This window comes from Nonomuraea zeae, assembly GCF_005889725.1.
Taxonomy (GTDB): Bacteria; Actinomycetota; Actinomycetes; order Streptosporangiales; family Streptosporangiaceae; genus Nonomuraea; species Nonomuraea zeae.
In genome coordinates this window covers 1-49906 of the sequence record NZ_VCKX01000060.1, presented here as the reverse complement: position 1 = coordinate 49906, position 49906 = coordinate 1, and the positions used below count along the sequence as shown (strand labels likewise).

Below are 49906 nucleotides of genomic sequence, written 5' to 3'. Positions count from 1 at the left end.
GAGGTCGGGCGGGTCAGGCGGGTCGGGCAGGTCGGGCAGGTCGGGCAGGTCGGACCGGCCGTGCGGTCAGACGGGGATGACGCGGGCGTCGCCGGCCCGGACGGTGACCGCCTCACCGGCGGGCGTCTTCACCACGGCGTCCTCCTCCGTGTGGTTGATCGCGAACAGGTAGGAGCGGCCGCCCGGGTGCGAGCGCCGTACCACCTCCACGCCCGGCCCTGCCTCGGCGGCCGGCTCGACGCCCGCCTCGGCGCAGACCGTGGCGACGACCTCGGCGAAGGACTCGTCGTCGAACCGGGTGGTGAGATAGTGCGCGGCCCCCTCGCCCCATTCGTTGCGGGTCCAGGCGGGCTCGCCAGTGGCGTACGCGTCCAGGACCTTCGCCCCCGCGACGTGCGCCACCTCGCTCCAGACGCTCCCCGTCGCGCCGGAGCTGAGCCGGATGGGCCGCTCCAGCGGGAAGAACTCCTCGACGCTCACCCCGAGCAGGTCGCGCCACGCGCCGGGGTAGCCGCCCAGGCGCACCCGGTCGTGCTCGTCCACGATCCCGCTGTACGGCCCCACCAGCGCGACCCCGCCCCGGCGGACGAAGTCGGCCAGGTTGGCCGCCCCCGAGTCGCTCACCAGGTAGAGCGCGGGCACCAGGACCAGGCGGTAGCCGGTCAGGTCGCCCTCGGGGTGCGCGAGGTCGCTGGTGACGCCGGCCCGCCAGAGCGCGGCGTGCCATCGCTTGGCCTCCTCCACCGGGTCCAGGCCGGCGACCGGCTGGGCGGGGTGGTCCTGGGCCCACACGCTGGCGTGGTCGATCAGGATCGCGACGTCGGCGGTGACCGTGCTGCCCGCCACGTGCCCGAGCTCGCCCAGCTCCGCGCCGAGCGCGCGCACCTCGCGCCAGATCTTGGTGCCGGTGCCCGCGTGCGGCAGCATCGCCGAGTGCCACTTCTCGGCCCCGGCCCGCGAGGCCCGCCACTGGAAGAACATGATGCCGTCCGCTCCCCTGGCCAGGTGGGTCAGCGCGTTGCGGCGCAGCTCGCCGGGGGTCTTGGCGAGGTTGCGCGGCTGCCAGTTGACGGCGCTGGTCGAGTGCTCCATCAGCAGCCAGGGGCGGCCGCCGTTCAGCGAGCGCGCGTAGTCGGCGGCGAAGGCCAGGTCGATGTGCGGCTCGGGGCGGGCGCCGATCAGGTAGTGGTCGGTGGAGACCACGTCCAGCTCGGCGGCGAAGGCCCAGCAGTCCATGTCCCAGTGCGCGCCCGCCATGAGGTTGGTGGTGGCGGGCACGCCGGGGGCGAGCCGCTTGAGCAGGTCGCGTTCGGCGATGTAGAGCTCAACTAGCGCGTCGGAGCTGAACCTGCGGAAGTCGAGCTGCTGGCCCGGGTTGGTGAAGCTGGGGGTGGCGCGCGGCGGCAGGATCTGCGACCAGTCGCTGTAGCGCTGGGACCAGAACGCGGTGCCCCACGCCTCGTTGAGCGCGTCGAGCGAGGAGTGGTGCGTGCGCAGCCAGGCGCGGAAGGCCGCCGCCGAGGTGTCGCAGTAGCAGCGGGCGTTGTGGCAGCCGTACTCGTTGTGCACGTGCCACATGACCAGCGCCGGGTGGTCCCGGTAGCGGGTGGCCACCTGCTCGGCGATACGCAGCGCCTTCTCGCGGTAGATCGGCGAGCTGGGGCAGAAGCCCTGCCTGCTGCCGTGGTACAGCCGACGCCCGTCGGCGTCGACCGGCAGCGCCTCGGGGTAGGCCTCGCCGAACCAGGGCGGCGGGGAGGCCGTCGGCGTGGCCAGGTTGGCGCCGATCCCGTTCGCGGCCAGCAGGTCCATCACGCGGTCGAACCAGTCGAAGTCGAACACGCCCTCCACCGGCTCCAGCAGCGACCAGGAGAAGATGCCGACGCTGACCCTGTTGACGCCGGCCTCGCGCATCAGCGCGACGTCCTGCTCCCACGTCTCCTCGGGCCACTGCTCGGGATTCCAGTCCCCGCCGTAGGCGATGACATCCGGCATGAAGCCTGCCTTTCGAATATCTGTTAGCGCTCACAGCTTGGTACGCCAGCTTTACCGGGGATTAAAACGTTCCCTTACCGGGCCGCACAAGTCCCGGGCCCTCCCGGTGCGGAGGCCCGCCCTGGTCAGCCGGGCCGAAATCGCCGCCGCCCCGGGAGGTTCGCAGGGCGGCCCCGGTGACCGGAGCGCGCCGCGCGTCAGGAAGTGGCGGTGCCGCCGAAGAACGTTTCAATGCCTCCGTCGAGCCGGTGGTAGAACGGGCTGTCCGGGGTGATCTCCTCCCGGCGTACCGGACGGCCGGTGAAGGCCGAGGCGTACAGGCCGGTGACGAACTCCATCGCCCGCCGGCCGTCCGCCCCGCTCGCGGGCGGGCGCGCGCCGCGCTCGTAGGCGTCGAGCAGCAGGCCGAGCTGGGTGTCGTGGCTGCTGGGGACGTCGCGCGGCGGGTTCCACAGCGGCGAGGTGGAGCTCCAGTCGGCGTTGCGGTAGCCGTACAGGTGGCGCAGTTCGACCGTGGCCTCGGCGAAGTCGAAGCGCAGGTAGCTCTCCTGGCGCGGCGAGAGCACGCTGGTCACCACGGAGGCCATCGCGCCGTTGGCGAACCTGACCATGGCCATGGAGACGTCCTCGGTCTCGATCGGCCGCTCCAGCGTGCCGGCCATGGCGCGGATCTCGGCCCAGTCGCCGAACACCGAGAGCATGAGGTCCATCTGGTGCACGCCGTGCAGCACGGTGGTGCCGCCGCCCTCGGTGGCCCATTTGCCGCGGTAGGGGACGGCGTAGTAGTCGTCGCCGCGATGCCAGGTCGTCTGGCAGAGCGCCACCAGCGGCCGGCCGAGCGCGCCGCCCAGCTCGCGCAGGTGCTCGGCGCCGGAGCCGAAGCGCTGCTGGTAGACCACCGTCATGTAGGGCCCGCCGCGCCCCTCGGCCGCCTCGATCCGGTCGTACTCGGCCAGCGACAGCGTGGCGGGCTTCTCGCACCACACCCACGCCCCGGCGCCCAGCGCCGCGATCACCTGCTCGACGTGCAGATGCGGCGGCGTGCACACCATGACCAGGTCGGGCCGCTCGGCGGCGAGCAGGTCCCCCAGGTCCGGGTACGCCGAGCGCACCCCGTGCTCGGCGGCGAACGACGTCGCCCTGGCTTCGTCCACGTCCGCCACGGCGACGAGCTCCACCCGGTCGCGGTGGGCCCTGACGGCGGGCACGTGACTGTGCGCGGCGATGGCGCCGGCGCCTACGATGGCAGCCCGGATCACGAGCGCGCTCCCTAATAGAACGTTTTACTTCCGGCGCGCGACGTTAGGGTCCTCCATCGAGTCCTGTCAACGCGGATCCGCATCCCCACCGGTGCCGCGACTGGCGCACCGTGGGTTAGTACGTTTTAATTGAGCCCCATGGCCATGGTCAGCATCAAGGACGTCGCCGCCCACGCAGGCGTCTCCCCAGGCACGGTCTCCAACGTACTGAACCGGCCCGGCAAAGTCGCCCCCTCCACACGGGAGCGCGTGGAGGCGGCCATCAACGAGCTGGGGTTCGTCCGCCACGGCTCCGCCTCGACGCTGCGCGCCGGGCACAGCAGGACGATCGGCCTGAGCGTGATCGACATCGGCAACCCCTTCTTCACGGAGGTCGCGGCCGGGGTCGAGGACGTGGCCAGCGAGCTGGGCTACGCGGTCATCCTGGGCAACTCGGCCGGCTCGCTGGACAAGGAGGAGCGCAACCTGCGGGTGCTGGCCGAGCACCGGGTGCGCGGCGTGCTGATCACCCCGTCAGGGGAGGACCCGAGCCGGCTGGAGCGGCTGCGCGACCGCGACATCAGCGTGGTGCTCGTCGACCATCCCGCGCACCGGCCCGACCAGTGCGCGGTCGCCGTGGACGACGTCGCGGGCGGCCGGGCCGCCGTGGCGCACCTGCTGGCCAGAGGCGCGCGCAGCGTCGCCTACGTCACGGGCCCGCTGTCGATCAGGCAGTGCTCGGAGCGCCGCGAGGGGGCCAAGGCCGCGATGCGCTCGGCCGGGCTCGACCCCGGTGACCTGCACGTCGCGGAGGCGGCCACGATGACCGCCCGCGGGGGCGAGAAGGCGGCCGCCGACCTGATCGCCCACGGCCTGCCGGAGGCCGTATTCTGCGCCAACGACCTGCTCGCGCTCGGCGTGCTGCGCGCGCTGCTGCGGTCGGGGGTACGGGTGCCGGAGGACGTGGCGCTCATGGGCTACGACGACATCGACTTCGCCGCCGCCTCGACCGTGTCGCTCAGCTCCATGCGCCAGCCGACCTACCAGCTCGGCCGCATCGCCACCGAGCTGCTGCTCGACGAGTGCGACAACCCCGAGACGCACGCGCATCAGCACATCATGTTCCAGCCGGAGCTAGTGGCCAGGGAGTCCACCCAATGAGCAGCCGTTTCGCCGCCGTCGACCTGGGCGCGTCCAGCGGCCGGGTGATGCTGGCCGACCTCTCCGACGGGCTGCGGCTCACCGAGGCCCACCGCTTCCCCAACGGCCCGGTACGCGTCGCGGGCCGCCTCCACTGGGACATCCTGGGCCTCTACCGCGAGATCCTGACCGGCCTGCGCGCCGCGGGGCCCGTCTCCTCCATCGGCGTGGACTCGTGGGCGGTCGACTACGGGCTGCTGGACGAGTCGGGCGCGCTGCTGGGCAACCCGGTGCACTACCGCGACGACCGCACGCGCGGCGTGGCCGAGCGGGTGGCCGAGTCGGCCGGCGCCGCCGCGCTGTACGAGACGTCCGGGCTGCAGGTGCTGCCGTTCAACACGGTCTACCAGCTGCTGGCCGACCGGCTCGACGGGGCCGCGACGATGCTGCTGATCCCCGACCTGATCGGCTACTGGCTGACCGGCGAGATCGGCGCGGAGGTGACCAACGCCTCGACGACGGGCCTGCTCGACGTACGCACGAGGTCGTGGGCGTCGCCCCTGATCGAGCGGCTCGGCCTGCCGGCCGGGCTCTTCCCGCCGCTGCGCCCGCCCGGCGAGGCGGTCGGCGGCCTGCGGAGCGACGTGGCCGCGGAGATCGGCTGGTCGGCGCCCGTCATGACGGTGGCCTCGCACGACACCGCCTCGGCCGTGGCCGCGGTGCCCGCCGACGGGCCCGCCTTCGCCTACATCTCCTGCGGCACCTGGTCGCTGGCCGGGGTGGAGCTGCCCGAGCCGGTGCTCACGCCGGAGAGCCGGGCGGCGAACTTCACCAACGAGGCGGGCATCGACGGCACCGTCCGCTACCTGCGCAACGTCATGGGCCTGTGGCTGCTGCAGGAGTGCCTGCGCGCGTGGCCCGGCTCCGACCTGGGCGAGCTGCTGGCCGCCGCGGCCGGCGAGCCGGCCTTCGCCGCCGTGGTGAACCCGGACGAGCCCGCCTTCCTGCCGCCGGGCGACATGCCGGCCAGGATCGCCGCCGAGTGCGTGCGCACCGGGCAGAAGCCGCCGGCCACGCCCGCGGCCTTCGTGCGATGCGTGCTGGAGAGCCTGGCGCTCGGGCACCGGCTGGCGGTGCGGCAGGCCATGGAGCTGTCGGGGCGCGAGGTCGAGGTCGTCCATCTGGTGGGCGGCGGGTCGCGCAACGAGCTGCTGTGCCGGCTCACCGCGGACGCCTGCGGGCTGCCGGTGGTGGCGGGCCCGGCGGAGGCGACCACGTTCGGCAACGTGCTGGTGCAGGCGCGCGCGGCGGGGCTGGTCGCCGATCTGGCGGAGATGCGCTCGCTGGTCGCCGCGTCCCAGCCGCTGCGCCGCTACGAGCCGTCGGGCGACGCCCGCGCGTGGGCCGAGGCCGCCGCGCGGATCTCCTGAAACCCGCCCTCTGACCTGCTCCTTCCGGTTTTCGCCCGCTCTGACCAGGGCAGGATCGGTCCGGGGGCATCGGGGGGCTTCATGGATTTCGCGTGGCCGCTGCTGCGGCAGCTGACCGGCAAGGACCGTCTGGGGCGGGGGCAGGCGGTGAAGTCCGCCAGAACCGCGGCGCTGCGCGCCCGTACCTCCGACGCCGACCGTGTCGTCAAGTCGGTGTGCCCGTACTGCGCGGTGGGCTGCGCCCAGAACGTGTACGTCCGCGACGAGAAGGTCGTCCAGGTCGAGGGCGACCCCGACTCCCCCGTCAGCAGGGGGCGGCTGTGCCCGAAGGGCTCGGCCACCCTCCAGCTCACCACAGGTCCGGGCCGCCGGTACAAGACGCTCTACCGCCCGCCGGGCGCGGCGGACTGGCAGGAGATCGACCTGGACACCGCCATGGACATGGTGGCCGACCGGATCATCGCCACCAGGCGCGCGACCTGGGAGTGGGAGCACGACGGCAGGCGCACCGCGCGGACCATGGGCCTGGCCAGCCTGGGCGGCGCCACGCTGGACAACGAGGAGAACTACCTCATCAAGAAGCTGCTGACGGCGCTCGGCGTGGTCCAGATCGAGAACCAGGCCCGGGTGTGCCACAGCTCGACCGTGGTGGGGCTCGGCACCTCGTTCGGCAGGGGCGGCGCGACCACGTTCCTTCAGGACCTGCAGCACTCCGACTGCGTGGTCATCCAGGGCTCGAACTTCGCCGAGGCGCACCCGGTGGGCTTCCAGTGGGTGATGGAGGCCAAGGCGCGCGGCGCTGTGATCATCCACATCGACCCGCGGTTCACCCGCACCAGCGCGCTGGCCGACCTGCACGTGCCCATCCGCGCGGGCTCCGACGTGGCCTTCCTCGGCGCGATCATCAACCACGTGCTGGAGAACGACCTGTACTTCCACGAGTACGTGGTCGACTACACCAACGCGGCCGCCATCCTGAGCGAGGACTACCGCGACGCCGAGGACCTGGACGGCGTGTTCTCCGGCTTCGACGCCGAGCGGCACGTCTACTCCGACGACTCCTGGCAGTACGAGGGGACCAGGATCGCCCCCGCCTCGGGCGCCCGCGACGAGGACTACGGCCACGAGCACCCGCCCGGCCGCGGCGAGGTCTCCGGCGCCACCGGCCTGCCGCTGGACGGCACCGCGCGCCGGGACGAGACGCTGCGGCATCCGCGCTGCGTCATGCAGGTGCTGCGCCGCCACTTCGCCCGCTACACGCCGGAGATGGTCGAGCGGGTGTGCGGGGTGCCGCGGGCGCTGTTCGCGCAGGTGTGCCGGCATCTGACGGAGAACTCGGGTCCCGACAGGACCGCCGAGTTCGTGTACGCGGTGGGCTGGACGCAGCACAGTGACGGCGCGCAGTTCATCCGGGCGGCGAGCATCCTGCAGCTGCTGCTGGGCAACATGGGCCGGCCGGGCGGCGGCATCCAGGCGCTGCGCGGGCACGCCGGCATCCAGGGCTCCAGCGACATCCCGACGCTGTTCAACCTGCTGCCCGGCTACATCCCGATGCCGCACGCGCACGAGCACGAGAGGATGCGCGACTTCCTGCACGCCGACGCGCCGACCAAGGGCTTCTGGGCGAACATGCCCGCCTACCTGGTGAGCCTGCTCAAGGCGTGGTGGGGGGAGGCCGCGCAGCCGGACAACGACTTCCACTTCGACTACCTGCCCAGGCTGACGGGCTCGCACAGCACGTACGACACCGTGCTGGCGCAGCTCGACGGCACCTGCAAGGGCTACCTGCTGATGGGCGAGAACCCCGCGGTCGGCTCGGCCAACGCCAGGATGCAGCGCCTCGGCATGGCGAAGCTCGACTGGCTGGTGGTGCGCGACCTCAACCTGATCGAGAGCGCCACCTGGTGGCAGGACGGCCCGGAGATCGAGAGCGGCGAGCTGAAGACCGCCGAGATCGGCACGGAGGTGTTCTTCTTCCCCGCGGCCACCCACACCGAGAAGAACGGCAGCTTCACCAACACCAACCGCTGGCTCCAGTGGCACCACCAGGCCGTCGAGCCGGCCGGCGACGCCCGCAGCGACCTGTGGTTCATGTACCACCTGGGCCGGATCATCAAGGAGAAGCTGGCCGGCTCCACGGACCCGATGGACGCGCCGCTGCTCGACCTGACCTGGGACTACCCCGTGACGGGCGGCACGGCCGAGCCCGACGCGCAGGCCGTGCTCGCCGAGATCAACGGCTCGGACGCCGCGGGCCGGCCGCTGAGCGGCTACGCGGAGCTCAGGGCCGACGGCTCCACCGCCTGCGGCTGCTGGATCTACTGCGGCGTGTACGCCGACGGCGTCAACCAGGCCGCGCGCCGCAAACCGGCCGCCGAGCAGGACTGGGTCGCCGCCGAATGGGCGTGGGCCTGGCCGGCCAACCGGCGGGTGCTCTACAACCGGGCCTCGGCCAGGCCGGACGGCAGCCCGTGGAGCGAGCGCAAGAAGCTGGTCTGGTGGGACGCGGACGCGGGCCGGTGGACCGGCTACGACGTGCCCGACTTCGAGGTGGACAAGAGCCCCGGCTACCGGCCGGACCCGGACGCGCAGGGCGTGGCGGCCCTGTCCGGGATCGACCCGTTCATCATGCAGGGCGACGGGAAGGGCTGGCTGTTCGCGCCCACCGGGGTGGTGGACGGGCCGCTGCCCGTGCACTACGAGCCACAGGACTCGCCGGTCGCCAACCCGTTGTACGGGCACCAGCGCAACCCGGCCCGCAAGCTCTACCCGCGCGCGGACAACCGCTACCACCCGAGCGGGAACGAGCCGGGCGCGTCCGTCTACCCGTACGTGGTCACGACCTACCGGCTGACCGAGCACTTCACCGCGGGCGGGATGAGCCGGCACCAGCCGTACCTGGCCGAGCTGCAGCCGGAGATGTTCTGCGAGGTCTCGCCCGAGCTGGCCGCCGAGCGCGGGCTCGTGCACGGCGACTGGGCGACCGTCATCACCGCGCGCAACGCCATCGAGGCCAGGGTGCTGGTCACCGACAGGATCGTGCCGCTGCACCTCGACGGGCAGGTCGTGCACCAGATCGGGCTGCCCTTCCACTTCGGGCCCAACGGCCTGGCCAGGGGCGACGCGGCCAACGAGCTGTCGGCGATCGCGCTCGACCCCAACTCCCACATCCAGGAGGTCAAGGCCCTGTCGGCGGACATCAGGCCGGGGCGGCGACCGCGGGGGCCCGCGCTGCCCGAGCTGGTCAGGGCGTACCAGGAGCGGGCCGGCGTCGGCGGCGGCACCGGGACGGAGGTCTGATCGATGGCTTTCGACCTGGACGAGAAGCTCGGCGACGGGCGCGTGGGCTTCTTCACCGACACCAGCATCTGCATCGGGTGCAAGGCGTGCGAGGTGGCCTGCAAGGAGTGGAACGCCGTCCCCGAGGACGGCCTGACCTTCACCGGCATGTCCTACGACAACACCGGCGGGCTGAGCGCGGACACCTGGCGGCACGTGGCCTTCATCGAGCAGCGGCGCCCGCTCGGCCACCAGGAGCCGGGGGTGGGCGGCATCGACTTCCGCTGGCTGATGGCCTCCGACGTGTGCAAGCACTGCACGCACGCCGCCTGCCTGGACGTGTGCCCGACAGGGTCGCTGTTCCGCACCGAGTTCGGCACCGTCGTGGTGCAGGAGGACATCTGCAACGGCTGCGGCTACTGCGTGCCCGCCTGCCCGTTCGGGGTGATCGGCAAGCGCGAGAGCAGCGGCACGGCGGCCAAGTGCACGATGTGCTACGACCGGCTGGGCGCGGGCGAGGAGCCCGCGTGCGCCAAGACCTGCCCGACCGACTCCATCCAGTTCGGGAACCTGGAGGAGCTGCGCGAGCGCGCCACGCGCCGCCTGGAGCAGGTGCGCGAGGCGGGCGTCGCCTCCGCCCGCCTGTACGGCCACGACACCGGCGACGGCGTGGGCGGCACGGGGGCGTTCTTCCTGCTGCTCGACGAGCCCGAGGTGTACGGCCTGCCGCCGGATCCCGTGGTGACCACCAGAGACCTGCCGTCGATGTGGCGGCACGCCGGGGTCGCCGCCCTCGCCCTCATCGCGGGCGTCGCGGCGGCGGCCTGGAGGAGACGCTCATGAGCCAGACCGACGTCCGCCTGGACAGCACGCCCGGCCTGCGGACCGAGCGGGAGGCCACGCCCGGCTCCGCGGGCCGCAGGCGCGAGCGGCTGATGATGCCCGAGGCCGGCTTCGACTCCTACTACGGGCGGCCGGTGCTGCACGAGCCGACCTGGCAGGAGCCCGACATCGCCGGTTACCTGTTCCTCGGCGGGCTGGCGGGGGCGTCCTCGACGCTGGCCGCCGCCGCCGAGCTCACCGGCCGGCACCGGCTGGCCAGGGTGAGCAAGGTCGCGGCCGTGGGCGCGCTCGGCGGGTCGTTCTACGCGCTGATCCACGATCTGGGGCGGCCGGAGCGCTTCGTCAACATGCTGCGGGTGTTCAAGGTGACCTCGCCCATGAGCGTCGGCACCTGGATCCTCAGCCTCTACGCCCCGCAGGCCGGGTGCGCGGCGGCCGCCGACCTGACCGGGCGCTTCCCGGCGCTGGGCCGGGCCGCGGCCGTCGGGGCCGGGCTGGCCGGGCCCGCGGTCGCCACCTACACCGCCGCCCTGATCTGCGACACCGCCGTCCCCACCTGGCACGACGGGTTTCGCGAGATGCCGTTCCTGTTCGCGGGCTCGGCCACGGCGGCGGCCGGCGGGCTGGGCATGCTGGCCGCGCCGCTGTCGGAGGCGGGCCCGGCCCGCCGGGCGGCACTGTTGGGCGCGGTCGTCGAGTGCGCCGCCGCCACGCGGATGGAGCGGCGGCTCGGCGTGGTGGCCGAGCCGTTGAAGCGGAGCCGGCTGCTGCGCGCGGGAGAGGCGCTGTCGCTGGCGGGCGCGCTGGCCGGGATCACACTCGGCCGCCGCAGCAGGGTCGCGGCCATGGCGGCCGGGGCGGCGCTGCTCGCCGGGTCGGCGTGCACCCGGTTCGGGATCTTCCGGGCCGGGATGGAGTCGGCCCGTGATCCGAAGTACACCGTCCAGCCGCAACGCAGGCGGCTGGCCCAGACGAAAGCTGAGCGTGAACTCACATGAAACGAAAAGTCATCGAATATCTGCCGTTCATGGGCATCGTGCTCGTCATCTGCACCACCTCGTGGCTGGCCGGCCGGACCTTCCCCGCCCCTGCCCCGGTCAGTGAGAGCCGGGGCAGGCGAAGGAGGGTGTCCGCATGAGGCGGGCGCCCGCCGGGGAGATCTTCGGTGGGGCGTCACATCCGGGGATCAGACAGGGACGTACGATCAGCAGATGACCGAAAAGACCGAAACCGCGCCCGGCTGGCTCGCACCCGAAGAACTCGAATCGGTGCGCGGCCGGCTGCCGATCCTGTATGTCGACGCCGTTCCGGTACGGGTTGACGAGACCGGCGTGGTCACCCGCGTCGGCACGCTGCTGCGCATCGCATCGGACGGGACGGTCAGCCGGGCGCTGGTGTCGGGACGGGTGCTGCACCACGAGCGGGTCCGCGACGCGCTCCTGCGCCATCTGGAGAAGGATCTCGGTCCGGTGGCGCTGCCCAACATCCCCGTCTCCCCGCAGCCGTTCACCGTCGCCGAGTATTTCCCCACGCCCGGCGTCACCGCGTATCACGACCCGCGCCAGCACGCCGTCTCCCTGGCCTACGTCGTGCCCGTCGCGGGCGACTGCCGGCCCCGGCAGGACGCCCTCGACCTGGTGTGGTTCACCCCGGAGGAGGCGGCCTCCCCGATGGTGCAGCAGGAGATGACGGGCGGGCAGGGAGTGCTGCTGAAGCAGGCGCTCGCCTACGTCGGCCGCCTCCCGTAAGCGCGCGTCAGGGGCGCTCGGCGCCTTTGCGCACCCAGCGATAGAGCGGATCTCCCGGGCACGAGGTGTCGTAGCCATCGCGGTGGCCCTTCACCTCGCGCCCGGCGTCGCCGTGCTCGCGCAGGTATTCGATCGCGTCGACCAGGGCGTTGAGCAGGTCCTCGTTGGGCTCGGTGAATCCGGAGCTGCCGATGAGGGCGAGGATGGCGTAGTGGTCGGAGTTGAGCCCGGCGCCGTTGGCCGCCGGGAGGGCGTGCGGGCCGCGGCCCACGAACGTCTGCCGGTGCGGGCAGCAGACCATGTTGTAGCCCAGGTCGATGTAGGTCTCGCCGCGCCCGCCCGACATGTGCATGCGCTGGATGTCCCTGACCAGGTCGATGCAGCGGTCATGGTTGCCGGCGTCCGCCAGGTCCGCGGGGACCTTGCCGCCGGTGTAGTGGATCTTGACGCCTCGGGTGGACGACAGCCGCGTGTAGCGGGCGCTCGGCTTCTTCGCGTGCCATTCGGGACGAGTGATCAGATTCATGTGTTCCCCTCGTGGACGGAATGCTCTCACCTCCAGAATGTCAACATTGGGTAGTCATGTCATCACTCTTTGTTACTAGGGTGGGGTGCCGTCCTGGTGACGGTTCCATGCCATGTGACCTGCCGGTTCATCCGGCGCGGGGCGCGGACAGGTCGTAGCGGACGCCGGTGAGGTCTTCCGAGAGCTCCCACAACCGGCGGGCGGTGCCGGCGTCGCGGAGGGCGGGGTGCCCGTTCCTGACGGCGGGCTCGCCGCGCAGCTCCAGGAATCCGCCGGGCGCGACGTAGCCGCCGCCGGGCAGGCCGGGGAGCGTGGCGGCGTACAGGGAGGTCTTGGAGCCCTCCGGGGTGGGCCGGAACAGGGCGCGGACCAGTAGCGGCAGCACCGCACGGTAGAGCCGGCCACGCCCGGCGTTGGCGCCGCCGGTGAGCACGTTCGTGCGGGTCAGGCCGGGTGCGACGGCGAGGCTGCGCAGCGGCAGGCCCGCGGCGGCGGCGCGGCGGTGCAGCTCGACGGCGAAGTACAGGTTGGCCCGCTTGCTGCGCAGGTAGGCGAAGGGCGCGTAGTAGCGTCCGGCGGTCAGGGCGGCGAGCCGGAAACGGACGTAGCGGTGGCCCTCGCTGCTGACGGTGACCACGCGCGGCTCGGGCGCGGCCAGCAGGCGGGGCAGGAGCAGCCCGGTGAGCGCGTACGTGCCCAGATGGTTGATCCCGAACTGCGACTCGAACCCGTCGGCGGTCCTGGCGAACGGCACCATCGCCACCCCCGCGTTGTTGACCAGCAGGTCGATGCGGGGATGCGGGAGCCCGGCGGCGAACTTCGCGATGGACGCCAAGCTGGCGAGGTCCACCGTGGCCAGCTCGGCCCGCGCGCCGGGCGTCTCGGCGCGCAGCCGGTCGAGCGCTGCCCGGCCGCGGGCGGGGCTGCGGCAGGCCAGCACGACGTGTGCGCCGCGGCGGGCCAGCTCGCGGGCGGTGACGTAGCCGATGCCGCTGTTGGCGCCGGTCACGACGGCCACGCGGCCGGACTGGTCGGGGATGTCGTCGAGACTCCAGGCTCCGGGCATGCTGATCTCCTTCGAGGGCTATCGCAACTTTAAGTTGCGATAGGGTGATCGTGTCATTCTGCCTCTCGTAACGCAACTTGGAGTTGCAATGGATCGTGCTCAGCCGGTCGGACGCGGCGCGAAGGTGCGGGCCGCGGTCCATGCCGCCCTGCTCGCCGAGCTGGTGGAGAAGGGGTACGCGGCGCTGAGCGTGGAGAGCGTGGCCCAGCGCGCGGGGGTGCACAAGACGACCGTCTACCGGCGCTGGAAGGATCTCGCGGCGCTGCTGGTGGACGCACTGGCCGAGCACATCGCGGCCGACATCCCGATCCCCGACACCGGCACGGTCGAGGGCGACCTGCGGGCGCTCGCGCGGGCGCTGGTGGCCTCCCACGCGAGCCCCACGGGGCAGGCGGCGGTGCTGGCGGCGATGTTCACGGGAGCCGCCCACCTGCCGGAGGTCGCGGCGGCCCGGCGGCTGGTGTTCGAGGAGCGCTTCCGGCGGGCCGAGCCGGTGGTGACCCGGGCGATCGGGCGGGGGGAGCTGCCCGCGGGCACCGACCCGGCCGAGCTGCTCAAGACGATGATCTCGCCGATCTACTTCCGGCTGCTGCTGACGGGCGAGCCGGTGGACGAGGACACCGCCGACCAGGCCGTCCGGGTCACGCTGGCCGCCGCCCGCGCCGGCGCGCTCCTGCCCGCCGGCCGCTGACCGCCCGGAGCGGGTGCGTCAGCGCGCGGGGGCGTCGCCGGTGGTGTCGTGGTGGCGGCGGCGGAAGACGTGCGACCGGCCGTCCGCGTCGAACTCGGCCCTGGCGGTGATCCGGCCGCGGCCCGCGGCGGCCAGGGGGAAGCCGACCGCGATCGCCGTCCCGGGGTCCACCCGCTCCACCGGGTGCGAGCGCAGCTCGCGCGGGCCGTCCAGGCCGAGCCGGACCGAGCGCCACGGCACCGACGACCCGTTGTGCAGGGTCACCACGACCTGGCCGTCCGCGATCTCCGACCTCAGCCCGTACGGCACCCGCGGATCCTCGCCGATCGACCGGTCGAGCCGCTCCAGCAGCTCCTCGGCCAGCTCCGGCCGGGCGGCGGCGAGGTCGCGGCGCTCCCCCGGGTCGGCGGCCAGGTCGTACAGCTCGACGCGCCCCTCGGGCCCCGCGCCGGAGATGTGCGGGGCGAACCTGACCGCCTTCCACCGGCCGCGGCGGATGGCCTGGGCCTTGCGCGGCCGGTTCCACACCAGGTGGTCGTGCTTGCGCGCGCCCGCGCCGGTGAGCAGGCCGCGGAAGGAGTGGCCGTCGAGCTGCGCGGGCACCGGCACCCCGGCCAGGTCGGCCAGCGTCGGCAGCACGTCCCACGACGCGACCGGCTGCTTGACCACCCGGGCGCGCAGTCCGGGCGACCAGGCGATCAGCGGCACCCGGATGCCGCCCTCGTACACGTCGCGCTTGTCGCCGCGGAAGGGCCCGTTGGAGTCGAACAGCTCGGGCGTCACGCCCTTCTCGCTGTGCGGCCCGTTGTCGCTGGTGAACAGCACCAGCGTGCGCTCGGCCACGCCCGCGTCGCGTAACGCCCTGACGAGCGCGGCGACGTCGTTGTCCAGCCGGGCCACCTGCGCGGCGTGGCGGCGGTTCGGGCCGCTCCAGGGCCGGCTCTCGTACCGGCCGGCGTCGCCGGCGATCACGCTCGGCGAATGGGGCAGGTTGGTGGCGTAGTAGAGCAGGAAGGGGTCGTCGCCGTCCTGCCGGATGAACTCGACCGCCCGCTCGCGGAACAGGTGCGGCGCGTACGACTTGCCGTCGAGGCGGAGCTTGGCCCCGTTGTGCCACAGATACTTGGGAAAGTACTGATGGGCGTGGACGTGGCCGATGTAGCCGAAGAACTCGTCGAAGCCGCGCAGGTTCGGGTGGGAGTCCTGGCCGGGCAGCTCGGGGCCGAACCCCCACTTGCCGATGCAGGCCGTCCGGTAGCCGGACAGCTGCAGCAGCTCGGCGAAGGTGAGGTCGGCCCCGGTGAGCGAGCGCTGCGGCCCGCCCTCGGGGTTCTCGCGTACGGTGCCGTGCCCCGCGTGCAGCCCGGTGAGCAGCGCGCAGCGGGACGGCGCGCAGAGCGGCGCCCCCGAGTACGCGGTCTCGAACCGGACGCCCTCGGCCGCCAGCCGATCCAGGTTCGGCGTGCTGATCAGGCGCTGGCCCTGGCTGCCGATCTCACCCCAGCCGAGGTCGTCGGCCAGGATGACGACGAAGTTGGGCCGCGCGGGCAGCGCGGCGGCGGCCCCGAAGGCGTCGGCAGCGTCGGCCGCGGCGGGCAGCGTGACGCCGGCGAAGGTTCCGGCGAGGGTTCCGGCGAAGAAGGCGCGGCGCGAAGGCGCGTTGATCACGAAGGGCAACATATCGGAGCCCCGGGCGAATGGCGGGCAAATCGCAGGCGAACTCTGTCACGGCCCGGCGACCGCGCGCCGGTCAGCGGTCGTAGTCCCACGCGCGGCAGATCTCGCGCAGCTCGGCGGGCACCTCGCCGGGCGACGGGAGCGGGCGGCCCGCCACGACCGTGCCGGTGCGGATCTTGTCCCGCCAGTCGCCGATGCCCTTGACGAAGCCGCCGTGGTCCTGCCTGCCGTAGTCGAGCATCGCCGGCTCCCACTCCACGCCGAGGAACAGGCAGAGCCGGCGCAGCTCGGCCTCGGGGTCGGCGACCAGCGCCTCGTACCGCACGGTCAGGCCGTCCAGGTGGGTGCGGGCCTCCTCCAGGTAGGTCATGTAGCTGAGCGTGCGCGGCACCGCCTCCTCCATCGGCCGCTTGACCGGGTCGGCCTCGTGCCAGGACTGCACGATGGACATGGGGTGGCGCAGCAGGAAGACGAAGCGCGCGTCCGGCCAGCAGGTGGAGATGCGCCGCCAGGCGAACACGTTGCTCGGCGTCTTCTCCGCCAGGATCGGCTTGCCGCTGCGGCTCAGCTCGCGGTGCAGCAGCCGGTCCCAGACGAGGTGCTCGATGTCGCTGTGGGTGTGGCCGAGCAGCTCCATGGCCTGCCGTACGGGATCGGTGCCGAGCCCCACGGTCATCCGCCGGAAATGCGTCTCGATCGGCGAGTGCACCCGCGAATGGCTGTTGAGCATGACGCGCAGCAGCGTGGAGCCGGACCGTACCGAGGAGAGCAGGAAGACGGGCTCGCGCAGCAGCCGGTCGTGCGCCGGGTCCACGGGCGGGCGGACCGCGTCGCCCGGCAGCCGCTGGAGCTCCAGCGGGGGCGGCGGAGGCGGCTTCGGCGGCTCCCTGCGCAGCGCGCGCGTCAACGTGTATCCCGTCAGTCCCTCAAGAGTTGCGTTCGCTCTATACCTCCAGCTCATAGGGCTAGAAGGTAGAGGCGGACGGTGAACCTCAGGTGAATCCGGGCTGTGAACCTGTGGCGTGAAGACGTCTAGGTCCGCTTGTGCACGACGCGCTCGTGCACGACCGCGTACGTGTTGCGCAGCGCCGCCATCGACTCGTCGTAGGAGGCCTGGGCGACCCCGGTGAACAGGCAGTCCACCACCATGAGCTGGGCGATGCGGCTGCCCAGGGCGCCGGAGCGGAACTTGGTCTCCCTGGCGGCCGTGGTGAGCGTCACGTCGGCCGCGGCGGCCAGCGGCGAGTCGCGGAAGTTGGTGATGGCGACCGTGGACGCGCCCGACTTGCGGGCGATCGACAGGAACTCGACGGTGTCCACGGTCGCTCCCGTGTGGGAGACGGCCACCGCCACGCAGGCGCCGTCGAGCGTGGCCGCCGAGGTCCAGGCCGAGTGCGAGTCGTGCCAGTTGATCGCGGTACGCCCGATGCGCGACAGCTTCTGCTGCAGGTCCAGCCCCACCAGGGCGCTCGCGCCCACGCCGAAGCTGTCGATCCTGCGGGCGGCCAGCAGCAGCGCCACCGCCTCGCCCAGCGCCCCCATGTCCAGCGCGCGGGCCGTGTCGGCGATGGACAGGGTCTCGTTCATCGCCACCTTGGAGACGATGCCCTCCAGGCTGTCGTGGCGGCCGATGTCGCCCGAGACCTCCGGCAGGCTCGACCTGGTGAGCTCCTCCCGCGCGACCGCCCTGGTCAGGTCGATCCTGAAGTCCTTGTAGTGGGCGTAGCCCATGCGCTGGTAGAAGCGCACCACCGAGGTCGTCGAGGTCTCGCAGCGCGCGGCCAGCTCCGCGATGGACAGGTTCGCGGCGGCGGCGGGATCGCCGACGAACTCCTCGGCGATCCGGCGCTCCGACGGCCGCAGTGCGGGCATGGCGGCGCGGATGCGGATCAGTACGGTCCCGTCGTCCTCAGCCATCGTCGTCCATCCCCATGAAGGAAAATAAATACCCTAATGGTAGGGTCTGCGTAATTTTATGACCTACTGCCCTGAGGAGACCACATGCCCCGTGGCTCATTCTCCGCGATCGGCGCCGTCGCGGTGCTGTCCATCGCCCTCACCAGCTGCTCGTCTTCCTCCGGGCCCGCCACCAGCACCGGCGCCGCCGGTAAGCCCGGAGGAAATCTCGTGGTCGGCGTGACCTCCGACCCCGACACGCTCTTCCCCTGGAAGGCCACCCAGTTCCAGGCGGTCAACGTTCTGCAGGCCCTGTACGGCACGCTGACGGAGTTCGACAAGGACCTCAACGTGGTGCCGGGCCTGGCCGAGTCGTGGGAGACCGCCGAGGACGGCAAGAAGCTGACGCTCAAGCTCCGGCAGGGCGTGACGTTCGCCGACGGGAGCGCGTTCGACTCCAAGGACGTCAAGGCGTCGCTGGACAAGATCATGGACGAGAAGACGGCCGCCGTGGCCCGGGCGTCGCTGTCGTCGGTGAAGTCGGTGGAGGCGCCCGACGCGAGCACCGTGGTGCTGGAGCTGACCGGCCCGGACGCCGCGCTGCCGGCCAACCTGGCCACCGTCAACATGGCCATGCTCTCCTCCGACGACACCGAGGAGAAGCTCAACGCCACCCCCAACGGCACCGGCCCGTTCACCATGAGCAAGCGCGTGGCCAGCCAGTCGATCACCCTGGCCAAGAACGACAAGTACTGGGGCAGCGAGAAGCCCAAGGTCGGCACCGTCGAGTTCCGGGTGATCCCCGACGAGTCGTCCATCGTCTCGGCCATGCAGTCGGGCAACGTGCAGCTCGCGGTCTTCAACGACCCGCTCGTGGCCCAGACCGCGCAGGGCGGCACGATCAACGTCGCCAAGACCCCGCAGCTCAACTACCACGCGCTCCAGCTCAACGCGCAGAAGGGCGACCTCAAGGACGTCAACGTGCGGCTGGCGATCCAGTGCGCCGTGGACCGCAAGCAGGTGCTCGACACCGCCGCGCTCGGCGAGGGCGAGGTGACCGGGCCGATCACCGCCCCGGCCTTCAAGTCGGACCCGAACAAGCGCCCCTGCCCGACCCGCGACCTCGCGAAGGCCGCCGAGTACTTGGGCAAGGCGGGCAAGTCCGGCGGGGTGACCGTCAAGACCATCGTCTCCCAGGGTGAGTACGCCACCTCGGTCAACGAGGCCCAGAACCTCAAGGCGCAGCTGGCCGAGGCCAAGATCAACCTGGAGCTGGAGGTGCTGGAGTCCGGCGCGTTCGTGGACCGCTGGGTGGCGGCCGACTTCGACGCGGCGGTCGCGCTGAACGGCGGCCGTCCCGACCCCGACGGCTCCTACGGCCGCTACTTCACCAGCAAGGGCAACCTGAACAAGGTCGCCGGCTACAGCTCCCCCGAGCTGGACGAGCTGTTCGCGCAGGGCAAGGCGACGACCGACCAGGCCGCCCGCAAGGCGATCTACGACAAGGTCGGCGCCGAGCTCGAGGACAACGCCGCCTGGATCTGGCTGTTCGCCGGCTACACCTACACCGCCACCACGGCGAACGTCCAGGGCTTCGTCCCGATGGCCAGCGGCTCGCTGCAGTACCTGCGTACGACGTCCGTCAGCTGATGCGCAGGCTCGTACGCAACCGCGCGGTCCGGCGCGTGGCGGGGACGATCGGCACCCTGTTCGGGGTGGCCGTGTTCGTCTTCGTCATGCTCCGGGCCATCCCGGGCAACCAGATCACCGCGGGGCTCGGCACCGAGGCCGCGGCGCTGACCCCGGCGCAGCAGCTGGCCCTGGAGCGTTACTACGGGCTGGACCAGCCGCTGGTCACGCAGTTCTTCTCGTGGCTGGGCAACATGTTCACCGGCAACTTCGGCTACTCGGCCCGCTCACAGCAGAGCGTGCTCGACCTGACCCTGCACTCGCTGCCGGTGACGTTCGAGCTGGCGGTGTTCTCGATCGTGCTGGCGCTGCTGATCGGGGTGCCGCTCGGCATGCTCTCGGCCTCCAGGGCGAACTCCCCCAGGGACGCCGTCGGCCAGGTCGTCAGCCTGGCCGGGCTGTCGATCCCGGCGTTCCTGCTGGCCACGACGCTGCTGTCGATCTTCGCGGCGTCGTTCGGGTTCAACCCCAACGGGCAGGGCTTCGCGACGCTGCTGGACGACCCGCTGCTCAACCTGCAGCAGATGCTCCTGCCCGCGCTCGTGCTGGGCTTCGGCATCGCCGCGCCGATCCTGCGCACCACCCGCACGGCGGTGCTGGAGGTGCGCTCGAACGACTTCGTGCGCACCGCCCGCGCCAAGGGCGTGCCGGAGCGGCGGATGCAGGTCAAGCACGTGCTCGGCAACGCGCTCGTGCCCATCGTGACCATGACCGGCCTGCAGTTCGGCTACCTGCTGGGCGGCGCGGTCGTGGTCGAGCAGATCTTCTCCGTGCCGGGCATCGGCCGGCAGGTGCTGCTGGGCATCCAGCAGAAGGAGTACGCGGTGGTGCAGAGCACCGTGCTGGTCATCGCGCTGGCGTTCGTGCTGGTCAACCTGCTGACCGACGTGCTGTACCGGCTGATCGACCCGCGGGTGAGGGCATCGTGAGCGGCTTCCTGCGGCGCAGCCCCGCCGGGGTGGCGGGCGTCGTCATCCTCGTGCTGCTGGCCGTCGTGGCGCTGCTGTCCTACTTCGGGCTGCTGCCCTACGACCCCATCGCGCAGAACCCGCCGTCACGCTTCCTGGCGCCGTCGGGCGCGCACCTGTTCGGCACCGACCAGTTCGGCCGGGACGTGTTCTCCCGGGTGGCGGCCGGCGTGGGCAACTCGGCGCTCATCGCGGTCGTCGCGGTGGCGTTCGCGACCGTGGTGGGCACGCTGGGCGGGCTCGTGTCCGGCTTCTACCGCGGCTTCGCCGACGGCGCGATCGGCGGGGTGACGAACGTGCTGTTCGCCTTCCCGCCGCTGCTGCTGGCGCTGTCGCTGGCGTCGGTGCTGGACCGCAACTGGTTCACGATCGCCGTGGCCATCGCGATCGTCTACGTCCCCATCTTCATCCGGGTCACGCGCGGCCCCGTGCTGTCGCTCAGGGAGATCGAGTACGTGCGCGCGGCCGTCTCCACCGGGCAGAGCCGCTGGCAGATCATGCTGCGCCACGTGCTGCCGAACATCACCTCGATCATCGTCATCCAGGTGGCGCTGTCCCTGTCGTGGGCGGTGCTGACCGAGGCGTCGCTGAGCTTCCTGGGGCTGGGCACTCCACCGCCCGCGCCGTCGCTCGGCTCGATGATCTTCGAGGCGCGCAGCCTGGTCTTCGTGGCCCCGTGGACGCTGATCGCGCCGGGCGCGGTCGTCGTCCTGCTCGTGGTGGGCCTGAACCTGCTGGGCGACGGCCTGCGTGACACCCTTGACCCCCGAAACCGCGGCACCAGAAACCGAGGTAAGCGGTGAATCTCTCAGAATTGACGACGGAATCGGCCGATCCCCGTTTCGCGGGCATCGACACCATGAGCGTGGGCGAGCTGGCGGCGACCATGAACGCGGCCGACGCCACGGTCCCCGGCGCGGTGGCCAGGGCGCTGCCGTGGATCACCGCGGCGATCGAGGCCACGGCCGAGCGCATGGAGGCGGGCGGCCGGCTGGTCTACGTGGGTGCGGGCACCCCCGGGCGGCTCGGCGTGCTGGACGCCTCGGAGTGCCCGCCGACCTTCAGCACCCCGCCCGAGCAGGTCTTCGCGATCATCGCGGGCGGGGAGAGCGCGATCGTGTCCCCGTGCGAGGGCGCTGAGGACGACGAGGCGGCCGGGGTCGCCGCCATCGAGGCGGCCGGCATCGGGCCGCTCGACACCGTGGTGGGGATCGCGTCCAGCGGGCGCACCCCGTACGTGGTGGCCGCCGTGCGGCGGGCGGGCGAGCTGGGCGCGCTGACCGTGGGGCTCTCGTGCAACGCGGGCACCCCGCTGGGCGACGTGGCCGGGCACTCGATCGAGGTGCTCGTCGGCCCCGAGGTGGTCAGCGGCTCGACCAGGCTCAAGGCGGGCACGGCGCAGAAGCTCGTGCTCAACATGTTCTCGACGATCGTCATGGTCCGGCTCGGCAAGACGTACGGGAACCTGATGGTCGACGTGAAGGCCACCAACGGCAAGCTGCGCGAGCGTGCCGTGCGCATCGTGCGGACGATCACGGGGGCCGAGCGCGACGAGGCGCTGGCCGTGCTGGACCGGAACGGATTCAACGTCAAGCAGGCGATCGTCGCCTCGCGCTTCGACCTGAGCCCTCAGGACGCCGCGGCGCGGCTGGCGCGATCAGGTGGACGGCTGCGAGCGGCTTTGGGAGAGCAGGTATGAGAGTTCTCGGGATGATCTCCGGCACCTCGCACGACGGGATCGACGTGGCGGCGGTGGACTTCGAGCTCGTCGGGAGCGTGCTCGAAGGCAAGGTCGGCCACACGGCGAGCACGCCGTACCCGGCGGAGCTGCGGGCCAGGCTGATCGCGGCGCTGCCGCCCGCGCGGACGACGCTCGCCGAGGTGTGCGAGCTCGACACGCTGATCGGCCAGAGCTTCGCCGACGCGGCGGCCGACGCGATCGCCGCGGGCGGGCCGGTCGATCTGATCGTCTCGCACGGGCAGACGGTGTTCCACTGGGTGCGCGACGCGCACGCGCTCGGCACCCTGCAGATCGGGCAGCCCGCGTGGATCGCCGAGCGCACGGGCGTGCCCGTGCTGTCCGACGTGCGGATCAGGGACATCACGGCGGGCGGGCACGGAGCCCCGCTGGTGTCGGTGCTGGACGGGCTGCTGCTCGGCGGCCACGCGGGCGGCGCGGGAGCGCTCAACCTGGGCGGCATCTCCAACATGACCGTCGTCCGGGGCGACGGGCTGCGGGCCTACGACATCGGGCCCGCCAACGCGCTCATCGACGCCGTGGTGACGAGCCGGGGGCTGAACGCGCGCGGATTCGACGAGGACGGCCGGATCGCCGCCTCGGGCCGGGTGCTGCCGCGGCTGCTGGAGGTGCTGCTCGACGAGCCGTACTACGCGCTGCCCGCGCCGAAGAGCACCGGCAAGGAGCTGTTCCACCTCGGCTACGTGGAGGAGGCGCTGGCGAAGGCGGGCCCGGCCGACGACGGGACGCCGGTCGGGGACGCCGATCTGGTGGCGACGCTGACGGAGCTGACCGTGCGGACGGTCGCCAGGGACGTCCTCGCCGCCGGCGTCGGCGCGCTGGTCGTCTCGGGCGGAGGCTGCCGCAACCCCGTGATCATGGACGGGCTCCGGGCCGCGCTGCCCGGGGTGGACGTGGCCACGTCCGACGCCTACGGCGCGCCCGCCGACGACAAGGAGGCGATCGCGTTCGCCCTGATCGGCTGGCTGAGCACGCACGGGCTGCCGGGCACCGCGCCGGGCGGGACGGGCGCCCGCGCGCCGCGCATCCTCGGCACGCTGACGCCGGGAGCGGGCCCGCTCGTGCTGCCCGCGCCGGTCGCCGAGCCGCCGCTGTCCCTGGTGCTGACGCGATGAGCCGGTGGCACAACGGCCGGGCAGAGGCGGGGAGGCGCGCGTGAACGCCCCTGCCGGGGTCGTCATGGCCGCGCGCACGCCCTGGTTCGATCTCAGCGAGTGCACCGGGCACCGGACCGTGCGCTGGGAGGACGGCGAGCGCGTCGGCGAGGAGCCGATGACGTGGGACACCTACCACGACCTCGCCTCGGTGACGAAGGTCATGGCCACCACGACGGCGCTCATCCGGCTCGTCTCCGACCGGCTGGTCGACCTGGACGCGCCGCTGAGCGCGTACCTGCCGCGTTCCTACGAGGCGATCACCGTGCGGGACCTGCTGCTGCACCGCGGCGGGCTGTGGGAGTGGTGGCCGCTGTACATCCAGCCGCGCATGCCGCCGCCGCGCTACCGTCCCGGCCGCGCGCGGCACTACTCCGACCTCGGCTTCATCCTGCTCGGCCAGGTCGTCGAGTCCGCGACCGGGCTGCGGCTGGAGCGGGCCGTGGCCGAGCTGGTCACCAGGCCGCTCGGCCTCACCTCCACCACCTACGCCCGCCCGGCCGGCGCCGAGGTGGCCATGAGCGCCCTGGACGACCGGGTCGAGATGACCATGCTGGACACCGGGCAGCCCTACCCCGTCCCCTACCGCAGCGCCGACTTCGCGCGCTGGCGGCGCGAGCCCGTGCTCGGGCAGGTCGCCGACGGCAACGCCTGCCACGCCTTCGACGGGGTCTCCGGGCACGCCGGGCTGTTCTCGACCGTGCCCGACCTGCTGCGCTTCGGCACGGCGCTGTCGCGCTACGAGGAGCATGACGACCTGTGGCGGCCCGAGGTCGTCAAGGAGTTCTTCACCCCCGGCCCCGACCCGGAGCAGGCGCTCGGCTTCCGCAGGTACGAGCTGGACCTGGCGGGCGAGAGCGTGAAGGTGCTCGGCCACACCGGTTACGTCGGCTGCGCGGTCGGGTTCGTGCCCGGCCGCGACGTCGCCCTGGCGCTGGCCAGCAACCGCCTCCTCGTCGAGGGCGCCCCGACGCCGACCGACGACCTCTGGACCGGCCTGCTCCAGGCCACCACACAACGATCGAGGACAGCATGACCCCGCTCCTGGAGATCCGTGACCTGTCGGTCGCCTTCCGCACCCGCGGGCAGGACGTCACCGCCGTCAAGAACGTCTCGATGCGGATCCTGCCCGGGCAGACCGTCGCGGTCGTCGGCGAGTCCGGGTCGGGCAAGTCCACCACGGCCGCCGCGGTCAACCGGCTGCTGCCCGACAACGGCCGCATCACCGGCGGCCAGGTCCTGTTCGACGGCCGCGACCTGGCCCAGGCGACCCATCGCGAGATGACCGCGATCCGCGGCGCGGGCATCGGGCTGGTCCCCCAGGATCCGATGTCGAACCTCAACCCGCTCATGCGCATCGGCGACCAGATCGCCGAGGCGCTGGAGGTGCACGGCGTCGCCGCGGGCAAGGCCGCCCGGGCGCGCGTGACCGAGCTGCTGGAGATGGTCGGCATCCCCGATCCCGCGCGGCGCGCCGGGCAGTACCCGCACGAGTTCTCCGGCGGCATGCGGCAGCGCGCGCTGATCGCCATGGGGCTGGCCTGCCGGCCGAAGCTGCTCATCGCCGACGAGCCCACCTCCGCGCTGGACGTGACCGTGCAGCGGCGCATCCTCGACCAGCTCGGGCAGCTCACCGCCGAGATGGGCACCGCCGTCTTCCTCATCACGCACGACCTGGCACTGGCGGCCGAGCGGGCCGACGTGGTGGCCGTCATGTACCAGGGCGAGATCGTCGAGACGGGGCCGGCCGCCGGCATCCTGGCCGAGCCCGGGCACGAGTACACCAGGCGGCTGCTGAAGGCCGTGCCGAGCCTGTCGTCGGTCCGGGTCGCCGAGCCGTCGCAGCCGGCCGAGGACCTCGTGGTGGTCGAGGACCTGCGCAAGGTGTTCCCGATCAGGGGCAGCGCGGAGGAGTTCACCGCCGTGGACGCGGTCTCGTTCGCCATCCCGCGCGGCCGTACCGTGTCGATCGTGGGCGAGTCGGGCTCGGGCAAGTCGACGACCGCGAACCTGCTGCTCGGGCTCGACGACCTGACCTCGGGCCGCATCCGCTTCGACGGCACCGACATGACGAGGCTCGGGCGGCGCGAGCTGTTCGCGTTCCGGCGGCGGGTGCAGCCCGTCTTCCAGAACCCGTACGCCTCGCTCGACCCCCGCTACACGGTCGAGAAGTCGATCGCCGAGCCGCTGCGCGTACACCGCGTCGGCACGGCGGCCGAGCGGAAGAAGACGGTGGCCGAGCTGCTGGAGAAGGTGTCGCTGCCGGCGTCGATGGCCGAGCGGCTGCCGCACGAGCTGTCCGGCGGCCAGCGCCAGCGGGTGGCGATCGCCAGGGCCCTGGCGCTCTCGCCCGACCTGGTCGTGCTCGACGAGGCCGTCTCCGCGCTCGACGTGCTCGTGCAGGCGCAGATCCTGGAGCTGCTCGCCGAGCTGCAGCGGGAGCTGGGGCTCAGCTACCTGTTCATCAGCCACGACCTGGCCGTGGTGCGGATGATCTCGCACGCGGTGCACGTCATGCGCTCGGGGCGCATCGTGGAGAGCGGCACGGCGGAGGAGATCTTCGACCATCCCGCCGACGACTACACCCGCGAGCTGCTCGCCGCGATCCCCGGCAGCCGGTAAGTTGGAATTTCCGACTTACCGGACCATCGGAGGTGCCCGCCATGCCCAGGGAGTGCTCGATCGCCAACGCGCTCGGGGTCGTCGGCGAGCGGTGGAGCCTGCTGGCCATGCGGGAGATCCTGCTCGGGGTGCGGCGCTTCGACCAGATCGCCCGTAACACGGGCGCCAGCCGCGACATCCTCACCGCCAGGCTGCGCAAGCTGGAGGAGGTCGGGCTGCTGCGCCGCGAGCAGTACGAGCAGCACCCGCCCCGGCACGAGTACGTGCTGACCGAGGCCGGGCAGGCGCTGCACTCGGTCCTGCTCACGCTCATGGCCTGGGGCGACCGGTACGTCACCGAGGGCGAGCCGCCCACCGTGTGGCGGCACCGCTGCGGCGAGGTCCTGGAGCCGGTCACGGTGTGCGCGAGCTGCCGTGAGCCCGTGCGCACCGAGGACATGACACTCGTCCGCGCGGACCGGATGCAGGAGGCCGCCGGGTGAGGATCCTGCTGGTCCAGCCCGCGAGCTGGTCCCCTGACGGCCACGCGAACTTCGACGCGATCGAGGAGCTCGTCGCCGCGCATCCGGGGACGGGCGACGTGCTGCTCCTGCCCGAGCTGGCGGGCGCGAGCCTGCCCCGCGCCGACTACCTGGACCGGGTGCGCGAGCTGGCCACCGGGTCCGGGGCGGCGGTCGTCGGCGGGTCGCACTACGACGGCGCGATCAACCGGGGCGCGGTGTTCGGCGCGGACGGCGAGCTGCTGTCGGAGTACGACAAGGTCCATCCCTACGGTCTGGAGCTGCGCTCGGGCGTGCTTCCCGGCCGCCCGAGCGCCGGGTTCGAGCTGGGCGGGCGGCGGCTGCACGTCCTGCTCTGCGCGGACCTGTGGTATTCGGCCAGCTTAGCCGGGCGGGACGGCCTCGACGCGGTCCTGGTGCCCGCCTTCTCGGTCACCCGGTGGGACGGTCCCGCCCCGGCTCGCGAGCTGTGGCAGCACATGAGCGTGGCACGGGCGTACGAGTTCATGACGTACGTGGCGGTGTGCGACTGGCATCACGAGAGCACCTATCACGGGCATCCGTGCGCCGGGGTCACCGGCTTCGCCAACCCCTGCCCGGCCACCCACACGGGCTTCTTCACCGGGCCGCCCGAGGCGCCCGTCTCGGCCCACGACCTCGACTTCGACCGGCTGGACGCGTTCCGGCAGGACCGCACGGACCGGGGCTTCCGCGAAGGGCTCTCCGGCGGCGCGAGCGGCGGATGAGGCGCCGGTAGGGCGCCGGGCTGGGCGCCAGGGGGGACGCCGGGTAAGGCGCCGGGCGCCCGGTCAGAGCAGCTGCGCGACGATGATCGCGCCGCCCAGGGTGAAGTCCAGCACGAAGCAGAACTCGGCGAGCGAGCGGACCACGACCTTGTCGGCCCGCCAGACGATCACGTCGAGGGTGGCGTGGCCGATGAGGGCGGCTCCGACCAGGTACGTGCCGAGCGCCGGCGACGCCGCCAGGGCGACGAGCACGGCCGTGCCGACGACGAGCATGATGGGGATCTGCAGGGCGGCCAGCCGCGGCTGGGAGGGCAGGCCGCTCACCAGGGCGACGACCACGAGGGAGACCGCGCTGGCGACCAGCGCCGTCCACAGATCGACATCGAGGAGTTTCAGCACCACCACTCCCGCCACGGCCGCGCCGAAGAGGATCCAGACGACGCGAGGTCTGCCCACCACCGCGGTCGCCAGGTAGACAAGAGCGGCGAGAAAGACGACGGGGGCCTGGCTGTGGCCCTCCGGGCTGTCCAGGACGGAGAAGACCGTCACCAGCAGGCCGCACGCGGTGGGCCAGCGATGTGCGAGGAACCTCAGGACCCGGCCCGCCGAGGAGCGGCGGGGGCGTGCGTCGAGCGATACGGAGGAGATGTCTGCCATGACGCTGATTTCACGCCGTCAGGCGGCTGGACACCTAGATCGGCGGGGCGATGGGTCCGGAATCTTGGGGGTCTGGTCTGATCGCCCGGCGGCAGGTCCGGCCGGGCCTCCCCCAGCGCCGCTGGAGGAGGCCCGGTACCCGCGTTCAGCGCACCGCGTAGGCGCGGATCACCTCCTGCGACAGGGTGTCGCCGTTGACGTCGGAGGCCTTCAGCCGCAGCGAGACGAAGCCGGACGGCGACCTGTCGATCGTGGTCTCGTAGGTCCGCTTGCCCTTGTCACGCAGGCGGGCCGGCTTCCAGGTGGCGCCGTCGTCGTACGACACCTCCAGCGCGACGTCCTTGATCGCGCTCTGCGGCGCGCCCTCCTGGTGGTAGAGCGACAGGCCCAGCTTGTGTGACCTGGCCTGGTTCTTCAGGTCCGAGGGCGCGTCGAACGTGGCCAGCAGCAGCGGGATCACCGTCGTCTCCTCGGCCCGCTCGGAGCCGAACGTCCACACGCCCTTGGTCCTGGTGGACATCTTCGCCCACTCGGCCTCGTTGCTCAGCGTGTACTCGATCCGGTAATCGGACTTCTCCGGCGCGAGCGTCCCCGACCCCGAGGGCAGGTAGTCCGTCTGCCAGAGCAGCGTGTCGCCCTGGTAGAGCCGGAAATCGGTCTTCATGCCGTGCTCGAACATGCTGGTGTAGGTGTCGCCGTAGTTGCGGTCGGCGTCCACGAAGCCCTGCATCGAGACGCGCAGCCGGTCGCCCTCCCTGCGGATCGGGTTGCGCGGGTTGACCCCCGGCAGCAGCGGCTGCTTGAACATGGTCCTGCCGACCTTCTCCCCCGCCTCGTACGCGCGGAACTCCGGCGAGGACATCGCGATGCGCGGCGTGTCCGGGTGCGGCCACATGGCGTTGTAGTGCCGCTCCGGAGTGATCGCCGTGGAGTTCCAGCGCAGCTCGGGGTCGGGGGTGACGTAGTCGACGCGGGTGCGCGGCGTCTTGGCCATGGGGTGGTTCGTGGAGACCACGGCGGTGTCCCAGGGCTCGAAGACGAAGCGGGCCTCGTTGATGGTCACGTCGTCGGCGAGCTGGCTGTGGTAGCCGGTCTCGATCCTGGCCTGCGACTTGGCGCGGACCACGTACGTGAGGTCGTCGCGGACCCGGCCCTGCTCGCGCAGGTACAGGTCGTAGACGTACGGGCTGGCCACGATGCCCTTGGCCAGGATCGGCACCGGCAGGCGGCGCAGCCGCTCGACCAGCTTCAGCCCCTGCTCGTGCGTCAGCCGCACGGTCGGGACCGCGAGCTTGACCATGTTGCCGCCGGTGGTGACGTCGGAGCCCGGCCGGTCGCTGTAGACGGCCACCATCTTCGCCCCGGCGGCCGCGGCCGCGTTGGACTGGGCGGAGACGGGCACGCCGTCCGTGCGGCGGATGACGGCGAGCTTGCCGCGCAGGTCGCGCGCCTTGATCTCCGCGGCGCTGCCCCTGCCCGCGTCCACGGCCAGGAGGAGCTGGGTGCCGTCCAGGCGCGGGTACTCGGTGGCGAAGTCGCTGAACTGGACCGGGTCCACGTACTCGGGCTCCAGCTCCAGGCCCAGCGTGGAGAAGGCGATCTCGGGGGCCTTCAGCCGCCAGCGGGTGGCGACGGTGAACCGGCCCTTGGTGACCTTCCTGGTGGGCTGGACGAACAGCCGCTCCTCGATCTGCCCGCCGGGCGAGATCGTCGTGCCGCCGCGCAGCGCGGTGCCCTGCTCTCCCGAGCGGTACCACATGAGGGCCGCGGCGGCTCCCGTGTTCCGCTTGGTCTTGTGGTCCGGCGTCTCGACCTTGACCTCGACGGCCTTGCGGGCGTCCAGCACGACCTCGGTGTTCTCGGTGATCTCCATCTCGGGGTCGCCGAGCAGGCTCTCGTTGAGCGGCTTGCCGGAGGCGGTGCTGTCGCCCGTGGCCGGCATGGTGAAGATGTGGCCGAGCACAGAGTAGGTGCCGGGCTTGACGAGCAGGCAGGTGCCCGAGCCGTACTTCTGGTCGGTGCAGGGCTCGGCGGGGCTGCCCGGGAGCACGCGCCCGACCAGGGTGCCCTCGTCGAGGTTCAGCACCGTGAAGCCGCCCCGGCCGGTGCGGCCATCCCTGGCGATGCCGCGTACGCGCAGCTCGACGCGCTTCTCGTCGACGCTGCCGGTCAGCAGGGTGCGTACGGGGGCGCCGCCCGCGACCGCGGCGGTCAGCTCCTGGCGCAGCCGGCCCGGCTTGTCCGCCTTGATGGTGACCTTGACCTCGGCCTTCCCCGCGGCCGGCACCGTGAGCGTGGCCGGCTCGACGGTGAACCCGTCGCCTGAGGTCAGCGTCAGCTCGGCGGGCGTCTGGCCGAGGTTGTGGTAGCCGACAGTGAGGCTCCTGGCCTCGCCGAGGGGGAGCTTGCCGAAGGCGGCCGAGCCCCGCGAGGCGACGACGGTGCCCCTGAGCGCCGCGGCCACGTCGATCCGGCCCGCGCCCTGGGCGTCCACCGGGATGTCCTGGCCCGGCTGGGCCGTGGCCATGAGCAGCGACTTCAGCTCGCCGCCGGTGAGGCCGGGGCGGGCCTGGCGCAGCAGCGCCGCCGCGCCCGCGACGTGCGGGGTGGCCATGGAGGTGCCGGACATCGCGACGTGGCCGCCGCCGGTCTTGGCGGCGTTGATGTTCACGCCGGGTGCGGTGACGTCGGGCTTGACGGAGTCGTCGGCCACGATCGGGCCTCTGCTGGAGAACTCCGCGAGCCGGTCCTGCTTGTCCACCGCGCCCACGGTCAGCGCCTCCGGGGCGTCGCCCGGGGCGCCCACGCACTGGTCGCAGCCGTCGTTGCCGGCCGCCACCACGAACAGCGTCCCGTACTGCGCGGTGAGCCGGGAGAGCGCCTCGGTGAGCGGGCCGCCCGCCTCGGGCGAGCCGAGGCTCATGTTCACCACCTCGGCGTGCTTCTCGCCGGCCGCCCACTCCATGCCGTCGATGATCCAGGAGAGCTGGCCGTAGCCCTCTCCGTCCAGCACGCGGCCGTTGAGCAGCTTCGCGCCGGGCGCCACGCCCTTGCCGCCGCCCTCCGAGCCGGCGCCCGCGATGGTCGAGGCGACGTGGGTGCCGTGCCCGTGGGGGTCGCCCGTGGCGTTCTCGCCCGTGAAGTCGTGCTGGTCGGCGACCTTGCCCGCGAGGTCCGGGTGCGTGCCGTCCACGCCGGTGTCGAGCACGGCGACGGTCGTGCCGGTACCGTCGTACCCGGCGGCCCACGCCTCGGGCGCGCCGATCTGCGGCACGCTCTCCTGCAGCACCGGCTTCACCTTGCGGTCCAGCCAGATCTTGGACACGCCCGCCAGCGGCCCGGCGGCGCGTGCCTGCGGGGCCGCCGTCGCCAGCTTGGCCAGCTCCGCCCCGAACGCGGGCGCGTCCGCGGCGGCCACCGTGACGCCCGCGCCGCCGATGCTCTCCAGGGTGCGCAGCTGCTTGACGGCGGGGATCGCGGCCTTCGTGGTGTTCGCCGCGTAGGTGAAGATGAGCGGGATCGCACCGCCGCGCGCCTGCCCGGCCAGGTCCGTCACGTTGAACAGGGCGCTGTCGAGCCGCTCGGGGACCAAGGTGGCGACGTCGTCGGGGATCACGCTCACGTCGCCGCCGGACTCCAGCACCTGGAACGTCGGCACCGAGCCGTCCGCCCGGGGCGCGGGGGTGACCGTCACCGTGCTGTGCCCGCCGTCCACGGCTCGCACCTGCACCTGGTCACCGGTGATCAACGTGATGTCACCGCTCGCGGAGCCGGTCGTGAACGTCACGGGCGGCGCGGTGTCCGCGTACGCACCGGGGGCCGACAACAAGGAGGCCGTCATGGCCGTGGAGACGGCCACCACCGTCCCCCGCCGCCATCGCCCCGACCCACGCGGCCCTAACTCACCCAGCCCCAAAGCACGCAGCACGGGACGACCTCCAGAGAATCGGTAAGCACAACTACCGAATTCCTAGCCACCCTGACCTGCTGTTGTCTATGAGGTTGGTGTGGCTAGATCCCGACTTGTCGTGAATCCGCCAGCCGGCCGGCGGGGGCCCGCGGGCCGGGACGCGGGCCGCCGGCGGGCCGCCCGCGGGCGCTCGCCGGGAAAGCCGGCGAATGGATTGCGCCGGGAAAGGCCGCTGCGGCCCGGCCGAAAATGCGCCCGCCGCCCGCCCTCAAATGCGCGCGAACGAGCTGCGCGCGCAATTCACGACCGCGCGCCCGGCAGGCCGCACCGGCGGCGCCCGGGCCGCCCGGATCGGTCATTTCCCGGTCCGGTACGTTTCTCCATGACGGCCGCGTCTGACATGCACGAGAATCGCCATCCGGAGAAGTCAGCAGACCGACGCTCCAAATCCCGAAATATCACGATTTGGCGGTCCAAGCTCAGCGCTCTAAAGTAGGCCGACCCTCGAAAGGCGGACCATGGACACTGGCATACTCGACGTTCCCGGCGCACAGCTCTATTTCGAGGTGCGCGGCTCAGGACCGGCCTTTTTGACGATCCTCGGCGGCGGCGGCGACGCCGCGATGGCCGCGCCGCTGGCCGGCGCGCTCGCCGACCGCTACACCGTCATCACCTACGACCGGCGCGGCGCCACCCGCAGCCCGCTCACCGGGCCGCCCCGCGAGCAGCGGATCGAGGAGCACGCCGACGACGCGCTCCGGCTGCTCTGCGAGGTCGGGGCGGAGCCGGCGCTCGTGTTCGGCACGCACTCCGGCGCTCTGATCGCCCTCGACCTGCAGGCCCGCCATCCGGAGCGGGTGCGGCGGCTGGTCGCGCACGAGCCGCCCTCCTTCGCGCTGCTGCCCGACGAGGCGCACTGGTTCTCGCTGGCGCGGGAGGCGGTCGCGCTCTGCCGGCAGGAGGGGGTCGGACCGGCGATGCGCAAGTTCGGCGAGGAGACGGGCGTGACGGCTCCCCCGGAGCCCGACCCGAACCTGCCGGCCTGGGTCAAGGACATGCTGACCAGGATGAGCGCCAACATGGAGATGAGCCTGCTGTACGAGATGCTGCCGTTCAGCCGGTACGTCCCGGACGCGGACGCGCTGCGGACGGCCCCGCTCGCCCTGGCCAGCGGCGTGCAGACGCGCAGCATGCTGATGCACCGATGCACGCTCGCCATGGGGAAACACCTCGGCGTCGAGCCCGTGGAGCTGCCCGGCGACTACGTGGGCTACCTGCGCAGCCCCGCCGAGTTCGCCACGGAGCTGCACGCCCTGCTGTCGGCGCGACCCGGGCAACCGTGACCCGGACCCGGCGCGGACAGGCGCGCCTAGAGCGAGCGGGCGTGCCTAGAGCGAGCGGGCGTGCCTAGAGCGAGCGGGCGTGCCTAGAGCGAGCGCGACCTGAGCAGGAGCGGCTGAAGCAGGCGTGACCTGAGCAGGCGGCGGCCGAGCAGGCCCAGGTAGAGCAGCCAGCCGGCGGCCACCAGGGCGAGCGCCGCCACCGGCTGCCAGCCGGGCAGCTCGGCGACGGACCTGCGGCACACCTCGACCGTGATCGGCAGCGTGTACAGAGCGAAGAAGCCCAGCCCGAGCACCCGCCCGGCCACCAGGAACCACGCGTACACGCGCACGCTCCGTCGGGGCACGGCCGTCCGGTCCGCGCCTCGCAGCACCGCCCGCAGGTACGCCTGCGCGTCCGCCATGAGGTTCTTGTTGCCGCCGGCGTTGGCGAAGGCGTAATAGACGTCCGTGCGCATGAAGAACAGGAACTGCCAGGCGATCTGCGACAGGCAGATGACCATGACCAGCCGCACGAGCGGGACCTCGGCGAAGTAGAGCGTGCACGCGCCCGCGCAGACCAGGAACCAGTCGGTCCGCATCCCCGCCAGGTACGCCCGGTACCGCGCCCGCCTGGGCACCCCCCAGATGCCGGTGATCCTGGTCTGGACGACCAGGAACTGCAGCCGGGTGCCGAGCGAGAGCTCCGCCCGCACGCCGAGCGACCGGGCGGCGGCGATGTGGCCCAGCTCGTGGACCAGCACGAGGATCCACGAGCCCGCCGCGAACGCGATGGTGAAGGTGAGGCTGTCGGACCACACCAGCGCCGTCAGGCTCGGCAGGACGCCGGGATCCGCGACGGCGGCGGCCACGGCGCAGACGGTCAGCAGGATCAGCACGGCGTGCGCGGGCCTGGAGAAGAGCCAGGCCACGTGCCGCGGCCGGATCCGGTCCCACCGGTTCGGCGGCCGTCGCGGCCGGCCGAGCAGCCCGGCGCCTTCGAGCCCGGCGACGAACGCGGCCACGTCCACGTCCACGCCCCGCTCGGCCAGCACCTGGGCCCGGGCCTGGGCGACCGTCCTGGTGCCGTCGAGCGCGGCGACCACGGCCGCCGCCACTCCCGGCACGTTGACGAACGTCTCGCCGTTGCCGATCACGTAGTCGTCCGGCCCGTCGGCGACGACGCTGAGAAACGACAGATCGGTCTTCACCGGCTCACCTCGCACGGCTCGGCTGTCACCCGCGGACGTCTCACGAGCCGGGTTCACCCGCAGATCTCGCAGTCGTCCAGCCGGTCGAAGTCCCTGGTGGTCGTGGTGAGCGTGAGCAGGTCCAGCCAGACGCTCCTGCCCTCGATCGCGGGCTCGCCGGTGCCGGTCAGGTAGCGGACGACCTCCGCCGCGAGCATCCCCGACACGATCCCGCACAGGGGCCCGAACGACGGGATCGTCCGCCCGGGGTTGTCGCTGACCGGCAGCTCGGCGGTGCCGTACCGCGCGGCCAGGCCGCGTTCCTGGCAGGCCAGGCAGCCGGTCTTGCCGGGCACGACGAGCGGCCCGAGCAGGCCGACGTGCTGGTTGAAGCCGCCGGTCACGAACGGCGTGCCCGCCCGGACGCAGGCCAGGTTGACCCAGCGGCGGATGTGCGGCTGCGGCGTGTCCACGGTGTTGACCACGAGGTCGGCGTCCGTGATCACGTCCTCCGGCCCGGTGATGCGCCGCCCGGCCTGCCTGACCTCGACGTCCGGGCAGTGCTCGCGCAGCGTGCGCGCGGCGGCGGCGGTCTTGGGCTCGCCGAGGTCGCGCGGCGTGTAGAGGTGCTGGCGGTGCAGGTTGCTGAGCTCCACCCGGTCGTCGTCCAGGATGGTCAGCCGGCCCACGCCCGAGGTGGCCAGGTGCAGGGCGACCTGGCCGCCGATCGCGCCCGCGCCGAGCACCGCGACGTGCCTGCCCGCCAGGCCGCCGAGCGCGGCGGCGGCCTGGCCGGCCGGGTGGAACATGGACAGCCACAGCGCGAGCCTGGACAGCCCGGCGTCGGCCGCCAGCGTGTCCAGGTCGGCGTCGGTGACGAGGATCCGCTCGGCCAGCAGCCGCTCGACGGCCGCGTCGATCTCCCGGGGCGCGACGTCGCCGATGAGCGCGTACAGCTCGCTCTGCTCGACGGGGGTCTGCGCGCACAGCCGGATCAGGCGGCGCAGGGGCGGCGGCGCGGGCTCCAGCACGCGGCCGGTCGGGGGGAAATCACCGAGCCGTACGCGTTCTGCGGCGTCATCGATGAATAACGGAAAAGCCGGATTCACCTGAATCCTCGGCATGAAATCGACTCCCGGTAACGTCCGGAGCGAGCCTCCTGCGGACGGGGGGCGCCGCAGGAGGCCGCACGCGGTCAGCAGCTGTTGCTGTTGCCGGTGGTTTCGACTTCTTCGACCGTCTTGATCTCGATCGTCATAGTACGATCCTCTCGTCGATCTTGATGGGCCGCTGCGATCATAAAGAGAAAACGGGAGAAAGGGGAGACCCAATGACGTAGGGTGCCGCTAATGGTGCTGTCGGTGTCTAAAGTACGAAATTTTCAGAAATTAGCGTTATATACGGGAGAGGAAGTCGCGGACGCGCTTCCACATGAGCGCCGCCGACTCGCCGGAATAGCCGGGCAGATCCGGATCGGCGAACAGGTGGGCGTCGCCCGGGTAGGTGAAGTGCTCGAACCCCGCCCCCACCGCCGTGCCGAGCCGGGCGACCGTGTCCTCGTCCACCCACGGATCCCGCTCGGCGTGGTGCACCTGCACGGGCACCCCGTCCGGCCAGTCCCCCGCGGTGACCTCGGCGAGCGGCACCGCGCCGTGGAAGAGCAGCGCGCCCCTGGCGGCGGGATGCGTCACGGCGAGCAGCTGCGCCCCGTACGCCCCGAGGGAGAACCCGGCGAACACCGCGGGCCCCGTCACCTCGTCCCCGATCCGGCGGAAGCGGAGCTCGATCTCCTCGGGCCCGATCGCGTCCCGCTTGCGCAGCCCGGCCTGGAGGTCGTCGAAGACCTCGCCGTCGTAGTAGTCGGGCGTGCGCACCATGTGCCCGCCCTCACGGAGAGCCTCCGCCGCCGCGCCCACCCCCGGGCGCAGGCCCTGTGCGGAGTGCAAGAGGATGATCTCTGCCATGCCGAATGTGTACCACCGGGCCGATGGGCCGACCAGCCTCACGCGGCGGGGCGTTGCCTGCCCCCGGGCGTCGTGCATAACGTTTTGGACGATGCGTACCGCGTGATCATCACTTGTAGGGAGCCCTCATGCATGACGACCGCGACCTGGTGGAAGCCCGGCTGAAGCGCGTGCTGGACGAGCGGATCCGCCCGGCGGTCCACGCCGAGACGGTGCCGCTGGAGGTGGCGGTGTGGCACGCGCCGGGCGAGCCCGTACCCGTCTCCGAGGGGCTGGCGGCGGCGGGCGAGCCGATCGCGGTGGGCACGCCCTGGGGTGCGCCGTGGGGCACGAGCTGGTTCACGGTGAGCGGCACGGTGCCCGCACGATGGGCGGGCCGGACCGTCGAGGCCGTGCTCGACCTGGGCTTCGACGAGAGCATGACCGGCTTCCAGTGCGAGGGGCTCGTCTACCGCCCCGACGGCACCCCGGTGAAGGGCCTCAACCCCCGCACCCAGTGGGTACGGATCGCCGCCCCCGCCCGCGGCGGCGAGCACGTCCGCCTGCACATCGAGGCCGCCTCCAACCCGGTCATCCTCGGCCACGGCGGCTTCCGCCCGACGCCGCTCGGCGACCTGGGCACCGCGGGCGCCGAGCCCCAGTACCGGCTGGCCCGCATGGACCTGGCCGTCTTCGACGAGGAGGTGTGGCGGCTCGTCATGGACCTGGAGGTGCTGGGCGAGCTGATGCCGCAGCTCCCGGCGGACGGCCAGCGCCGCTGGGACGTGCTCAGGGCCGTGGACCGGGCGCTGGACGCCGTCGATCTGCAGGACGTCGGCGCGACAGCGGCGGCGGCCCGCGCCGAGCTGGCCGGCGTGCTGTCGGCCCCGGCCGTGCCGTCGGCGCACCGGATCAGCGCGGTCGGGCACGCGCACATCGACTCGGCCTGGCTGTGGCCGCTGCGCGAGACCGTGCGCAAGGTGGCCCGCACCGCCGCGAACATGACCGCGCTGCTGGAGGACGAGCCGGACTTCGTGTTCGCGATGTCGCAGGCGCAGCAGTGGGCGTGGATCAAGGAGCACCGGCCCGAGGTGTGGGCGAAGGTGACCAAGGCGGTAGCCACCGGCCGGTTCGTCCCGGCGGGCGGCATGTGGGTGGAGTCCGACACGAACATGCCCGGCTCCGAGGCGATGGCCAGGCAGTTCGTGCACGGCAAGCGGTTCTTCATCGACGAGTTCGGCATCGACAACGAGGAGGTGTGGCTGCCGGACACGTTCGGCTTCGCGGCCGGGCTGCCGCAGATCATCAAGGCGGCCGGCTCGAAGCGGCTGCTCACGCAGAAGATCTCCTGGAGCCGGACGAACACGTTCCCGCACCACACGTTCCTGTGGGAGGGCATCGACGGGACGCGGATCTTCACGCACTTCCCGCCGGTGGACACCTACAACTGCTCGATGACCGGCGGCGAGCTGGCGCACGCGGCGCGCAACTTCAAGGACAAGGGTCGGGCCCGGCACTCGCTGGCCCCGACGGGCTGGGGCGACGGCGGCGGCGGCACGACGCGCGAGATGGTCGCCAAGGCGGCCAGGGTGCGCGACCTGGAGGGCTCGCCCGCCGTCACCTGGGAGCCGCCGGCCGCGTTCTTCGCCAGGGCCGAGGCCGAATACCCGAACCCGCCGGTGTGGGTGGGCGAGCTGTATCTGGAGCTGCACCGGGCCACGCTGACCAGCCAGGCCAGGACCAAGCAGGGCAACCGGCGCAGCGAGTCGCTGCTGCGGGAGGCCGAGCTGTGGGCGGCCACGGCCGCCGTCCGCGCCGGCGCCCCCTACCCGTACGCCCAGCTCGACCGGATCTGGAAGACGGTGCTGCTGCACCAGTTCCACGACATCCTGCCCGGCTCGTCGATCGCCTGGGTGCACCGCGAGGCGGCCAGGACGTACGAGGCCGTGGCCGGGGAGCTGACCGCCGTCATCGAGACCGCCCAGCGCGCCCTGGCCGGCGACGGTGACGAGACGCTCCTGTTCAACGCGGCCCCGCACACCCGCCACGGGGTCGCGGCCGGCGGCGCGGGCCCCGCCGCGCCCGCGTCGCGGACCTCCGTTCGCGCCCGCGACGGGGGCGGCCACGTCCTGGACGACGGCCGGCTCAGGGTGGAGATCGACGGCCGCGGCCTGGTCGTCTCGGTCTATGACCTGGCCGCGCGGCGCGAGACGGTCGCGCCCGGCCAGGCCGCCAACCTGCTGCAGCTCCATCCCGACTTCCCGAACAAGTGGGACGCCTGGGACGTGGACGAGTTCTACCGCAACACGGTCACGGACCTGGTCGAAGGGGTGGTCGAGAGCACGGGCGACGGCTCGGTCCGCGTCACCCGCTCCTTCGGCTCGTCGAGCGTCACGCAGGTCCTCTCGCTCGCGGGCGGCCGGCTCGACATCGAGACGGAGGTGGACTGGCACGAGACCGAGAAGTTCCTCAAGCTGGCCTTCCCGCTGGACGTGCACGCCGGCCAGTACGCCTCCGAGAGCCAGTACGGCCACACCTTCCGCCCCACGCACACCAACACGAGCTGGGAGGCGGCCAAGTTCGAGGCGTGCAACCACCGTTTCGTGCACGTGGCGGAGCCCGGCTGGGGCGTCGCGCTGGTCAACGACTCGACCTACGGCCACGACGTCACCCGCACGGTCCGCGCGGACGACACGGGTCACCCCGGCACGACCACGACGGTCCGCGTCTCGCTGCTGCGCGCCCCACGCTTCCCCGACCCGGAGACCGACCAGGGCGTGCACCGCTTCCGGCACGCGCTCGTGCCGGGCGCGACGATCGGCGACGCGGTCCGCGAGGGCTACTTCGCCAATCTGCCCGAGCGGCACGTCACCGGCGGCGCGCGGGTGGAGCCGCTGGTCGTCGTGGACGACGACGCGGTGGTGGTGACGGCGGTCAAGCTGGCCGACGACGAGAGCGGCGACGTGATCGTCCGCTTCCACGAGTCCCGGGGCGGCCGGGCCAGGGCGACGCTGACGCCGGGCTTCGCCTGCTCCGAGTTCGTCGCCACCGACCTGCTGGAGCGGCCGGTGGGCGAGCCGCGGCAGCCGGGGGCGGCGATCCCCCTGTCGCTGCGGCCGTTCGAGCTGGTCACGCTCCGGCTCAAGCGCGCCTAGCCCCCGGGGAGGCCCCCTGCTCAGCCGCCGCCACCGCTGAGCAGGGCGCCCAGGCGGGGTGCGTACGTGGCGTGGAAGACCAGCGAGGCGGCGCCGATGGCGGCGGCGTCGGCCGCGATCGGCGAGGTCTCCACCCGCACCGCGTGCAACCGCCGCGCCAGCGGCCTGCTCGACACCGCCCGCGCGATCACCTCCCGGTAGATCTCCCCGACCTCCCTGAGCGCGGGCCCGCCGAGCACGAGCAGGTCGATGTCCAGCATGTTCACCACGCTGACGGCGGCGTCGGCCAGCCGCCCGGCCACCCGCTCGATCACCCGGCGCGCCTCGGGCTCGCCCGCGGCGGCCGCCGCGCAGATGGCGGCGTGCGCCAGCCGATCCCCCATCGCCGCCTCGATGGCGCTCGGGCAGCAGACCGCCTCGACGCACCCCCGGTTGCCGCAGTAGCACTCGGGCCCGTCCGGCTCGACCGTGATGTGCCCGAACTCGGCGGCATTCAGCGACCGCCCTCGATAGACCTGGTTATCCAGAAAAATCCCACCACCGATCCCCGTCCCCAGGTACAGGTACGCGAAGCTCGGCGTGGACCGCGCGATCCCGGCCCACCGCTCCCCGATCGCCGCGGCCGTCGCGTCGTTGTCCACCGTCACCGGGAACCGCGTGTCCCGCTGGAGCACGCTCTTGATCGGCACCTGATCCCATCCGGGCAGCCGGGGCGGGCTGACCATCACGCCGTCCGCGTCCAGCGGCCCCGGGCAGGCCAGGCCCACGCCCAGCACCTTGCCGTCCGGCACCCCGGCCTCTCTGAGCATCCGGCGCGCGGCCCTGGCCATCTGCCCGATCACCGCGGCGGGCCGCAGCCCCTGCCGGACCGGCAGGTGCAGCCGCGCGACCGGCCGACCGGCCAGGTCGGCCAGCACGCAGGAGATCTCGTTCGGGTCGAAATGCACGCCGATCGCGTAGCCGGCGGCGGGATCGACGCGCAGGATCGTACGCGGCTTGCCCCCGCTCGACGGCACGGACCCGTCCTCGACGACCAGCCCTTCCTGCAGCAACCTGCGCACGATCACGGAGACGGTCTGGGCGGTCAGCCGGGTTCGGTGCGCGATCTGCACCCGGCTGATCCCGTCGGAGGCCTGGATCGCCTCCAGGACCACGGCCCGGTTGTAGCTACCGACCTTGGGCAGGTTCGTGCCCAGCTGCATGTGAGCTATGTCACCACAGAGTGTTGACTTAGTAAATCAGAAAGATTTACGTTCTCCAGCAACCCAAGGAAACAAGGGGAGACCGTGATGAAACGTACGCTTGCCGGTGCCCTCCTGCTGCTGACAGCCGTAGCCGGCTGCGGCGGCGGCGACCCTGCCCAGAACACCTCAGGCGGCAAGGAGCTCGAGGTCCTCTACAAGGTCGAGCCCACGTGGCCGCATCTGGAGAAGATGCTCGGCGACGCGAAGAAGCAGTACGAGAGCGCCCACCCGGGCGTCAAGATCAAGCTCACCGCCGTCCAGGGGAACAACGAGGCCTACTACACCAAGCTGGCCCTGTTGAATCGCTCTCCCGACTCCGCGCCCGACCTCTACTACCACGACACCTTCCAGGTCAACGCGGACGTCGCGGCCGGCAAGCTGGCCCCGCTCGACGACTACCTGACCAAGTGGCCGGACTGGAGCAGCCAGTTCCCCGACTCGGTCAAGCAGGCCGCCAAGGGCGGGGACGGCAAGATCTACGGCGTCCCGATCAGCACGGACACGCGCGGCCTGTGGTACCAGAAGGACGTCTTCACCAAGGCCGGCATCGCCGTCCCCTGGGAGCCGAAGACCTGGAACGACGTACTCACCGCCGCCCGCACGATCAAGCAGAAGGTCCCCGGCGCGATCCCGTTCAGCATGTACTCGACGAAGATCCACGGTGAGGCGTCGACCATGCAGGGCTTCGAGATGCTCCTGTACGGGGCGCCCGGCGGCACCCTGTACGACGACGCCCAGCAGAAGTGGGTGGCCGGCGGCAAGGGCTTCACCGACGCCCTGACCTTCGTCAACACCATCTACCGCGAGGAGCTCGGCCCCAAGCAGGCCGACGCCCACAACGCCAAGCTCGCCGACAAGGTCTCCCTGGAGTGGTTCCCCGCGGCCAAGCTCGGCATCTCGCTCGACGGCGCGTGGGCCTCCTCGGCCTGGAAGCCGACCGGCACGAAGCCGTGGCCCGAGTGGACCCAGAAGATGGGCTGGACCCGCATGCCGACGCAGAACGGCGAGGAGCCGGGGGCGGTCAGCATGTCGGGCGGCTGGGTCATGGCGATGAGCGCGTACACGAAGAACAAGCAGGAGGCGTTCGACTTCATCACGGTGGCCACCAACAAGGAGAACTCGATGACGTACTCGGTGGGCACGGGCGACCTGGCCCCCCGCAAGGACGTGGCCGCCGATCCGAAGTACAGCGCCGACAACCCGAGCGTCAAGTTCTGGACCGACCTGGCCGCGGTCACCCACTACCGCCCGGCCTTCGAGGCGTACCCGAAGGTCTCCGCCCAGATCCAGGAGGCCATGGAGGCGGTCACGACGGGCGCGCGGAGCCCTGAGGAGGCCACCGCGGCGTACGTGAAGGCCCTGCCGTCGGCGGTGGGAGGCCCCGACAAGGTCCTCGCCCGATGACGATCGCCACCGCACCGGCCCCGCCCGCGACGGACGCGCCCCCGCGCGGCCCGTCGCGGCGGGGCGTGCTGCGCTGGCTCCTCCCCCTGGGGCCGGCGCTGCTCCTGCTCGCCCTGTTCCTGGCGGGCCCCATCCTGTGGAGCGTCTACATCGCCTTCACCAACGAGACCCTGACCGGCTCGGCCTCGGTGAACTCCCAGTTCGTCGGCCTGGCGAACTTCGTCAAGCTCTTCGGCGACCCGAACTTCCTGAACTCCTTCCTGCTCACGTTCGTCTTCGTCATCGGCTCGGCCGTCATCGGCCAGAACACCCTGGGCCTGATCATCGCCCTGCTCCAGCGCGGCCGCGGCCGGGTGACCCGCAGCGTCGTGAACGGCGTGGTGATCGCCGCCTGGGTCGTCCCCGAGGTCGTGGCGGCGGCCTGCTGGTTCTCGTTCCTGGCCGAGGAGGGCACGCTCAACTCGATCCTGGGCCTGTCCCAGGAATGGCTGTACACGGCGCCGATGCTCGCGGTCATCCTGGCCAACATCTGGCGCGGCACCGCCTTCTCCATGCTGGTGTACTCGGCCGCGCTCTCGGAGGTGCCCGCCGACCTGGTGGAGGCCGCCGCCGTGGACGGCGCGGGCCCGGGGCGCCGGCTGCTGCACATCACGCTGCCGCTGATCCGCCGCTCCATCATGGCCAACCTCATGCTGATCACCCTGCAGACGCTGGCCAGTTTCGGCCTCATCTACGCCCTGACCGGCGGCGGCCCGGGGACGGCCAGCCAGACGACGCCGCTGTACATGTACGAGCAGGCCTTCCGCTATTTCGAGATCGGCTACGGCTCGGCGATCGCCCTGGTCATGCTGGTGATCGGCGCCCTGTTCTCGCTCGTCTACCTACGCCTGATCAAGGTGGAGGACACGTGACCGGACCACGCCGCAGGACGGGGGTCGCATGACCCGGCTCGCCGCGAGGGGCGCGGCCTGGCTGGCGCTCCTCCTCATCGCCCTGGCCTTCCTGGGCCCGTTCCTCTGGGTGCTGATCGCCTCGGTCCAGCCGGAGGCGACGCTGGCCGCCAAGCCGGTGCTCAGCTTCTCCCTGGACAACTTCAGGGCGGTGCTGACCTGGGAGACGATCATCCTGCCGCTGATCAACTCGATCGTGATCTCGGGCGCGACAGCGGTGCTGACGGTCCTGGTGGCGGGCCTGGCGGCGTACCCGCTGTCGCGTTACCAGCTGCGCTACCGCCGCCACTTCATGCTGACCCTGCTGTTCACCACGGGCCTGCCGGTGACGGCGATCCTGGTGCCGGTCTACGCGATGTTCTTCCGATTCAACCTGTACGGCTCCGTGCCCGCGATGGTCCTCTTCCTGACGGCGAGCTCGCTGCCGTTCTCCATCTGGATGATGAAGAACTTCATGGACGGGGTCCCGGTGAGCCTGGAGGAGGCCGCCTGGGTGGACGGGGCCGGCTGGGTCCGCTCGCTGACGTCGGTCGTCGGACCCCTGATGGCCCCGGGGATAGCGGTGGTGGCGATCTTCGTCTTCGTCGGCCAGTGGGGCAACTTCTTCGCCCCCTTCGTCCTACTGGACACCCCGGAGAAACAGCCGGCCGCGGTCACCATCTACACGTTCTTCTCGCAGTACGGGCAGGTCGCCTACGGGCAGCTCGCGGCCTTCTCGATCCTCTACACGGCCCCGGCGGTGGTCCTGTACGTGGCCGTCAACAAGTATCTGGCCAGCTCCTTCGGCTTCGCCGGCTCAGTGAAGGGCTGAACCGCGCCCGCCCCAGCGCGGGACACGCCGTCCCAGCACGCCCGCCAGCCCGGTCTCCTCCCGTAGCTCACGCAGCGCCGCCTGCTCGTGGCCCTCCCCCGCCCGGACGCCGCCGCCGACCGTGAACCAGCAGCAAAGTCCGTATTTTTCGTGATCACTGCCAGAACCTTGCGGTGATCTGCAATCACTATCTTTCGTCAACTATAAGAATCAACCGGCTTGACAGCCCACATGCCCGATGTCACGATCGCAACCGTCCCGCAACAATGGCGAAATAGCTCCACGAGGCGCACAAAACGTCAAGCGCAACGTCCGCGCGCGCCTTGCCTGACTCAACCCCCCAGGTCAGGAAAGGAAGCCCCGTCCATGGCAGCAGCACGCCTTCTCACGGCCTTACTCCTGGCGCTCCCGGGCGCCACGATCGCGACCGGCGCGGCGGCCGTCATCCCGCCGGCCGACTACCAGCAGGTCCAACTGGCCGCCGGCCCGCCGGAGCTGGGGGAGGCGATGTCCCTCGCCGTGCTCCCCGACCGCGGTGTCCTCCACACGGCCCGCGACGGCACCGTCCGGCACACCGACCCGCAGGGCAACACCAAGATCGCCGGAAAGCTGGACGTCTACACCCACGACGAGGAGGGGCTCCAGGGCATCGCGGCGGACCCGGCCTTCACGACCAACCGCTTCGTCTACCTCTACTACTCCCCCAAGCTCGCCACCCCGGCCGGCGACGCACCCACCACGGGCACGGCCGCCGACTTCGAGCCGTGGAAAGGCCACCTCAACCTCTCCAGGTTCACCCTGAAAGCGGACAACACCCTCGACCTGGCCAGCGAGAAGACCGTGCTCCAGGTGCCGAACGACCGGGGCCAGTGCTGCCACGTGGGCGGCGACATCGACTTCGACAGCGCCGGCAACCTCTACCTGACGACGGGCGACGACACGAACCCGTTCGAGTCCAGCGGCTACTCCCCGCTCGACGAGCGTACGGACCGCAACCCCCAGTTCGACGCCCAGCGATCGAGCGGCAACACCAACGACCTGCGCGGCAAGCTGCTGCGCGTCAAGCCGCAGCCGGACGGCACGTACACGATCCCGCCGGGGAACCTCTTCCCGGCCGGCACGGCCGGGACCAGGCCCGAGATCTACGCGATGGGCTTCCGCAACCCGTTCAGGATGTCGGTCGACCGCCCCACCGGCGTGGTCTACCTGGGCGACTACGGCCCCGACGCGGGCACCACCGACCCGAACCGGGGCCCCAGCGGCCAGGTCGAGTTCGACCGGATCACCGCGCCGGGCAACTACGGCTGGCCGTACTGCACGGGGACCAACACCACCACCGAGACCTACAACGAGTACGCCTTCCCCAGCGGCCCGTCCGCCGCCAAGTACGCCTGCGCGACGGGCCCCGCCAACAACTCCTTCCGCAACACCGGCCTTGCCACCCTGCCGCCCGCCAAGCCGAGCTGGATCAGGTACGCGGGCGACGCGGGCTCCCCGCCGGAGTTCGGCAGCGGGTCGGAGTCGCCGATGGGCGGCGAGGTCTACCGCTACGACCCGAACCTGAGCTCGGCCGTCAAGTTCCCCGCCGCGCTCGACGGCCGCTACTTCGCCGCCGAGTTCGGGCGGCGCTGGATCAAGGCCATCGAGGTCACGGCCGGCGGCTCGTACGGGACGATCGAGGCGTTCCCGTGGACGGGCACGCAGATCATCGACACCGACTTCGGCCCCGACGGCGCCCTCTACGTGCTCGACTACGGCACGGGCGCGGGCGACCAGGCGCTCTACCGGATCGAGTACATCGGCGGCACCAACCGCAACCCGATCGCCAAGGCCGCCGCCGACAGGACCTCGGGCCCGGCCCCGCTGACCGTGGCCTTCTCCTCGGCGGGCAGCTCCGACCCCGAAGGCGGCGCGCTGACCTACTCGTGGAGTTTCGGCGACGGCGCCACCTCCACCCAGCCCAATCCGTCCCACACCTACGCGGCCGCCGGCACCTACACGCCCACCCTCACCGTCAGGGACCCGCAGGGGCTGACGGGCACGGCCAGCCTGGTGGTGACGGCCGGGAACACCGCCCCGACCGTCACGCTCACCCGCCCCGCGCACGGGCAGCTGTTCTCCTTCGGCGGCACCGTGCCGTTCGCGGTCACGGTCACGGATCCGGAGGACGGCACGATCGACTGCACGAAGGTCAAGGTGACGTACCTGCTGGGGCATGACAGCCACAACCACGCCATCACCTCGAACACCGGCTGCACGGGCTCCATCGCGGTGCCGGTGGACGGCGAGCACGACAGCGCCGCCAACATCTACGGCGTGTTCGACGCCGAGTACACCGACAAGGGCGGCCTGACCACGCACAGCGTCCGCACCCTGCAACCCGGGCACCGGCAGGCCGAGCACTTCGGCGCGCAGTCCGGCATCCAGCCGGCCGACCACGGCGGCGCGGAAGGCGGCCGGACGGTCGGGTTCACCGACAACGGCGACTGGATCTCCTTCCAGCCGTACGCGCTCGGCGACGCCACCCGGATCACCGCCCGCGTGTCGTCGGGCGGCCCCGGCGGGACGATAGAGGTCAGGACCGGATCGGCCACGGGCACCCTGCACGGCACCCTCACCGTGCCGAACACCGGCGGCTGGGACACCTTCACCGACGTCTCGGCGAGCCTGTCCGGCGTCCCCGCCCAGACGACCGCCCTCTTCCTCGTCTTCAAGGGCGTGACCGGCCAGGGCAACCTGCTCGACGTGGACGCGTTCACGTTCGAGACGGCGACGGAGGCGGAGGCGTACACGTCGAACTCGGGCGTCCAGGTGGCCGACCACGCGCCCGCCAGCGGCGGCAAGACGGCGGGCTATCTGAACAACGGCGACTGGGCGGGCTACGCCCAGGTCAGCACCGCCGGCGCGAAGACCTTCAGCGCCCGCGTCTCCTCCGCAGGAGCGGGCGGAGCCATCCAGGTCCGCGCCGGCTCCGCCACCGGCACCCTGCTCGGCACCGTCACCGTCCCCGTCACCGGCGGCTGGGAGACCTTCCAGACCGCTACCACCACCCTGACCGGAACCGGATCCGGCCCGCTGTTCCTGGTGTTCACCGGGAGCGGCACCGGCTACCTGTTCGACGTCGACACCTTCACCCTCACGAGGTAGGCACGGGATGTTCAGGATCATCGGCATCGTCCTCGCCACGCTCATCTGCGCGATCAGTCCTCCGGCGGCGAGCGCCGCCGGAGCAGCGGGCGCCACCGCCGCCGCGTACCAGGTGCTGGTCTTCTCCAAGACGGCCGGTTTCCGGCACGACTCCATCCCGGCCGGTGTCGAGGCCGTCAGGAGCCTCGGCGCGGCGGGCGGCTTCACGGTCACCGCCACCGAGGACGCGGGCGCCTTCACCCCGGCCAACCTGGCGAACTACCGGGCCGTGGTGTTCCTGAGCACGACCGGTGACGTCCTCGCCGACAGCCAGCAGGCGGCGCTCCAGTCGTACGTGGACGGCGGCGGCGGCTTCGTCGGCGTGCACGCCGCCGCCGACACCGAGTACGGCTGGCCCTACTACGGGCAGCTCGTCGGCGCCTGGTTCAAGAGCCATCCGGCCATCCAGCAGGCCGTGGTCAGGAACGAGGACCGCACCCATCCCGCCACCGCGCACCTGGGGCCGACCTGGACGCGCACGGACGAGTGGTACGACTACCGCACCAACCCGCGCCCCGGCGTGAGGGTGCTGCAGACCCTGGACGAGACCAGCTACTCGGGCGGCACGATGGGCGCCGACCACCCGATCACCTGGTACCACGCGCAAGGAGCCGGCCGGTCGTTCTACACCGGTCTCGGCCACACCATCGAGTCATACAGTGACGGAAATTTCCGGCAGCTCCTGCTCGGCGGCATCCAGTACGCGGCCGGCGTGACCGCCACGCCGGTGACGACCGAGGGCGAGGCGTACACGTCGGGCCAGGGCGTGCAGATCGCCGCGCACGCGCCGGCCAGCGGCGGCCGGACGCTCGGCTACATCGACAACGGCGACTGGGCGGGCTACGCCCAGGTCAGCACCGCCGGCGCGAAGACCTTCAGTGCCCGCGTCTCCTCCGCAGGAGCGGGCGGCACCGTCCAGGTCCGCGCCGGCTCCGCCACCGGCACCCTGCTCGGCACCGTCACCGTCCCCGTCACCGGCGGCTGGGAGACCTTCCAGACCGTCACCACCGCCCTGACCGGTGCCGGATCCGGGCCGCTGTTCCTGGTGTTCGCGGGCGGCGCGGGCTCCCTGTTCGACATCGACACCTTCACCCTGAGCACGGGCACGACGGCGCAGGTCTCGCCGAACGTGCACGTCTTCTACTACCCGTGGTACGGCAGCCCGTCCGTGAGCGGCGCCTGGCGGCACTGGCCGCAGGGCGGGCACACCCCGCCCGCGGACATCGGCGCCGACCTGTATCCCAAGCTCGGCCCCTACGACTCGGGCGACCTGGCCGCGATCGACCAGCACATGAAGTGGATCCGGCAGTCGGGCGCGGGCGTGCTCGTCTACAGCTGGTGGGGCCGCGGCGGCTACGAGGACGGCCTGGCCCGCCGGGTCATGGACGCCGCCCAGCGCGAGGGCGTCAAGGTCGCCTGGCACATCGAGCCGTACGCCGGCCGCACCGCCGCCTCGGTCGTGTCCGACGTCCAGTACCTCAACCAGACCTACGGCGCCCACCCGGCCTTCCGCAACGCGTTCTACGTCTTCGAGAGCCTGAAGATCACCGACTGGACGGCGCTCGACCAGGTCACCGCCGCGAACATCGTCCTCGCCCAGACCACCGACACCTCCAAGATCGCCCACTTCTCCGGCATGTACACCTACGACGCCATCGCCGGGGCCACCGCGCCCGGCTGGCAGCAGGCCGCCGCCTACGCCAAGCAGCACAACCTGGTCTGGGCGCCGTCGGTCGGCCCCGGTTACATCGACGACCGGGCCGTCCCCGGGAACACGACCCCGACCCTGGCCCGCGACAACGGCGCCACCTACGACAAGGAGTGGGCCAACGCCATCGCCACCGCTCCGACGTGGGTGTCGATCACCTCGTTCAACGAATGGCACGAGGGCAGCGTGCTGGAGCCCGCCGTCGTCAGGTCCGGATACCAGAGCTTCGAGGGCGCGTACGGCCGGACCGGCGCCGCCGCCGAGACCGCGTACCTGGACCGCACCCGTTACTGGGTGACGCAGTTCGAGCCGCAGACCGCGAGCCCGGCACCGCGCTGACCAGGGCGGCCCGCCTGGCTCTGGCCGAGCCCGCCGGCGTCAGGCGGATTCGCGGCGCACCAGCCGCGAGGGGATGACCATCTCGCTGCTGGGCTCGGCCACCCTGCCTTCGAGCCGGTCGAGCAGCCTGCGCGCGCCGGCCCGGCCGATCTCCCTGGCCGGGTTGGCCATCGTGGTGAGGCGGGGCGTGACCATGCTCGCCGCCTCGATGTCATCGAACCCCATGATCGCCACATCGCCCGGCACGCGCAGGCCGCGCTCCAGGGCGACGTCGAGCGCGCCGATGGCCATGACGTCGTTGGCGCACAGCAGCGCGTCGGGCGGCTCGGGCAGGTCGAGCAGCCGCGCCGCGCCCTCGGCACCGCCCTGGCGGCTGAAGTGCGTACGCACCACCAGCCCGGGACGGACCTCCGCCCCGGCCCCGCCGACGACCGCACCGTCGCACCCTCCCGCATGCCCGGCGACGGGCGCGCCCTCGCCCCCTCCCGCGTCCGCGAGCGCCGTCCGGTATCCGGCCACGCGCTCGGCGGCCGGCCCTTCCCCGGCCGGACCGCACACGAAGCCGATCCTGCGGTAGCCGCGTTCCAGCAGGTAGCGGGTGGCCTCCCGGGCGCCGCCCTCGTCGTCGCTGTGCACCACGTCCACCCCCCGCTGCACGAGCCTGCCGCCGAGCCGGACCACCGGGATGCCCGCGTCGATGACCGGCAGCAGGTCCTCGGCATGCGTGTTGAACACCGCGAACACCAGCCCGTCGACCTGCCTGGCGATCATCTGCTCCAGGGCGGCCCGCTCCAGCCGCCGCTCGCCGTCGGTGTTGCCGATGATCTGGTCGTACCCGGCGGGCCCGAGCACGTCCTGCAGACCGCGGGCCAGCGCGGGATAGAACGGGTTGGTGATGTCGGGGATGACCAGCCCGATCGTCTGGCTCCTGCTCGTCCGCAGGCCGCGCGCGAGCACGTTCGGCCGGTAGCCGAGCTCCTCGATGGCCGCCAGCACCCGGCGCCGGGTCTGCTCCGCGACCGGCCGGCGGCCGTTGAGCGTGTGGGACACGGTCGTCGCGCTCACCTGGGCCAGCTCCTGTCTCTTATACACAGCTGACGCTGCCGACGCTACCCCTCTTACG

39 protein-coding genes are annotated in these 49906 nt (G+C 72.0%); 24 read left to right on the top strand and 15 right to left on the bottom strand.

The window, feature by feature from the left end:
• Positions 1-66: 66 nt before the first annotated feature.
• Positions 67-1995: a beta-galactosidase gene (locus ETD85_RS20780; protein ID WP_206058425.1), complete on the bottom strand. Its 1929-nt coding sequence runs from the start codon at positions 1993-1995 to the stop codon at positions 67-69.
• 197 nt (positions 1996-2192) lie between these two features.
• On the bottom strand, positions 2193-3254 hold the full coding sequence (locus ETD85_RS20775; protein WP_138691409.1) for a Gfo/Idh/MocA family protein: 1062 nt from the start codon (positions 3252-3254) through the stop codon (positions 2193-2195).
• A gap of 138 nt (positions 3255-3392) precedes the next feature.
• On the opposite strand from ETD85_RS20775, the gene ETD85_RS20770 reads away from it, so the two are divergent.
• The 7 genes from ETD85_RS20770 (at position 3393) to ETD85_RS20745 (ending at position 11673) form a co-directional block, all read left to right on the top strand.
• Positions 3393-4394, top strand: a complete 1002-nt coding sequence (locus tag ETD85_RS20770) for a LacI family DNA-binding transcriptional regulator (RefSeq protein WP_138691408.1) — start codon at positions 3393-3395, stop codon at positions 4392-4394.
• A complete protein-coding gene (locus tag ETD85_RS20765; protein ID WP_138691407.1) occupies positions 4391-5803 on the top strand; it encodes a rhamnulokinase in 1413 nt (470 codons plus the stop codon). Before ETD85_RS20770 ends, ETD85_RS20765 begins: the two co-directional genes overlap by 4 nt.
• An 81-nt stretch (positions 5804-5884) precedes the next feature.
• The gene (gene fdh, locus ETD85_RS20760; protein ID WP_138691406.1) at positions 5885-9103 is read left to right on the top strand and encodes a formate dehydrogenase; all 3219 of its coding nucleotides are present in this window, start codon (positions 5885-5887) and stop codon (positions 9101-9103) included.
• Positions 9104-9106: 3 nt separating this feature from the next.
• Positions 9107-9925 (top strand): 4Fe-4S dicluster domain-containing protein, encoded by an 819-nt coding sequence (locus ETD85_RS20755; protein ID WP_138691405.1) that lies wholly within the window; start codon positions 9107-9109, stop codon positions 9923-9925.
• Positions 9922-10923: an NrfD/PsrC family molybdoenzyme membrane anchor subunit gene (nrfD, locus tag ETD85_RS20750; protein WP_138691404.1), complete on the top strand. Its 1002-nt coding sequence runs from the start codon at positions 9922-9924 to the stop codon at positions 10921-10923. The genes ETD85_RS20755 and nrfD overlap by 4 nt, the downstream gene beginning before the upstream one ends.
• Entirely contained in the window at positions 10920-11063 is a 144-nt protein-coding gene (locus ETD85_RS63205; RefSeq protein WP_170246771.1) for a hypothetical protein, read from the top strand. The genes nrfD and ETD85_RS63205 overlap by 4 nt, the downstream gene beginning before the upstream one ends.
• A gap of 73 nt (positions 11064-11136) precedes the next feature.
• Positions 11137-11673, top strand: coding sequence for an NUDIX hydrolase family protein (locus ETD85_RS20745; RefSeq protein ID WP_138691403.1), 537 nt, complete (start codon positions 11137-11139; stop codon positions 11671-11673).
• 7 nt (positions 11674-11680) lie between these two features.
• Here the strand turns inward: ETD85_RS20745 and ETD85_RS20740 are convergent, their stop codons facing one another.
• Positions 11681-12199, bottom strand: coding sequence for a peptidoglycan recognition protein family protein (locus ETD85_RS20740; RefSeq protein WP_138691402.1), 519 nt, complete (start codon positions 12197-12199; stop codon positions 11681-11683).
• Between the two features lie 127 nt (positions 12200-12326).
• A complete protein-coding gene (locus ETD85_RS20735) occupies positions 12327-13265 on the bottom strand; it encodes an oxidoreductase (RefSeq protein ID WP_138691401.1) in 939 nt (312 codons plus the stop codon).
• A gap of 88 nt (positions 13266-13353) precedes the next feature.
• Between ETD85_RS20735 and ETD85_RS20730 the strand changes: the two genes are divergently transcribed.
• The gene (locus ETD85_RS20730) at positions 13354-13956 is read left to right on the top strand and encodes a TetR/AcrR family transcriptional regulator (protein ID WP_206058424.1); all 603 of its coding nucleotides are present in this window, start codon (positions 13354-13356) and stop codon (positions 13954-13956) included.
• A gap of 18 nt (positions 13957-13974) precedes the next feature.
• Here ETD85_RS20730 and ETD85_RS20725 read toward each other — a convergent pair whose 3' ends face one another.
• The 3 genes from ETD85_RS20725 to ETD85_RS20715 all read right to left on the bottom strand — a co-directional run bounded on the left by ETD85_RS20725 (position 13975) and on the right by ETD85_RS20715 (position 17550).
• A complete protein-coding gene (locus ETD85_RS20725; protein ID WP_206058423.1) occupies positions 13975-15624 on the bottom strand; it encodes an arylsulfatase in 1650 nt (549 codons plus the stop codon).
• Between the two features lie 82 nt (positions 15625-15706).
• Positions 15707-16540, bottom strand: coding sequence for a sulfotransferase family protein (locus ETD85_RS20720; protein WP_206058422.1), 834 nt, complete (start codon positions 16538-16540; stop codon positions 15707-15709).
• A gap of 125 nt (positions 16541-16665) precedes the next feature.
• The gene (locus ETD85_RS20715; RefSeq protein WP_138691398.1) at positions 16666-17550 is read right to left on the bottom strand and encodes a MurR/RpiR family transcriptional regulator; all 885 of its coding nucleotides are present in this window, start codon (positions 17548-17550) and stop codon (positions 16666-16668) included.
• Positions 17551-17634: 84 nt separating this feature from the next.
• On the opposite strand from ETD85_RS20715, the gene ETD85_RS20710 reads away from it, so the two are divergent.
• From ETD85_RS20710 to ETD85_RS20670, 9 genes are read left to right on the top strand one after another with little or no spacing between them, the layout of a single operon-like run.
• Positions 17635-19179 carry an ABC transporter substrate-binding protein gene (locus ETD85_RS20710; protein ID WP_138691397.1) on the top strand — a complete coding sequence of 515 codons (1545 nt, stop codon included), beginning with the start codon at positions 17635-17637 and terminating at the stop codon, positions 19177-19179.
• On the top strand, positions 19179-20147 hold the full coding sequence (locus ETD85_RS20705) for an ABC transporter permease (RefSeq protein WP_138691396.1): 969 nt from the start codon (positions 19179-19181) through the stop codon (positions 20145-20147). The genes ETD85_RS20710 and ETD85_RS20705 overlap by 1 nt, the downstream gene beginning before the upstream one ends.
• Complete coding sequence (locus tag ETD85_RS20700; protein ID WP_170246770.1) at positions 20144-20989, top strand: ABC transporter permease; 846 nt, start codon at positions 20144-20146, stop codon at positions 20987-20989. The genes ETD85_RS20705 and ETD85_RS20700 overlap by 4 nt, the downstream gene beginning before the upstream one ends.
• Positions 20990-21000: 11 nt before the next feature.
• Positions 21001-21885, top strand: coding sequence for an N-acetylmuramic acid 6-phosphate etherase (gene murQ / locus ETD85_RS20695; protein WP_240779269.1), 885 nt, complete (start codon positions 21001-21003; stop codon positions 21883-21885).
• Positions 21882-23060, top strand: a complete 1179-nt coding sequence (locus ETD85_RS20690; protein WP_138691394.1) for an anhydro-N-acetylmuramic acid kinase — start codon at positions 21882-21884, stop codon at positions 23058-23060. The genes murQ and ETD85_RS20690 overlap by 4 nt, the downstream gene beginning before the upstream one ends.
• 40 nt (positions 23061-23100) lie before the next feature.
• Complete coding sequence (locus ETD85_RS20685; RefSeq protein WP_138691393.1) at positions 23101-24135, top strand: serine hydrolase domain-containing protein; 1035 nt, start codon at positions 23101-23103, stop codon at positions 24133-24135.
• On the top strand, positions 24132-25721 hold the full coding sequence (locus tag ETD85_RS20680; protein WP_138691392.1) for an ABC transporter ATP-binding protein: 1590 nt from the start codon (positions 24132-24134) through the stop codon (positions 25719-25721). Before ETD85_RS20685 ends, ETD85_RS20680 begins: the two co-directional genes overlap by 4 nt.
• Before the next feature lie 41 nt (positions 25722-25762).
• Positions 25763-26203, top strand: a complete 441-nt coding sequence (locus ETD85_RS20675; protein WP_138691391.1) for a winged helix-turn-helix transcriptional regulator — start codon at positions 25763-25765, stop codon at positions 26201-26203.
• Entirely contained in the window at positions 26200-26967 is a 768-nt protein-coding gene (locus ETD85_RS20670) for a carbon-nitrogen hydrolase family protein (protein ID WP_138691390.1), read from the top strand. Before ETD85_RS20675 ends, ETD85_RS20670 begins: the two co-directional genes overlap by 4 nt.
• A 63-nt stretch (positions 26968-27030) precedes the next feature.
• Here the strand turns inward: ETD85_RS20670 and ETD85_RS20660 are convergent, their stop codons facing one another.
• Entirely contained in the window at positions 27031-27624 is a 594-nt protein-coding gene (locus tag ETD85_RS20660; protein WP_138691389.1) for a hypothetical protein, read from the bottom strand.
• A 145-nt stretch (positions 27625-27769) separates the two neighbouring features.
• Positions 27770-31483: a S8 family peptidase gene (locus ETD85_RS20655; protein WP_240779268.1), complete on the bottom strand. Its 3714-nt coding sequence runs from the start codon at positions 31481-31483 to the stop codon at positions 27770-27772.
• Positions 31484-32052: 569 nt separating this feature from the next.
• Here ETD85_RS20655 and ETD85_RS20650 point away from each other — a divergent pair.
• Entirely contained in the window at positions 32053-32877 is an 825-nt protein-coding gene (locus tag ETD85_RS20650; protein WP_138691388.1) for an alpha/beta fold hydrolase, read from the top strand.
• Between the two features lie 83 nt (positions 32878-32960).
• On the opposite strand, the gene ETD85_RS20645 is transcribed toward ETD85_RS20650, so the two are convergent.
• The 3 genes from ETD85_RS20645 to ETD85_RS20635 form a co-directional block, all read right to left on the bottom strand.
• Positions 32961-34064, bottom strand: a complete 1104-nt coding sequence (locus ETD85_RS20645) for a hypothetical protein (RefSeq protein WP_138691387.1) — start codon at positions 34062-34064, stop codon at positions 32961-32963.
• 53 nt (positions 34065-34117) lie between these two features.
• Positions 34118-35152: a TOMM precursor leader peptide-binding protein gene (locus tag ETD85_RS20640; protein WP_170246769.1), complete on the bottom strand. Its 1035-nt coding sequence runs from the start codon at positions 35150-35152 to the stop codon at positions 34118-34120.
• A 285-nt stretch (positions 35153-35437) separates the two neighbouring features.
• Positions 35438-36007, bottom strand: coding sequence for a dienelactone hydrolase family protein (locus ETD85_RS20635; RefSeq protein ID WP_138691385.1), 570 nt, complete (start codon positions 36005-36007; stop codon positions 35438-35440).
• 128 nt (positions 36008-36135) lie between these two features.
• On the opposite strand from ETD85_RS20635, the gene ETD85_RS20630 reads away from it, so the two are divergent.
• On the top strand, positions 36136-39141 hold the full coding sequence (locus tag ETD85_RS20630) for an alpha-mannosidase (protein ID WP_138691384.1): 3006 nt from the start codon (positions 36136-36138) through the stop codon (positions 39139-39141).
• A 20-nt stretch (positions 39142-39161) separates the two neighbouring features.
• On the opposite strand, the gene ETD85_RS20625 is transcribed toward ETD85_RS20630, so the two are convergent.
• A complete protein-coding gene (locus ETD85_RS20625) occupies positions 39162-40343 on the bottom strand; it encodes an ROK family transcriptional regulator (RefSeq protein WP_138691383.1) in 1182 nt (393 codons plus the stop codon).
• Between the two features lie 87 nt (positions 40344-40430).
• Here ETD85_RS20625 and ETD85_RS20620 point away from each other — a divergent pair, with 87 nt between their 5' ends.
• From ETD85_RS20620 to ETD85_RS20610, 3 genes are read left to right on the top strand one after another with little or no spacing between them, the layout of a single operon-like run.
• Positions 40431-41789, top strand: a complete 1359-nt coding sequence (locus ETD85_RS20620; RefSeq protein ID WP_138691382.1) for an extracellular solute-binding protein — start codon at positions 40431-40433, stop codon at positions 41787-41789.
• Positions 41786-42700 carry a carbohydrate ABC transporter permease gene (locus tag ETD85_RS20615; RefSeq protein ID WP_138691381.1) on the top strand — a complete coding sequence of 305 codons (915 nt, stop codon included), beginning with the start codon at positions 41786-41788 and terminating at the stop codon, positions 42698-42700. The genes ETD85_RS20620 and ETD85_RS20615 overlap by 4 nt, the downstream gene beginning before the upstream one ends.
• 28 nt (positions 42701-42728) lie before the next feature.
• Entirely contained in the window at positions 42729-43550 is an 822-nt protein-coding gene (locus tag ETD85_RS20610) for a carbohydrate ABC transporter permease (protein ID WP_138691380.1), read from the top strand.
• Here the strand turns inward: ETD85_RS20610 and ETD85_RS67510 are convergent.
• Positions 43536-43751 (bottom strand): NUDIX domain-containing protein, encoded by a 216-nt coding sequence (locus ETD85_RS67510; protein ID WP_138691379.1) that lies wholly within the window; start codon positions 43749-43751, stop codon positions 43536-43538. The two genes, ETD85_RS20610 and ETD85_RS67510, sit on opposite strands and share 15 nt — an antisense overlap.
• Before the next feature lie 165 nt (positions 43752-43916).
• On the opposite strand from ETD85_RS67510, the gene ETD85_RS20600 reads away from it, so the two are divergent.
• Together ETD85_RS20600 and ETD85_RS20595 are read left to right on the top strand one after the other, a co-directional pair.
• Entirely contained in the window at positions 43917-46697 is a 2781-nt protein-coding gene (locus ETD85_RS20600; protein ID WP_138691378.1) for a carbohydrate-binding protein, read from the top strand.
• 7 nt (positions 46698-46704) lie between these two features.
• Positions 46705-48783: a glycoside hydrolase family 99 protein gene (locus tag ETD85_RS20595; RefSeq protein ID WP_138691377.1), complete on the top strand. Its 2079-nt coding sequence runs from the start codon at positions 46705-46707 to the stop codon at positions 48781-48783.
• 39 nt (positions 48784-48822) lie between these two features.
• Here ETD85_RS20595 and ETD85_RS20590 read toward each other — a convergent pair whose 3' ends face one another.
• Entirely contained in the window at positions 48823-49848 is a 1026-nt protein-coding gene (locus tag ETD85_RS20590; RefSeq protein WP_170246768.1) for a LacI family DNA-binding transcriptional regulator, read from the bottom strand.
• Positions 49849-49906 lie beyond the last annotated feature (58 nt).

What these genes read in the sequence shown, in the direction of transcription:
- nrfD (WP_138691404.1), top strand. Translation starts at nt 9,922, where the DNA reads ATGAGCCAGACCGACGTCCGCCTGGACAGCACGCCCGGCCTGCGGACC.
- ETD85_RS20715 (WP_138691398.1), bottom strand. Translation starts at nt 17,550, where the DNA reads ATGGCTGAGGACGACGGGACCGTACTGATCCGCATCCGCGCCGCCATG.
- ETD85_RS20680 (WP_138691392.1), top strand. Translation starts at nt 24,132, where the DNA reads ATGACCCCGCTCCTGGAGATCCGTGACCTGTCGGTCGCCTTCCGCACC.
- ETD85_RS20620 (WP_138691382.1), top strand. Translation starts at nt 40,431, where the DNA reads ATGAAACGTACGCTTGCCGGTGCCCTCCTGCTGCTGACAGCCGTAGCC.
- ETD85_RS20745 (WP_138691403.1), top strand. Translation starts at nt 11,137, where the DNA reads ATGACCGAAAAGACCGAAACCGCGCCCGGCTGGCTCGCACCCGAAGAA.
- ETD85_RS20740 (WP_138691402.1), bottom strand. Translation starts at nt 12,199, where the DNA reads ATGAATCTGATCACTCGTCCCGAATGGCACGCGAAGAAGCCGAGCGCC.
- ETD85_RS63205 (WP_170246771.1), top strand. Translation starts at nt 10,920, where the DNA reads ATGAAACGAAAAGTCATCGAATATCTGCCGTTCATGGGCATCGTGCTC.
- ETD85_RS20625 (WP_138691383.1), bottom strand. Translation starts at nt 40,343, where the DNA reads ATGCAGCTGGGCACGAACCTGCCCAAGGTCGGTAGCTACAACCGGGCC.
- ETD85_RS20610 (WP_138691380.1), top strand. Translation starts at nt 42,729, where the DNA reads ATGACCCGGCTCGCCGCGAGGGGCGCGGCCTGGCTGGCGCTCCTCCTC.
- ETD85_RS20660 (WP_138691389.1), bottom strand. Translation starts at nt 27,624, where the DNA reads ATGGCAGACATCTCCTCCGTATCGCTCGACGCACGCCCCCGCCGCTCC.
- ETD85_RS20780 (WP_206058425.1), bottom strand. Translation starts at nt 1,995, where the DNA reads ATGCCGGATGTCATCGCCTACGGCGGGGACTGGAATCCCGAGCAGTGG.
- ETD85_RS20675 (WP_138691391.1), top strand. Translation starts at nt 25,763, where the DNA reads ATGCCCAGGGAGTGCTCGATCGCCAACGCGCTCGGGGTCGTCGGCGAG.
- ETD85_RS20705 (WP_138691396.1), top strand. Translation starts at nt 19,179, where the DNA reads ATGCGCAGGCTCGTACGCAACCGCGCGGTCCGGCGCGTGGCGGGGACG.
- ETD85_RS20630 (WP_138691384.1), top strand. Translation starts at nt 36,136, where the DNA reads ATGCATGACGACCGCGACCTGGTGGAAGCCCGGCTGAAGCGCGTGCTG.
- ETD85_RS20735 (WP_138691401.1), bottom strand. Translation starts at nt 13,265, where the DNA reads ATGCCCGGAGCCTGGAGTCTCGACGACATCCCCGACCAGTCCGGCCGC.
- ETD85_RS20755 (WP_138691405.1), top strand. Translation starts at nt 9,107, where the DNA reads ATGGCTTTCGACCTGGACGAGAAGCTCGGCGACGGGCGCGTGGGCTTC.
- fdh (WP_138691406.1), top strand. Translation starts at nt 5,885, where the DNA reads ATGGATTTCGCGTGGCCGCTGCTGCGGCAGCTGACCGGCAAGGACCGT.
- ETD85_RS20770 (WP_138691408.1), top strand. Translation starts at nt 3,393, where the DNA reads ATGGCCATGGTCAGCATCAAGGACGTCGCCGCCCACGCAGGCGTCTCC.
- ETD85_RS20595 (WP_138691377.1), top strand. Translation starts at nt 46,705, where the DNA reads ATGTTCAGGATCATCGGCATCGTCCTCGCCACGCTCATCTGCGCGATC.
- ETD85_RS20730 (WP_206058424.1), top strand. Translation starts at nt 13,354, where the DNA reads ATGGATCGTGCTCAGCCGGTCGGACGCGGCGCGAAGGTGCGGGCCGCG.
- ETD85_RS20635 (WP_138691385.1), bottom strand. Translation starts at nt 36,007, where the DNA reads ATGGCAGAGATCATCCTCTTGCACTCCGCACAGGGCCTGCGCCCGGGG.
- ETD85_RS20615 (WP_138691381.1), top strand. Translation starts at nt 41,786, where the DNA reads ATGACGATCGCCACCGCACCGGCCCCGCCCGCGACGGACGCGCCCCCG.
- ETD85_RS20650 (WP_138691388.1), top strand. Translation starts at nt 32,053, where the DNA reads ATGGACACTGGCATACTCGACGTTCCCGGCGCACAGCTCTATTTCGAG.
- ETD85_RS20765 (WP_138691407.1), top strand. Translation starts at nt 4,391, where the DNA reads ATGAGCAGCCGTTTCGCCGCCGTCGACCTGGGCGCGTCCAGCGGCCGG.
- ETD85_RS20690 (WP_138691394.1), top strand. Translation starts at nt 21,882, where the DNA reads ATGAGAGTTCTCGGGATGATCTCCGGCACCTCGCACGACGGGATCGAC.
- ETD85_RS20600 (WP_138691378.1), top strand. Translation starts at nt 43,917, where the DNA reads ATGGCAGCAGCACGCCTTCTCACGGCCTTACTCCTGGCGCTCCCGGGC.
- ETD85_RS20710 (WP_138691397.1), top strand. Translation starts at nt 17,635, where the DNA reads ATGCCCCGTGGCTCATTCTCCGCGATCGGCGCCGTCGCGGTGCTGTCC.